This window comes from Streptomyces sp. NPDC040410, assembly GCF_055595715.1.
On sequence record NZ_JBVIVK010000011.1, the window covers coordinates 181,641 to 235,553 of the forward strand.

The window sequence follows — 53,913 nt, forward strand, 5'->3', positions numbered from 1 at the left end:
TGGGAGAAAGTTAACGAGCTATGCACCCGACAGAGGGTTTTTTGGGGTAGGGGCTCCCTGCCAACGAAGATCCCCCCCCCCCCCTTTTTTTTGCGGACGGGGGTGCGCGGTCCTGTCGCTTCGGATCCCGGTGTCGCGGTCGCTTTCGGTTCCGGCCTATGAGGGGCCGGCCCCCCGATGGTGCGCGGTGATCCCGAAGCGCTGCTGTTCGCGGGGAGCGGACGCGATCTCGCGGACGGTGGAGACCGCGCTGATGGCCCGGTCCTCCGCGGGCTTGTGGGGTTCTTCGAGTCGCTCGAGGTCAGCCGCGGAAACGAGGGCGACGAGGGGTTTGCCGTGGCGTGTCACGACGACGCGCTCACCGCCGTACACCACCCGGTTGATCAGGTCGGCGAGCTCAGCCCTGGCTTGCGTCACCGGAATCTCGTAGGCCATGCCCCCATCATAACGTCATGTACATCCTGTACATTTTTTACAGACGCTGAAGGAGGGGTGACCATGACCCGACCGTCCGCCCGCCACGTCCTGCCCGAGTTCACCGAGCGCACGAGCTCCGGACACAGGACGATGGACCCGTACTCGAAGCTGCTGGAGGAGCGGATCGTCTTCCTCGGGACGCCGATCGACGACACCTCGGCCAACGACGTGACGGCGCAGTTCATGCACCTCGAGCACCAGAATCCGGACCGGGACATCTCGCTGTACGTCAACTCTCCGGGCGGCTCGTTCAGCGCGATGTCGGCGATCTACGACACGATGCGGTTCGTCGCCTGCGACGTGGAGACGGTCTGCCTGGGCCAGGCCGGCTCGTCCGCCGCGGTGCTGCTGGCCGCCGGGACTCCGGGCAAGCGGTTCGCGCTCCCGGGTGCGCGGGTGGTGATCCACCAGCCGGCACTGCCCGAGCCCGTGGAGGGACAGGCCATTGATCTCGCCGTCCGGGCCGACGAGTTGGCCCGCGTCCGCGGCCGCCTCGAGGAGATGCTCGTACGGCACACGGGCCGCCACCCGGAGCAAGTGAGCGCGGACATCGAGCGGGACATGATCATGGACGCGCAACAGGCGCTGGAGTACGGCCTGGTGGACCGGATCATCCCCGGCCGCAAGGCCTCCCGCACCGCCCCCGGCGCGAGGTGAGCCGCCCGATGCTGCCGCCGGAGCTGCCGCCCCTGCCCGCCCTGACCCGCGCCGAGGGCGAGTTGATCGACCGCTACCTCGACGTGGTCGACCTGCTGGGCCGCATCAACCCCGCGCATCACGGGGACACGTACCGCGGACTGCGCGCAGCCCAGGCGCTGGTCACCAAGGCGGCCGAACTGCGCGACGCGCTGGACCTGATGCACCGGCGGGGCGAGACCGAACTGCACGCCCCCACGCTGGCGCGCGCGCTGCGCGTGCTGGACGGGGAGCGCCGCACGGCCCGGGTCACCGTGCCCGCGCGCTCCGACAGTTGAGGCATGCGCATCCGATCCCGGGCGATCCGCCACAGCGGCGGAGCGTCCGGAACCGGGTTGAAACGGACCAAATGACGTACCGCTGATTGGAGTAGACGCCCCTCCTTTTTCAGGACCGCCCAAGTTGCACAACGCGCGTAGCCCAGAGGCGGAACGGAACATTCCATTGCTGGTCCGGGGGTGCGCGACCCCCTCAACGCCCCTTCGAACACGGGGGTGTCCACCCGAACGGGTGAGTGGTGAGTAACAACACAAACCCCCGGTTCCGTTGGGCTTTCAGGCCATCTGTGAGTCAAGATCCCTGTCTGACGACAAGCCCCCGCCGCAGCGGCGGGGCGGTCCGGGCGGACGCCGAGTCCTGCCGCCGCCCGGATGACCGGTCGACAGGAGTGGATCGGCAGGAGTGGAGGACCCAATCACGACGGGTCGCCGGGACGGTCGTCTCCGAATGGGAGATGCCGGTCCGAGCAGCCCTTGGGGTGAAGCCGCAGCCGCGGCCGGGCAACTTCGCCAGCCCGAATCCGACAGGTCATCCTTCACAGGCGGCTGACGAAGGGTTGCGCATGACTGCGCTCAATCGTGTCCCGTCGCTCATGGCCCGGGCCTCCACGGCCTCGGCACTGACCATCGCCGCGGTGGGCGGCTCGATCGTGGTCCCCGGTGTCGCCACCGACGCCGCGGCAGCCACGACGGCGACGAAGGCACTTCAGGTGGCGGCCTCCAAGAAGGGCTCCCCCTACAAGTGGGGCGCCACCGGTCCGCGCCGGTTCGACTGCTCCGGGCTCACGCTGTACTCGTTCAAGAAGGCGGGCAAGACACTGCCCCGTACGGCGGCCCAGCAGTACAACAAGACCCGCCACATCTCGGCCAAGAGCCGCAAGGCCGGAGACCTTGTGTTCTTCCACTCGGGCTCCAGCGTCTACCACGTGGGCATCTACGCCGGGAAGGGGAAGATCTGGCACGCCCCGAAGACCGGGGACGTGGTGAAGCTGCAGAAGATCTGGACGAGGAGCGTCTGGTACGGCCGGGTCAGCTGACTCCCCCGGGGAGGCGGCGGTCACCTGACAAGCCGCCGCCTCCCCGGGCCCTCAGGCCCTCAGGCCCTCAGGCGGATCATGCCGGACAGCCCCTACGGCTCCTGCTGCCCGGCTGCTGTCACCGGCTGCTGTCCCGCTGCCGTCACCGGCTCGGCCGGCAGGGACCACGGCAGTTCGATGGAGACCGTCTTGCCGCCCTCACGGGTCGGCCGCACTCTCAGCCTGCCGCCGCACTCCGCGGCCAGCCAGCGAATGATCACCATGCCACGGCCGTTGTCCTGCTGGACGGCGGCCGGCAGGCGTTTGGGGAAGCGCGGATGACTGTCGGTCACGCCGATGCGCAGTTGTTCGTCGCGGTCGAGCGCGATGTCCACCGTGAAGGTGGGTGACTGGCCCAAGGTGTGCTGTACGGCGTTGGTGGCGAGTTCGGAGACGATGAGCCGGATGGTGTCGGCCAGTTCCACGTCCTTCGGCAGTCCCCACTCCGCCAGGGTGCCCACCACGTAGGTACGGGCCGCGGAGACCGAGGCGGGATCGCTCGGCAGAGTGACGGATGATTCCAGATGGTCTGCCATGACGACGTCGTCCCTTTCCCACGGGACCGCAGTCCGACACGGAGCGGATGGTTCGAGTACGGTCCCGGACTGGTGCTTCGTCGCCAGACTGCCATTACCGCGCCGGTCAGGATGGCGATCCACCAAGATCTGCATATATCTGTCGCTCAAAGCGGTGAACTCTCCGACGGAAGAGCGTATTTGGGCGGCCCGGAAGGAGTAAGGAGTTGCGCATGCAGCACGGTCCCGCGGTGCGCCGGCGGAAGCTTGGTGCCGAACTGCGTGCGCTGCGCACCGGCGCGGCACTCACCAGTGGCGAGGCGGCCCGTCTGGTGGGCTGGCACCAGTCGAAGGTGAGCCGGATCGAGACCGGCGCCAGCGGGGTGAAACCGGCCGACGTGCGGTTGCTTCTCGACGCCTACGGCGTGGCGGAACCCCAACTGCGGGAGTTGCTGCTGGCCTTGGCGAGTTCCGACGACGGCGGCGGACGGCACCACTGGTGGCACGCGTACCGCGGAGTGCTGCCGCCGACCTACCGGGACTTCATCAGCCTGGAGTCACAGGCCAGCGCGATGCGCACGCTGGAGACCTCTGTCGTCCCGGGGCTGCTGCAGACACCCGAGTACGCCCGGGCGGTGACCCGGGCCGCGGTGGACGGCCTGGACGACGAGCGGCTGGACGCACTGGTGGAAGTGCGACTGGCCAGGCAGGACGTGCTGCGGGCCGAGCCGCCGCTGCGGCTGAGCGCGGTCCTGGACGAGGCGGTGCTGCGCCGCGAGGTCGGCGGTCCCGGGGTGATGGCGCGGCAGCTGGAGCGGCTGGTGGAGTCGGCACGACTGCCCCAAGTGCGCCTGCAGGTGCTGCCGTTCGCGGCCGGGGCGCATATCGGCGTGACCGGGCCTTTCGTTATCTTCTCATTTTCGCGCACTTCTGATCTAAATGTGGTTGTTCTCGACCACTTGACGAGTAGCCTCTACCTCGAACGGAAAGAAGACCTGGAGGCCTACACCGAGGCCTTCAACTCTCTTCGGATCCACGCCCTTTCGCCCGAGGACTCGTTGGATTACATCGCCGGGATAGGTGCCGGCGCGTAAGGAGGCACCATGTCAGCACTGCCTCGGAACGTACCTTCCAGCACCGCTCTGCACGACGTGCGATGGCTGCGCAGCAGCTACAGCACGGGAGCGAACAACTGCGTCGAGACGGCTCGCCCGCTGACCGGCCCAGGAGCCGGACTGCTCGCCGTACGCGACTCCAAGGACCCGGCCGGGCCCGCACTGCTCTTCTCCCCCGGGAGCTGGGCGGGATTCACGGCCGGGATCGTTTCAGATCACTTCTGATCGTTCCACAGCGCGCACTGCGCGGCCGTGTCACGCCGACTCATGGTCGCGTTTCGCCGATCACATGTACAGCGCGTTCGATCTGCGCCTCGGAGAGGTCCGCGCGGGCGGTCAGCCTCAGCCGTGAGATGCCGTCGGGCACGGAAGGAGGACGGAAGCAACCCACGGCCAGCCCGGCCGCGCGGCAGTCGGCCGCCCACTGCACGGCCCCCTCCGGGGACGGCGCGCGCACGGAGACCACTGCCGCGTCCGGACGTACCGCCTCCAGACCCGCGGCGGTCAGGCGTGCGTGCAGCTCGCCCGCCACCGCGCGCGCCCGCTCCGCCCGCTCCGGCTCGCGGCGCAGCAGCCCCAGGGCCGCCAGGGCCGCGCCCGCCGCCGCGGGGGCGAGGCCCGTGTCGAAGATGAACGTCCGGGCCGCGTTGACCAGGTGGTCGATCACCCGGGCGGGGCCCAGCACGGCTCCGCCCTGGCTGCCGAGCGACTTGGACAGCGTGACCGTCACGACGACGTCGTCGGCGCCCGCGAGCCCCGCCGCGTGCGGGGCGCCGCGGCCGCCGTCGCCGAGCACGCCGAGGCCGTGGGCGTCGTCCACGACCAGCCCCGCTCCGTGCTCCCGGCACGCCTCGGCGAGCGCGGACAGCGGGGCGGCGTCGCCGTCGACGGAGAAGACCGTGTCGGACACCACGACGGCCGGCCCGTCCTGCGTCCGGAGTGCCTTGCGCACGGCGTCGGGTTCGGCGTGCGCGACGACCTGTGTCGTGCCCCGGGCCAGCCGGCAGCCGTCGATCAGCGAGGCGTGGTTTCCCGCGTCGGAGACGATCAGCGAGCCGTGCGGGGCGAGCGCCGTGACCGCTGCGAGGTTGGCCGCGTACCCGGAGGAGAGGACCAGGGCCGCCTCGAAACCGCAGAAGGCGGCCAGCTCGCGTTCCAGCTCGGTGTGAAGATCCGTGGTGCCGGTGACGAGCCGGGAGCCGGTCGCGCCGCCGCCCCAGGTGCGCGCGGCACGCGCCGCGCCCTCGGTGACCTCGGGATGCCGGGCCAGGCCCAGGTAGTCGTTGCTCGCGAGGTCGAGCAGGGGCGAGTCGGCGGGGCGGGGGCGCAGGGTCCGTACGAGTCCGGCGCGGCGGCGCGCTCGCGCCTGCTCGTCGATCCAGCCGAACGCCATGGGTCCTCCGGGGCTTTTGTAGGCAGTGAACAGACCCTAGCGGTACGTTTTGCGACCGACGGTGTGGCAATACCCACACGGCTGACGGGCTCTGTTTGTCCGGTCTCTCCTTGGCCGCGGGCGGTCCTTTAAGACAGGATCGGCTCTCATGGACCTGCTGAACACACTGGTGGACAAGGGGCTTCGGCGCGAGGTGCCGACCCGCGAGGAGGCTCTTGCCGTCCTCGCCACCTCCGACGACGATCTGCTCGACGTGGTGGCCGCGGCCGGAAAGGTACGCCGCCACTGGTTCGGCCGACGCGTGAAACTCAACTACCTCGTCAACCTGAAGTCCGGCCTGTGCCCCGAGGACTGCTCCTACTGCTCCCAGCGGCTCGGCTCCACCGCCGGCATTCTGAAGTACACCTGGCTCAAGCCGGACGAGGCGTCCGAGGCCGCCGCGGCCGGGCTGGCGGGCGGCGCCAAGCGGGTATGTCTGGTGGCCAGCGGCCGCGGGCCGACGGACCGTGACGTGGACCGGGTCTCGGACACCATCAAGGCGATCAAGGACCAGAACGAGGGCGTCGAGGTGTGCGCCTGTCTGGGCCTGCTCACCGACGGCCAGGCCGAGCGGCTGCGTGAGGCGGGCGCCGACGCGTACAACCACAACCTCAACACGTCCGAGGGGACGTACGGGGACATCACGACCACGCACACCTACGCCGACCGCGTCGACACCGTTCGGAAGGCCCACGCGGCCGGCCTGTCCGCCTGCTCCGGCCTGATCGCCGGCATGGGCGAGAGCGACGAGGACCTGGTCGACGTCGTCTTCTCGCTCCGCGAGCTGGACCCGGACTCGGTTCCCGTCAACTTCCTGATCCCCTTCGAGGGCACCCCGCTCGCCAAGGAGTGGAACCTCACCCCGCAGCGGTGCCTCAGGATCCTCGCGATGGTCCGGTTCGTCTGCCCGGACGTCGAGGTGCGGATCGCGGGCGGCCGCGAGGTCCATCTGCGCACCATGCAGCCGCTGGCCCTGAACCTGGCCAACTCGATCTTCCTCGGCGACTACCTCACCAGCGAGGGCCAGGCCGGCAAGGCCGACCTGGAGATGATCGCCGACGCAGGGTTCGAGGTGGAGGGCGCCGACCAGGTGACGCTGCCGGAGCACCGGGCGGCGGCCGCGGGCGGGTGCGGATCGCAGGAGAGTGCCGGGTGCGGGGGCCACTCGGGCGGGGGATGCGGGTCCCACGAGAGTGCCGGGTGCGGGTCCCACGAGGGGGGCGGCGTGTGCGGTACGGCTGCCTCGGCCACTCCGGCCGCGCCGGTCAACGAGGCCCGTACCGATCTCGTCGCGGTACGCCGCCGGGGTGCCGGCACGGATCTCGCGCCCAATGCCTGACCTGAGCGTGCGCCAGCTGCTGGAGCTCGACCGGCGGCACGTGTGGCATCCGTACGGTCCCATGCCCGGCCGCCAGGAACCGCTCGTCGTGGAATCGGCGAGCGGGGTGCGGCTCAGGCCCGCCGACGGCTCGGCCGAACTCGTCGACGGCATGTCGTCCTGGTGGTCGGCGATCCACGGCTACAACCACCCCGTGCTCAACGAGGCGGCACGCGAGCAGCTCGGGCGGATGAGTCACGTGATGTTCGGCGGGCTCACCCACGAGCCCGCCGTACGACTGGCGAAGCTCCTTGTCGACATGTCGCCCGACGGCCTGGAGCACGTCTTCCTCGCCGACTCCGGATCGGTTTCGGTCGAGGTCGCGGTCAAGATGTGCCTGCAGTACTGGCGCTCGCTCGGCCGGCCCGGCAAGCAGCGCCTGCTGACCTGGCGCGGCGGCTACCACGGCGACACCTGGCAGCCGATGTCCGTGTGCGATCCCCAGGGCGGGATGCACGAGCTGTGGAGCGGGGTCCTCCAGCGCCAGGTGTTCGTGGACCCGCCTCCGGCCGAGTACGAGGAGTCGTACGCGGACCAGCTGCGTGCGGCGATCGAGCGGCACGCCGACGAACTCGCCGCGGTGATCGTCGAGCCGGTGGTGCAGGGCGCGGGCGGGATGCGGTTCCACTCCCCCGCCTATCTGCGGGTGCTGCGCGAGGCGTGCGACGCGCAGGGCGTGCTGCTGGTGTTCGACGAGATCGCCACCGGTTTCGGGCGCACGGGCGCCCTGTTCGCCGCGGAGCACGCGGCGGTGACGCCGGACGTGATGTGCGTGGGCAAGGCGCTGACCGGCGGATACATGACCATGGCGGCCACGCTGTGCACCTCGCGCGTCGCCGACGGCATCTCGCGGGGCGACGTGCCGGTGCTGGCCCACGGTCCCACCTTCATGGGCAACCCGCTCGCCGCCGCCGTCGCCTGCGCCTCGATCGGGCTCCTGCTCGGCCAGGACTGGCTGGCGGAGGTCAAGCGGATCGAGGCGGGCCTGCGAGACGGGCTGGCGCCCGCTCTCGGGCTGCCGGGTGTGAAGGACGTACGGGTCCTCGGGGCCATCGGGGTGGTCCAGCTGGACCACGACGTCGACATGACGGCCGCCACCCGGGCGGCCGTGCGGGAGGGTGTGTGGCTGCGGCCCTTCCGCGACCTCGTCTACACCATGCCGCCGTTCGTGACGGGAGACGCGGACGTGGCTCGGATCGCGCGCGCGGTGTGCGCGGCCGCGCGAGAGGGATGAGCGGGAGTGATGACATGCCGGTAGTGGTGATCACGGGCACGGGAACGGAGATCGGCAAGACGGTCACGACCGCCGCCGTCGCCGCCGCGGCCCTCGCGGCCGGCCGTTCGGTGGCGGTGCTGAAGGCCGCTCAGACGGGCGTACGGCCGGACGAGCCCGGGGACGCCGACGAGGTCGTGCGGCTCGCCGGTCCCGTGACGGCGACCGAACTCGCCCGCTATCCCGAGCCGCTGGCGCCCGGGACGGCCGCGCGGCGGGCGGGCCGCGCGCCGGTGCATCCGCACGAGGTCGCCGAGGCCGCCGCCAAGCTGGCCACCGAGCACGATCTGGTGCTCGTGGAGGGCGCGGGCGGGCTGCTCGTACGGTTCGACGCCGCGGGCGGCACGCTGGCGGACGCTGCCCGGCTGCTGGCGGCACCCGTCCTGGTCGTGGCGGCCGCGGGTCTTGGCACGCTGAACACGACGGAGCTCACGGCGCGTGAACTCCGTGCCCGGCGGATCGACTTGCTGGGGATCGTGATCGGCAGCTGGCCGGACGCGCCGGACCTCGCGGCGCGCTGCAACCTCGCGGACCTGCCGGACGTGACCGGGGCACCGCTGCTCGGCGCCCTGCCCTCCGGGGCCGCGAAGCTCCCGCCCGCCGACTTCCGTGAGGCCGCTCCGCACTGGCTGGCGCCACGGCTCGACGGGACATGGGACGCGGAGGCGTTCAGGGTGCGGGAGGCGCCCTAGACGGTGGCCTCACCGGCAGTTCCTTCCTCACCTCGCTCAACTCCGGCGACGAGACGCCGGGCAGCGTCGCCTACGCCAGCTACTGGTCCCACTGCGACGACGCGCTCACCCCGGACACCACCGCGATCCTCAGCGGTGCGGCCGACGTCGAGGTCGGGTGCCTCTCGCACACCGACATGAACAACGACTACGGCTTGTACGAACAGGTGCGCGACTTCGTCGAATGAGCCGACAGCGGGGGGTGCGCGGGGCTCGTACGGGGGACAATCGCGGTAAGGCCCGTCCTGCGAGGAGGTCCCCATGCCGCTACGGTCGCCCGACTCCGGCAAGGTGGCGCGGGATCCCGTGCACCACCCGCTGTTCGCCCGGTACTACGCCCGTGTCAGCGTCACGGCCGAGACGCGGTTGGGCATGGCCACCGTGCGCGAACGGCTGCTCACCGGTCTGTCCGGCCGGGTGATCGAGATCGGCGCGGGCAACGGGCTGAACTTCGCGCACTATCCGAGCACGGTCGCGGAGGTCGTGGCCATCGAACCGGAGCGTGTGCTGCGGAAGTTGGCGGTGGAGGCCGCCCTGCGCTCCGAGGTGCCGGTCGACGTGGCGCCGGGCGCGGCGGAGGCGCTACCGGTCAAGAGCGAGGCCTTCGACGCGGTCGTGATCTCGTTGGTGCTGTGCAGTGTGCGGGACGTGCCGCGGGCACTCGGCGAGGTGCGGCGGGTGCTGCGGCCCGGCGGAGTCGTGCGGTTCTTCGAGCACGGCAAGGGCGGCGGCCGGGTCATGCATGTCACCCAGCGCACGCTGGACCGGACGCTGTGGCCGCGCCTGAACGGCGGCTGCCATCTGGCACGGGACCCGGTCGCCGCGCTGCGCGACGCCGGGTTCGAACTGGGGCCCTACCGACGGGTGCTCATGCCGGAGAAAGGGCCGAAACTGCCCACGTCCTACTGCGTACTGGGCACCGCGTGGCGCCCCGGGACCGCGGAGCGCTGATCACAGGCTCCACTGCCGCAGCTCACGCGCGATGTCCTCGACCGAGGCCTCACCGCTCTTGACCAGGCGGGCGAGCTCCCGGACCTGCTCGGGCGAGGTGACGACCTTCAGGCCGCTGGCCACGAGGTAGGCGTACGCGACGGCGCAGGCGAAGAGGGCGTTGGAGCGCTCCAGCGCGGGGACGTGGATGAGGAGTTGGAGCAGCGCGGCGGCGCGCGCGTGCGGACTGTCGTAGACGGGGACGTCGAATATCTCGGCCTGGTGGCGCGCGACCGCGGCGACGAGGGCGCCCCAGTCGCTGACCTGGGGGTCTCCCGGCGTGTTGTGTTCGGCGAGCATCAGGAGCCAGGCCAGGTCGATTCTGAGGTGGCTCAAGGGCTCAGTGGCGACCTTCGCGTGTGCCTTCCGCCCCGGGAGCCGGGTCCGCGCCGAACTCCTCGGTGAAGACGGCCCTGTACTGCTTCATGAAGTCGGCGGCGGCCTCCACGAACGTGTGGCCCACTTCCCCGGTGTCCTGTCTGACCAGCTCCTCGATGTAGCGGTTGACGCTCATGCCGCGGGCCAGGGCGCGTTCGCGGGCGGCGCGGGCGGTGCCCTCGTCCACCCGTACGTTCAGCTGGGTCTTCGCCATACCTCGAAGCTAGCGCCGGAGTGCTAGCACGGCAAGAAGTCCTCCCACGGATGGATACCGGGTGTGGACCCGATCACACTACCCTCGGCGGGAACGAGGAATTCGGGACATCCAGAGCGAAGCACCACCAAGGAGGCCCTCTTGTCCACACCTGCTGCGGAGCACGCGCCGGGCCTGGCGTCGGCCGACGGCATCGCGGCCCGCGCCCGAGGTCTGACCAAGGCGTACGGCTCGGGCGAGACGACGGTGCTCGCCCTGGACTCGGTGGACGTGGACATCGCGCGCGGCCGCTTCACCGCGGTCATGGGGCCGTCGGGCTCCGGGAAGTCCACGATGATGCACTGTCTGGCCGGGCTGGACACCGTCTCCGCCGGGCAGGTGTGGCTCGGCGACACCGAGATCACGGGGTTGAAGGAGCGCGAGCTGACGCGGCTGCGCCGAGACCGGATCGGGTTCATGTTCCAGTCGTTCAACCTGATTCCCACGCTGAACGCGGCCGAGAACATCACCCTGCCCATGGACATCGCGGGCAAGAAACCCGACGAGAAGTGGCTGGACCAGATCATCGGCACACTGGGGCTGCGCGACCGCCTGGGGCACCGGCCCGCCCAGCTCTCCGGAGGCCAGCAGCAGCGCGTGGCGTGCGCCCGTGCGCTCGCCTCCCGTCCCGAGCTGATCTTCGCGGACGAGCCGACCGGCAACCTCGACTCGCGGGCCGGGCTGGAGGTCCTCGCCTTCCTGCGCGAGGCCGTCGACACCCTCGGGCAGACGGTGGTCATGGTCACCCACGACCCGGGCGCCGCCGCCCACTCCGACCTGGTGCTCTTTCTAGCGGACGGGCGGATCGTCGACGAGATGGAGCATCCGACGGCGGAGGCGGTCCTTGAACGCATGAAGCGGTTCGACGTGATCCGCAGTCAGTTCGACGACGGCGCCGTTGCCGCCAAGGAGGACTGAGCCGGTGCTGAAGGCAACACTGAGGAGCTTCCTCGCCCACAAGGGACGGCTGCTGCTCTCCGCACTGGCCGTGGTCCTGTCCGTGGCGTTCGTCGCGGGCAGCCTGATCTTCTCCGACACGGTCTCCCGCACCTTCGACCGGCTGTTCGCGTCCACGTCGGCCGACGTGACGGTGGAGCCGAAACAGGGCCTCTCGTCGTCCGTGCCGACCGGCGCGACCGAGACCGTTCCCGCCTCGCTCGCGCGCGAGGTGGCGAAGGTCGACGGGGTCGAGTCCACGCACGCGGACGTGTCCGTCGAGAACATCACGGTCGTGGACAGCGACAACAAGTCGGTCGGGCCGACCACGGGCGCCCCCACCATCGCCACCGACTGGTACCTCACCGACCGCAGTCCCGTGAAGCTGACCTCGGGCCACGCCCCGCGCGAGGCCGGCGAGGCGCTGCTCGACGCCGACACCGCCGACAAGAAGCACGTGAAGATCGGCGACACGCTCACGGTCCTGGCCCAGCCCGGCTCCTTCAAGGTCGAGATCGTCGGCATCGCCACCTTCACCACCACCAACCCGGGTGCGGCCTTGGTGTTCCTCGACCCGGAGACCGCCGCCTCGCAGCTGCTGGGCAAGGCGGACCGGGCCACCTCCGTCTCGGTGGACGCGGCGCAGGGCGTGAGCGACGCCGAGCTCAAGCGCCGTATCGCCACCGAGATCGGCACCGGCGCCTACGACATCAGGACGGCCGACGAACAGGCGAAGTCGTCCGCGGCCGACCTCGGCGGATTCCTCGACGTGATCAAGTACGTCATGCTCGGCTTCGCCGGGATCTCCGTCCTGGTCGGCGTGTTCCTGATCGTCAACACCTTCTCGATGCTGATCGCCCAGCGCACCCGCGAACTCGGCCTGCTCAGGGCCCTCGGCGCCGACCGGCGGCAGGTACGGCGGTCGGTGCTCACCGAGGCGGTCCTGCTCGGCGTGGTCGGCTCGACGCTGGGCCTGGCGGCGGGCATCGGGCTTGCCTACGGCCTGATCAAACTCATGGGTGTGTTCGGCATGAACCTGAAGACCACGGAGATGGTCATCGGGTGGGCGACTCCTGTGTCGGCCTACGTCGTCGGCGTCGGCGTCACGTTCGTGGCGGCGTACCTCCCGGCCCGGCGGGCGGCCCGGGTCTCGCCGATGGCCGCCCTCGCGGACGCCGAGGTCGCCGGAGTGGGGCGGCCGTTGACGGTGCGCGCCGTGGTCGGTTCGATCGTCGGGGCGCTCGGTGTCGCCGCCCTCGTCGGCTGTGCCACCTCGGCGAAGACGTCCACCTCGGCCTCCCTGCTGGGACTCGGTGTCGTCCTGACGCTCATCGCGACCGTGATCGCGGGCCCGCTGCTGGTGCGCCCGGTGATCCGGGTCCTCGGCGCCGCCTTCCCCGCCCTGTTCGGCTCCATCGGCCGCATGAGCCAGCGCAACGCCCTGCGCAACCCCCGCCGGACGGGCGCCACCGCGGCCGCCCTGATGGTGGGACTCGCCCTGGTGGGCGGGATGTCGGTGGCGAGCGCCTCCATGTCCAAGTCCTTCGACCAGCAGATCGACAAGACCCTGGGCGCCGACTTCATCGTCCAGAACACCAACTTCGTGCCGTTCTCCCAGGAGGTCACCGACAAGGTGCGCGGCACCGACGGCGTCGGACTCGTCGTACGGCAGCGGTTCGCGCCGGTAGCGGTACGGCTGCCGGACGGCAAGCGGATCGAGACGACCGCGGCGGGCTACGACACCCGGCTCGACGACGTGGCCCGGGTGAAGTACGCCGACGGCGACACGGCCGGCGCGCTGGCGGACGGGAACATCGCGATGGACCTCGACTTCGCGAAGGACCACGACGTACGCGTGGGCAGTGTGATCCCGGTGGAGTTCCCGGCCGGCCGGAAGACCGAACTCGAGGTGGGCGCCCTCACCGACCAGGACGAGGCCAAGGGCTTCGGCATGCAGGGCGGGCTGTTCTTCGGCATCGCCACGGTCGAGAAGTACGTCCCCGGCGGGCAGGACTCCGCGCTGTACGTCAACGCTGCCTCCGGCACGGACCCCGACCAGCTGCGCTCCCGGCTGGAGCGGACGCTCGACCCGTATCCCCAGGTCCAGGTGCGAGACCAGGCCGACTACAAGAAGCTCGTCCACGACCAGATCGCCGTGCTGCTCTATCTCGTCTACGCGCTGCTCGGGCTGGCGATCGTGATCGCGGTCCTCGGTGTGGTCAACACCCTGGCCCTGTCGGTTGTCGAGCGCACCCGTGAGATCGGGCTGCTGCGGGCCATCGGGCTCGGCCGGCGCCAGCTGCGCCGGATGATCCGGCTGGAGTCGGTGGTGATCGCCGTGTTCGGCGCGGTGCTGGGGCTCGCGCTGGGGCTCGTGTGGGGCGTGTGCACCCAGCAGGTGCTGGCGCTGCAGGGCATGAAGGCCCTCGCGATCCCCTGGGGCACGATCGTCGCGGTCGTGATCGGTTCGGCGGTGGTGGGGATCGTGGCGGCGCTGCTGCCCGCGTTGCGCGCATCCCGTATGAACGTGCTGGCGGCCATCGCGCACGAGTGACGGGATCGCGGCTGACACTCAAGTCGGCCGGCCCCGGGGAGAGTTCATGCCGCGACCGTTCCGTCAGCCCCGGCCGGGCACGTTCGTGCTCAACGCGGGCTCCCGGAACCCTGCTTGCCCGCCCGCAAAAGTGGCCACCACGGACGCCCTGACGGGCGGGCGCCCCGAACCGGGCCTCGGCACCGGCTACGTCGCCGAGGGCGCGGGCATCAGCGACGACCGGGGCGGCGTGGAGCGGCTGGTCGACCGCGACCCCGAGGCACTGATCCTGGCCGAGCGCGGCGGTGAGCCGGTCGGCACGGTGATCGCGGGCTTCCACGGCTGGCGCTGCCATCTGTACCGGCTGGCGGTGCACCCGGAGTATCGCCGCCAGGGGATCGGCTCGGCCCTGCTCACCGCCGCCGAGGAGCGGTTCGTACGCCTCGGCGGGCGGCGCGGGGACGAGGTGGTGCCGACGCACAACGCGAGGGCGCACCATACGTGGCGCGCGGCGGGGTACACGCTCGAGGAGAAGTGGGGCGCTGGGTGAAGCCCCTCACCGACTGAGCGGCTTTGCTCACCCTTTACCATTGGAGGACTGTCCGATCCTTCATGAAAGGTGTGAGCGTCCGCCCATGGGCGAGCCTCCCAGTACGCACCATCGCGCGTTCCTTCCCTCCCTGCCCGATCATGGGACGGAGGTGACCCGATGACCGAAGTGCTCCTCCTGCTGGTGGCGATCCTGCTCTCGCTGGCCTGCGGTGCCTTCGTCGCGGCGGAGTTCTCACTCACGACGGTCGAGCGCAGCGAGCTGGAGCGGGCCGTGGAGCGCGGCGAGCGGGGTGCCGCGGGCGCCCTCAAGGCCGCACGGAACCTGACCTTCCAGCTCTCCGGGGCGCAGCTCGGCATCACGGTCACCAACTTGGTCGTCGGCATGCTCGCCGAACCGTCGATCGCCACGCTGATCGAGGGCCCGCTGGAGTCGCTCGGCATCTCGCGCTCCACGGCGAGTTCGCTCGCACTGGTGCTCGGTACGGCCCTGTCGACCGTGTTCCTGATGGTCGTCGGCGAACTGGTGCCCAAGAACTGGGCGATCTCCTCGCCGCTGGCCGTGGCCAAGCGGGTGGGGAACGCGCAGCGCTGGTTCAGCGCCGCGTTCCGCCCCTTCATCACACACCTCAACAACACCGCGAACCGTTCCGTACGCCGGTTCGGCCTGGAGCCCGCCGAAGAGCTGGCCTCCGCGCGCGGACCGCAGGAACTGGCGGCCCTGGCCCGGCACTCCGCCCGGGAAGGCGCCCTGGAGGCGGACACCGCCGAACTGTTCGTCCGGACGCTGAACCTCGCCGACCTGACCGCGGAGAACGTGATGACGCCGCGCGTGCAGGTCATCGCCCTGGACGCACAGGCCACCTGCGAGGACGTGGCGAACGCCACCCGGGCGACTGGGCTGTCCCGTTTCCCCGTCTACCGCGGCAGCCTCGACTCGGTCGTGGGCACCGCGCACATCAAGGACTGCCTGGCCGTGCCCGCCGGGCGGCGGACCCGCGTCCCCGTCTCCGAGGTGATGCGTGAGCCGCTCCTGGTCCCGGAGTCACTGACCGTCGACCGGCTTCTCGACCGGCTCTCCGGCAAACGCACGATGGCGGTCGTGATCGACGAGTACGGCGGCACCGCGGGAGTGGCCACTCTGGAGGACATCGTCGAGGAGGTCGTCGGCGAAGTACGGGACGAGCACGACCCGCACGAGACACCGGACCTGGCGCCGGCCGGGAACGACGAGGAGGGCCACACGCTGTACTCCGCGGACGGGTCCGCCCGCATGGACCAGCTCCTTCGCGTCGGCCTCAGGCCGCCCGAGGGGCCGTACGAGACGCTGGCCGGTCTCGTCGCGACACAGCTCGGCCGCATTCCGGCCGTCGGTGACTCCGTGGACGTGGCCGGCTGGCGGCTGGACGTCGTGGACGCCTCGGGGCGCAGGGCAGCGCGCGTAGTGCTGCACGCACCGCACGGCACGGACGAGCAGGGGGAGCGATGACCGCCGTACAGATACTGATCGGTCTGGCGACCCTCGTCGTCAACGCCTTCTTCGTGGGCGCCGAGTTCGCACTGATCTCCGTGCGCCGCAGCCAGATCGAGCCGTACGCCGACGAGGGCGACCGGCGCGCGAAGAGCGTGCTGTGGGGTCTGCAGCACGTGTCCGCGCTGATGGCGGCCGCGCAGCTCGGCATCACGCTGTGCACGCTGGTCCTGGGTGTGGTCGCGGAACCGGCGATCGCGCATTTGCTGGAGCCGGTGTTCCACGCGGTGGGAGTACCCCCGGGTGCGGGACACGCCGTGTCCTTCGTGATCGCGCTGACCCTGGCGACCTACCTGCACATGCTGCTCGGTGAGATGGTGCCGAAGAACATCGCGCTCGCGGAGCCCGTGCGCAGCGCGCTGCTGCTGGGCCCGCCGCTGGTGACGCTGTCCCGGGCGCTGCGGCCGGTGATCTTCGCGATCAACGCCTTCGCGAACGGCCTGCTGAAACTGTTGCGGGTCGAGGTCAAGAACGAGGTCACGGCCAGCTTCTCGGATGCCGAGCTGGCCCGGATGGTGCGGGACTCGGGCGAGGCGGGCCTCATCGACGACCGCGCGCGGGAGCGCCTGCACGACGCACTCGAGCTGGGCCGCCGGCCCGTGCGGGACGTGGTGCTTCCGCTGGAGGGCGTGGTCTACGCGCGCGTGGGCGTCACTCCGGAGGAGCTGGAGCAGCTGTCCGCCGAGACCGGGTTCTCCCGCTTCCCGGTGGTGGACGACGGGCGCCGCATCGTCGGCTACCTGCATGTGAAGGACGCGCTGGACGCCTCCCCGCGAGATGTGCCGCTCCGCGTGTCGGACATGCGGCCCATCGCCCGGGTCCGGGAGAGCACACCGCTGGACGACGTCCTCACGGCGATGCGGGGCAGCCGGACCCACCTCGCGGCCGTGCTCGGGGGCGACGGTCGGCTGGCGGGGCTGGTGACGATGGAGGACGTGCTGCGGGAGCTGTTCGGTCAGCGGGCATAGGCGATCCGGGGTCCGGGCCGACCGACCGCTGGGTATGGTCCCGGGTTACCATCTCAGTCGCCATGCAGACGCATCCCACTCACACCAGCCTCGTCGCGATCGGCGACTCCTTCACCGAGGGCATGTCGGACCTGCTGCCGGACGGCTCCTACCGCGGCTGGGCCGACCTCCTCGCCGGGCGGATGGCCGCCCGCAACCCCGGGTTCCGGTACGCCAACCTCGCGGTGCGCGGGAAGCTGATCGCGCAGATCGTCGACGAGCAGGTCGACGTGGCGGCCGCGATGGACGCCGACGTGATCACGCTGGTGGGCGGCCTCAACGACACCCTGCGCCCCAAGTGCGACATGGTGCGGGTACGCGACCTGCTGACGCAGGCCGTGGAGCGGCTCGCCCCGTCCTGCAAGCAGCTGGTGCTGATGCGCAGCCCGGGACGCCAGGGTCCGGTCCTGGAACGTTTCCGGCCGCGCATGGAGGAGCTGTTCGCCGTCGTCGACGACCTCGCGGAGCGGCACGGCGCGCTGGTCGTCGACCTGTACGGCGCCCCCTCGCTCGGCGACCCGCGCCTGTGGGACGTGGACCGGCTGCACCTGACGGCCGAGGGCCACCGCCGGGTCGCGGAGGCGGTGTGGCAGACCCTCGGCTACGACCCCGAGGACACCGAGTGGCGCACACCGATGCAGGCCACGCTGCCGCCGGGATGGGCAGCGCGCCGGGTCGCCGACGTCAGGTTCGCCCGGCAGCACCTGCTGCCGTGGATCGGCAGGAGGCTCACCGGCCGGTCGTCGGGCGACGGACTGCCGCCGAAGCGGGGCGAGCTGCTGCCGTACGGGGATCCGACGGGGTAGGCCCCTCATGGCCACGCGGGTGATCAACGTCAGGGGCCGCCTCCACGACTTCGGCCCCCGGCTGGAACACGCCCCCGACGACGTCGTCTACGTCGGCCGCCGCTGGACGATGGGCGGCTGGGACCTGCCCCGCCATCCGCTGTACAACCCCTTCGCCTACGACACCCCGACGAGAAGACGGGACGGGACGCGCGCCGAGGTCATGGCGAAGTACCGGGCGTATCTGCTGGAGCGGCCGGACCTGCTGGCCCTGGTGCCCGCGCTGCGCGGGAAGGTGCTGGCCTGCTGGTGCGCGCCGGAGCCGTGCCACGCCGAGGTGCTGGCAGAACTCGCGGACGGGCCGGTACCACCTTCGCGGCCCTCGTAGGTTCCGCCGAACCACCCGGTGGCGCTGGCCTGCGGGAATCGCCAGTAGAATCCGTACACGTGACTCCTGCGCCCGCCAAGCCCCGCATCCCGAACGTCCTCGCCGGACGCTACGCCTCCGCCGAGCTCGCCACGCTCTGGTCGCCCGAGCAGAAGGTGAAGCTGGAGCGTCAGCTCTGGCTCGCCGTGCTGCGGGCCCAGAAGGACCTCGGGATCGAGGTGCCGGACGCGGCGATCGCCGACTACGACCGCGTCCTCGACCAGGTCGACCTGGCCTCCATCGCCGAGCGCGAGAAGGTCACACGGCACGATGTGAAGGCACGGATCGAGGAGTTCAACGACCTCGCCGGGCACGAGCACGTGCACAAGGGCATGACCTCCCGCGACCTCACCGAGAACGTCGAGCAGCTGCAGATCCGCCTCTCCCTGGAGCTGATGCGCGACCGTACGGTGGCCGTGCTGGCGCGCCTCGGGAAGCTCGCGGGCGAGTACGGCGAGCTGGTCATGGCCGGCCGCTCCCACAACGTGGCCGCGCAGGCCACGACCCTCGGCAAGCGTTTCGCGACGGCGGCCGACGAGCTGCTCGTGGCGTACGGCCGCGTCGAGGAGCTTCTTGCCCGCTACCCGCTGCGCGGCATCAAGGGCCCCGTCGGTACGGCGCAGGACATGCTGGACCTCCTCGGCGGGGACGCGGCGGGGCTCGCGGAGCTGGAGCAGCGCATCGCACGGCACCTGGGCTTCTCGCAGGCGTTCACCTCCGTCGGCCAGGTCTACCCGCGTTCGCTCGACTACGACGTCGTCACCGCGCTGGTGCAGCTGGCGGCCGCGCCGTCGTCGCTGGCGAAGACCATCCGGCTGATGGCCGGGCACGAGCTGGTGACCGAGGGCTTCAAGCCGGGCCAGGTCGGCTCCTCCGCGATGCCGCACAAGATGAACACCCGCTCCTGCGAGCGCGTCAACGGTCTGATGGTGATCCTGCGCGGCTACGCCTCGATGACGGGCGAGCTGGCGGGCGACCAGTGGAACGAGGGCGACGTGTCCTGCTCGGTCGTGCGCCGGGTTGCCCTCCCGGACGCCTTCTTCGCCCTGGACGGCCTGCTGGAGACGTTCCTGACCGTGCTCGACGAGTTCGGCGCCTTCCCGGCCGTCGTCGCCCGTGAGCTGGACCGCTACCTGCCGTTCCTCGCCACCACCAAGGTGCTGATGGGCGCGGTGCGCGCGGGCGTCGGCCGCGAGCTCGCGCACGAGGCGATCAAGGAGAACGCCGTCGCCTCCGCTCTCGCGATGCGCGAGCAGGGCGCCGAACGCAACGAGCTCCTCGGCAAGCTGGCGGCCGACGAGCGCATCCCGCTCGACCGCGCCCAGCTGGACGCGCTGATGGCCGACAAGCTGTCCTTCACGGGGGCCGCGGCCGGCCAGGTGGCCGCCGTCGTCGGCCGCATCGAGGAGATCGTGAAGCAGCACCCGGAGGCAGCGGGGTACACCCCCGGAGCGATCCTCTGACGCGCTTCACCCCGGCGGAACTGGAGGCCGCCCGCGACCGTCTGGTGCCGGACGTGGTCGCGGACGGCCTCCGCGTGCTGTTCTGCGGTATCAACCCCGGTCTGATGACCGCCGCGACGGGCCACCACTTCGCCCGCCCCGGCAACCGATTCTGGCCCGTGCTGCACCTGTCCGGGTTCACGCCCAGACTCATGAAGCCGTCGGAACAGCAGGAGTTGCTGTCGTACGGGCTGGGCATCACGAACGTGGTCGCGCGGGCGTCGGCTCGCGCGGACGAGTTGAGTGCGGACGAGTACCGCGAGGGCGGCCGGCTGCTGGCGTTGAAGGTGGCCCGGCTGCGGCCGCGCTGGCTGGCGGTCGTGGGAGTCACCGCGTACCGGGCCGCGTTCGACGACCGCAAGGCGCGGGTGGGCCCGCAGGAGAGGACGCTCGGGGACACCCGCGTGTGGGTTCTGCCCAACCCGAGCGGACTCAACGCGCACTGGACGGCGCAGACGATGTCGGACGAGTTCGGACGGTTGCGGGAGGCGTCGGAGGCCTAGTGTCCTGCGCCGGAGATCCGTCGGCAGAAGCGAGCGAGGTCAGGGCGGGTCCACATCGGTGACGACGGCGAGGAGTTGGAACGGGAGTTCCTTGTCCCATTGGGAGACGCCGAGGGCCACCCACCGGTCCGTCCGCGGCGGCAGCCACAGATGCAGGTCCGGGACGTGCGCGCCGAGTGAGGCCCAGGGCTCGGGTATGTCCTCGCCGCCCGTCGACCGCACGAGGACGCTCGCCAGGCTGAAGACGTCGGGTGGCCCCCAATGCTGCGTCAGCCGCTCGCTCAGGCCGTCCCTGTCGAACTCGTACTGGGTCCCCGTCTCCTCCCACTCCGTCCCGTCGTCGTCCCAGAAGTCGCCGCTCGTCTCTAATTCGGCTATGTGATAGCCGGGTCCACCCGTGCCGACTTCGGTCCTGCCGTGCTCCGCGGGGAAGTCCCGGGTGCACAGCAGGTCGATCGTGGCGAGCCAGTGCGCGAGGTCCATGTGAGCCAGTAAACCCGCCGCCACTGACAATTGGCGGGGCGTCAGTGGCGTCGTGGTGCTTCGTGGTGCCTCGTGGCACTTCGTGGTGCCTCGTGGGGTCAGGCATCCCGGCGCCGTACGTCCCGTCTTGCATGTATGTGGGCGCCGTACCGGCGAAGTCGGGCGCACGGGACCGCACCGAGGCGGTGATCGCGGCGTACGAGCCGGGGTTCGTCGCGCCAGGGTGATCTCCCCCGGCGCGAGCCGGTCCTCGGCAGGACGGGCCCGGCACTCGCCGGGGTCCGCCGCGCCGAGTAGCATCCGGCCAACACGCGCACGAGCTGGGAGGACGGTACGTTGGGGCGGCTGACCGGCGGGGATCCCTCGCTGCTGCGCAGGATCAATTCCGCGGTGGTGCTGCACGCGCTGCGCGCCACGGACTGCGCAACGCTCACGGAGATCACCCGGGTGACCGGATTGTCCCGGCCGACCGTCGAGGGCGTCGTCGAGGGGCTCATCGAGGCCGGACTCGTGGTGGAGAAGGCGGCCGAGGAGGGCGCGACCCGGCGTCAGGGGCGGCCGGCACGGCGGTTCCGGTTCCGGGCCGAGGCCGGCCATCTGCTGGGCCTGGAGATCGGGGCGCACCGCATCGCCGCCCTCCTGTCCGACCTGGACGGCCAGCTGACCGGCGCCGAGACGATGGACGTCGAGGAGACGGCTTCGGCGGACGAGCGCCTGGAGCTGTTGCGCACCGCGGTGGCCGAGCTGCTGCGCCGCGCCGGTGTCGCACGCGGCTCGCTACGGGCCGTGGGTGTCGGCACGCCCGGGATCGTCGAGGCCGACGGTACGGTACGGCTGGGTACCGCGTTGCCGGAGTGGACGGGGCTGCGGCTGGGTGAGCGGCTGAGCCGTTCCTTCGAGTGCCCGGTCCTGGTGGAGAACGACGCCAACGCCGCCGCGGTCGCCGAGCACTGGAAAGGCGCCGCCACAGAGTCGGACGACGTCGTGTTCGTGCTGGCCGGGCTGAGTCCGGGCGCCGGTGCGCTGATCGGCGGCCGGCTGCACCGCGGGTTCGGCGGGGCGGCCGGCGAGATCGGGGCCCTGCACCTGCTGGGCCGGGAGGCGACTCCCGAGACCCTGCTGTCCACCACCGACGAGCCGCTGCACCCGCTCGACGAACAGGCGGTCGCCGAGGTCTTCGCGCGGGCGCGCGAGGGCGACCAGCGGGCCCGCGCGGCCGTCGAGCGCTTCATCCAGCGGCTCGTCCACGACGTCGCGGCACTTGTCCTGGCCCTCGACCCCGAAGTGGTCGTCATCGGCGGCTGGGCGGCCGGACTGGACGGTGTGCTGGAGCCGCTGCGCCGGGAGCTGGCGCGCTACTGTCTGCGGCCGCCGAAGGTGACCCTGTCGCTGCTCGGTGAGGCGGCCGTGGCGACGGGGGCGTTGCGACTCGCGCTCGACCACGTGGAGGAGCAGCTGTTCGCGGTGGAGGGCACGGTGACCGGCCGCTGATCCGCTCGCGCCCCGGAGGCGTTCCGGGGCGCGAAACGTGGGGGGTGCGACGGTCAGGAGGCCCGGCGCTGCGGCCCCTCATGGATCTCCACACCGCCGGTGTCCCCGAAGGTCAGCCGGCAGGTGTCGGCCCGGTAGGTGGCGACGGAGACCGCCGCGACGCGGCCGCCGACGAAGAATCGGGTCGTCACGACGAGCACGGGCGCCCCCGGCAGCCGGTCCAGCTCCTTGGCATCGTCCGCGCGGGCAGAGCCGAGTTCGACGGCACGTTCCTGGCCCTCCAGCTCCAGGCGCTGCAGCTCCCGCAGCACCGCACGCGCGCGTGCCACGCCGGACGCGTCGATGCCGGAGAGGTCGGGCAGCGACTGCGCGGGAATGTAGAGCAGCTCGGCGGCGACCGGCTGGCCGTGGGTCGTGCGGGAGCGGCGTACGGTGTGCACCGGCGTGTTGCGGCCGGTCTCCAGGGCGTCGGCGACGACCGCGGGCGGGACTTCCAGCGTGCCGTCGACGGGCTGCCAGACGTCGTCGGCCGCTCCCGGCCAGGCGTGCTGCTCCGTGCCCACGGCGACGCCCACGCGCGGCGGGGCGACGGTCGTGCCGACTCCGCGGCGGCGCTGCAGCCTGCCTTCGAGTTCGAGCTGTTCCAGTGCCTGGCGTAGCGTGGCGCGGGCGACGCCGAAGCGGGCGGCCAGGTCGCGTTCGTTGGGCAGGATCTCGCCCACGGTGAACTCGGAGTCCAGTGCCTCACTGAGCACGGTCTTGAGGTGCCAGTACTTCGGTTCCGGCACCGTTTCCAGTTGCGTGGTCCCCACCCTGTCCTCCGCAATCACCGTGGTCCGGCGGCGTTTTAGCGCCCTTGTTTATTAAAGGTTGTTGCACTTCTCTGCGACCATAGGGCGGCCCCCACCCTTGGTCAAGACCAATCGTCGCCCCCTTGGGCGACGCCCGGCCCGTTGCCGCGGCGTGTTCACGGGGCGTTCGTACGGCCGCGTCCGTGACACGACGGCAAGGCCCCGTCGTGAAACGGGGACCCGGTCGGACGGCGCCGTGCCTCAGGCGGCGGCCAGCGACCGCAGCTTGTCGGGGTTGCGGATGATGTAGACGGACTGGATGCGCCCGTCCAGGACGTCCAGCTGGAAGACGGAGTCGGGCTTGTCCCCGGACAGGGCCAGCACAGCGGGTCCCGCGTTGATTTCCAGGAAGCGGAAGGACGGGTCCGGAATGCCCTTCTGCGCGGCGCCGAGGAGGAAGCGGCCCACCTTGTCGGCCGTCTCCAGGACCCGCAGGGGTGCCCTGGCCTTTCCGCCGCTGTCGCCGACCAGGCGCGCGTCCGGGGCCAGCAGGGACATGAGGCCCTCGATGTCCCCCTCCGCGGCCGCGGCGAGGAACCGCTCCGTGACAGCGCGGCGCTGGACGGGGTTCACGTCGTAGCGCGGCCGCCGCTCGCCGATGTGCTTGCGGGCCCGTCCGGCCATCTGCCGTACGGCCGCCTCGCCGCGTTCCAGCATCGCGGCGATCTCCGCGTACGGGTAGCCGAAGGCCTCCCTGAGCACGAACACCGCCCGCTCCAGCGGCGACAGCGACTCCAGCACCACGAGCACGGCGAGGGAGACGGAGTCGGCGAGCACCGCCCGCTCCGCGGTGTCGGGCACGGTGTCCCCGAAGTCGGTCAGGTACGGCTCGGGCAGCCACGGGCCGACGTACGTCTCGCCCCGCGCCTTGACCTGGCGCAGCCGGTCGATGGCGAGACGGGTGGTGATGCGCACCAGATAGCCGCGCGGTTCGCGCACCTCGGTCCGGTCGGCGCCGGACCAGCGCAGCCAGGCCTCCTGCACCACGTCCTCCGCGTCGGCGACACGCCCGAGCATGCGGTAGGCGACGCCCAGGAGGACGGGACGGTGCTCTTCGAAGACGTCGGTGTCGGTGGTCACTGCTCCATCCCAGCCGACGCACCCTGTCGTGTCCAGGCGAAATCGGTACCTACGGAGCAGAATGGCCCCGCGGACCGCCGGTGGTCGGCGGCCCGGGTTCCGGAGGTGGCCATGCGGTACGCGGTACTGGGCACGGGCGATGTGGGCCGCACGCTCGGCGGCAAGCTGGTGGAGCTGGGGCACGAGGTGACGCTGGGCTCACGCACCCAGGACAACCCGACCGCACTGGAGTGGGCGGAGGGCGCCGGCGCCCGGGCGAGCGCCGGTACGTTCGCGGCGGCGGCCGCGTCCGCCGAGGTGGTCGTCAACGCGGTCGGCGGACGGGTGGCGCTCCCCGCGCTGGAGGCGGCCGGGGCGGAGAACCTCGACGGGAAGGTCCTCGTCGACCTCTCCAATCCCTTGGCGTTCGAGGACGGGGAGCTGCGCCTGTCCCCCGTCGAGTCGGACAGCGTGGGTGAGCAGATCCAGCGCGCGTTCCCGCACGCGCGCGTGGTGAAGACCCTCAACACCGTCAACTGCCGGGTGATGGTGGAGCCCGCGCTGGTGCCGGGCGAGCACAACGTCTTCGTGTGCGGGGAGGACTCCGCCGCAAAGGAGCAGGTGACGGATCTGCTCGGCGAGTTCGGCTGGCCGTCGCACCGAGTGCTCGACCTGGGCGGCATCCGGGCGGCACGCGGCGTGGAGATGTGGCTGCCCCTGTGGCTGAACCTGTTGCAGTACGTCGGTCACCCGGAATTCAACCTGGAGGTGCGCAGGGCGCGTTGAGGGCGCTACGGCCGCAGGGCGAATGCGACCTGAGGGCTACCCACCGGTAGCAATTGCTGACAAGCTGTCTACACGGCGTCCGTCAGTGAGCCCCAGACGAGGAGCACCCCCATGTCCGCCACCGTCTCCTTCAAGGTCCCCACGCCTCGGGGTCCGCAGCCCGTGTCCGTTTCCTACGCGCGCGTGGGCACCGGTGAGCCGCTGCTGCTGCTCCACGGGATCGGTCACCACCGCCAGGCCTGGGACCCGGTGCTGGACATCCTCGCCGGCGAACGCGACGTGATCGCCGTGGATCTACCCGGATTCGGCGCCTCCCCGGCCCTGCCGGACGGCCTCGCCTACGACCTCCCCACGACGGCCGCCGTGTTCGCCGCCTTCTGCGAGGCGCTGGAGCTGAAACAGCCCCATGTGGCGGGCAACTCGCTCGGCGGCCTGCTGGCGCTGGAGCTGGGCCGCGAGAAGCTCGCACGGTCCGTCACCGCCCTCTCCCCCGCCGGATTCTGGTCGGAGGCCGAGCGGCGCTACGCCTTCGGCATCCTGCTCACCATGCGCCACATCTCCAGGCGGCTGCCCCTGCCGCTCGTCGAACAGCTGTCCCGTTCGGCGGCCGGCCGCACGGCCTTGACGAGCACGATCTACGCACGTCCCGGCCGCCGTTCACCCGAGGCCGTGGTCGCCGAGACGCTCGCGCTGGCGCAGGCCACCGGGTTCGACCAGACCCTCCGGGCAGGCGGGAGCGTCCAGTTCACGGACGACATCCCCACGGTCCCGGTCACCGTCGGCTGGGGCACGCGGGACTGGCTGCTCGTACGCCGGCAGGGAATCCGCGCCAAGCAGATCATCCCCCGGGCGCGCCTGGTGCGGCTGCCCGGCTGCGGGCACTGCCCGATGAACGACGACCCCGCGCTCGTCGCGCGCGTGATCCTCGACGGGAGCCGCTGAGCGGCGCCGGACCGGGTTCAACGCGCCTGATCCCAGGGCGACTCCGGCGCCCACCAGTGCGCTGCCCACGGCCTGGGCGGTCCCGTAGGACCCCGTTCCGACGAGGGGTGCGGTGCAGGCGGCCGCGACCGGAATGAGGCCGGAGAAGAGCGTGGCGCGCTCCGCGCCGAGCCGCTGCATACCCATGTACCAGCACACGAAGCCGACGACGGTGACGACCGCCGCCTGCCACAGCAGGGCGGCGGTCTCGGTGGTGTCGGGCCGCCGCAGCCAGGCGGTGCCGTCCAGCAGCATTCCGGCCACCGCGGACTCCACCGCGGCGACGCCGCACACCGCGGCGGACAGCAGCCGTGGGCCGAGGGGGCGCAGCACGGGCACGGCGAGGACGGCGAAACCCACCTCACCTGCCAGCGCGCACCCGGAGAAGACCATGCCCGCGGCGTCCGTGCGTCCCCAGCCCTGAACGGTGAAGGCGCCGACGGCGACGAGTAGCGCCCCGTACAGCACCATGCGCTCGGCCCGGCGCCCGTCCAGCAGCGGGACGACGACGGCCACGACCACGGGAGCGCAGCCCACGAAGACGCCCGGGACGGCCGGTTCAGCCGTGCGTTCCGCGGCGATGACGGCCAGGTTGAAGCCGACCATGCCGACGGCCGCGAGCAGCGCCAGGCGGGCCCAGTGGCGGGGCGGGAGCTTCCTCAGACGCGCCCCGGCTCCCGTGCCGGCCAGTGGGAGGAGCAGGACGAAGGCCAGGCTGTAGCGCAGGAACTGGCCTCCGGCGTACGGGTACTCGCCGAGGACGCTGTTGGCGGTGAAGGAACCTCCGACGAGGACGCAGGCGAGCGCGGCGAGCAGCGCTCCGCGCGTGGTGGTGGCGTTCATGGCAGTGACGCTAGGCAGACCGGCGGTCCGGTTTAAGGTCCATTCCCATGAGCTCATCGGAGACCAATTCTGAACCGCTCCCTGGTCCGGGCGGTGCTGCCGCGTCCGTGGCCTGGGAGCTCCTCCTGCCGGCGGCCTCGGCGCCGCCACGCGCGCGCGGGCGCTCGCTGCAGTCGGCACTGCGGGACGCCGTCCGCTCCGGACGGCTCGCGCCGGGCACCCGGCTGCCGTCGAGCCGGGACCTCGCGGCCGACCTCGGCGTGTCGCGCGGGCTGATCACGGAGGCGTACGAGCAGCTGACGGCCGAGGGGTATCTGCGCAGTGGCCGGGGTTCCGGCACATGGGTGGGCGGCGCCGTGCGGGCCGCCCACCCGCGCGCGCGTGACCTCGCCCCGCGCTCCCCGGGCACCCGGGCCGACTTCGTGCCCGGTACGCCGGACCTTTCGCTGTTCCCCCGGAGCGCCTGGGCCACGGCCCAGCGCGGCGTGCTGACGGAACTCCCGCACCACGACCTCGGCTACCCCGATCCGCGCGGACTGCCCCGGCTGCGCACCGCCCTGGCCGAACTGCTCGCCCGCCGCCGGGGCGTGGTCGCGGACCCCGAACGGATCGTGGTCGTCTCCGGGGTGGCGCAGGCGACGACGCTGCTCGGATTCGTGCTCCACGCGCGCGGGCTGCGTACCGTCGGCGCCGAGGATCCGGGCAGCCCCCAGCACGACGCCCTGTACGCCTCGGCAGGCGTCACCACCGTGCCCCTCCCGCTGGACGGCGAGGGGCTGGCCCTCGGCCCGCTGCGGACGTCCGGCGTGCGGGCCGTCGTGACGACGCCCGCCCACCAGTTCCCCACCGGCATCGCGTACTCCGCCCGACGCCGCACCGAACTGCTCGACTGGGCCCGGGCCGTGGACGGTCTAGTCCTCGAGGACGACTACGACGGCGACTTCCGCTACGACCGCGCGCCCGTGGGCGCACTCCAGGGACTCGACCCGGAGCACGTGGCCTACGCGGGATCGGTCAGCAAGTCCCTCGCCCCGGGACTCAGGCTCGGCTGGCTGCTCGTGCCCGAAGCGCTGGCCGACGAGGTCGTCGAGCGCAAGCGGACCATGGACCTCGGCCATCCCACGATCGACCAGGCGCTGTTCGCCCGCTTCGTCGAACGCGGCGACTACGACCGCCAGCTGCGCCGCTGCCAGCGCGCGTACCGCGAGCGGCGCGACACCCTCGTCACCGCTCTGGACGAGCACTTTCCCGGCTCGGAGGTGTCCGGGATCGCCGCGGGTCTGCACGTCATCGCCGCGCTGCCGCAGCGGTACGGCCCCCAGCAGCGGTTCCTCGCACGCGTGGCCGCGGCCGGTGTGGCCGTACGCCCCGTGACCGACTACACGCACGCGCGAGCCGGGGACGACGGCACTCAGGGTGTGCGGCTGGTCCTGGGATACGCGCACCTGGCGCCGGCGCGGATCCGTGCGGGCGTACGGCTGATGGCCGAGGCCGCCGCCGGGTGACCGGCACCACACGCCTCGGCGACTTCCGGCTCGCCCACCGGTTCCCTTGCCCAGCGGCTCGTTTCGCAGGTCAGAGTCGGTTGTCAGTTGCGCGCCTGGACGTGCTGGAGGCGGGCCTCGCCGGCGGCGAGGTGGGGCACGGGACGAAGAGAGCGGGCCCGCACCGCCGACTGGCTGGCCCTGGCGTCGGACGCCGTCCCCGTGGTGGCCTCGCACGCCCAGTCCGTGCTGGGCGCGCCGGCCCTGGACGGCGAGCTGCCCCCGCGTCAACTGGCCGAGATGTCCGGCTCGGTTGTGTTCCGCACCGAGAAGAAACTGGTACGGGCGCAACTCGTGCTGCTGGGCACGCTGCTCTCGAAGAACGCTTCCGCGGTCGAGGCACTGCTGCCCGCCGCCGCGCAGGCCTTCGGGCACGACGACTCGGACGTGCAGGAGCGGGCGCTCAAGCTCGTGGAACGCCACGTCGGGAAGGTCGGCACCGCGGATGGTGGCTGGCCGTCGGCGCCCCGGCCCTGCCGACGTACCGGCGGCGGACCTCCGGACCGCGCATCCTGATCGAGGCCGGTGAACTCCTGGAAATACAGGACGACTTCCCCATGGGATTCCGCCCCGTGGGTCAGCCGATGAGTGCCGTCGGGATCGCTGGGCACTGCTACCACTGGAGCGACGACATACGCCGGCACTGGCCGGCCGTGCTCCCCGAGCGACGCGAACTGGTCGCCGTCCGGGTGCTGCACGACCTGCGGTGGCCGCGTGACATGTCTGAGCAGGCGTGATCTCCCGGCTGCCCGGTCCCGGCAGTACAACCGTCAAAAGTTGAATAAATGGTGCAGAACCACTCTTTACCGGTCGGTCACAAAGCGTTCGTGATCACGCAACACCGTTCCTTCACAGTGGCTGCATGACTCGAGACATATCTGATGTGACGCGTGCGAAACACGGGCGTCCCGTGCACCACTGGCGGCGGGACGTGATCGAACTCGCCGCGCTGTTCACGGCGGTCGCGGTGGCCGACGCCGTGGCGAACCTCATCGGGCACGGCCCGGACGGACCGGCACTCCTGGTGATCTCGGCGGTGCTCCTCGCGGCCACGGCGGGGTTCCACACGTGGTGGGCACGGCGCCACGGACACGCGCCGCCGGTAAGCGATACCGGTGCCCGGCCGCTGTCCGCAGGGCAGCAGGCCGGGCCGTCCGACGGGTCGCCCGCGGCTCCGGACACCGTGGCCGGGGAGAGTGCGCTGTGGCGGATGCGGACGACGGTGCAGGACGAACCGGGGTCGCTGGCCGCGCTGTGCACGGCCCTCGCCGGGCGGCGGGTCGACATCCTGAGCCTGCAGACCCATCCGCTGGCCGACGGCACAGTGGACGAGTTCCTGCTGCGCGCTCCGGCCGAGCTCGCCGCCGCCGAGCTCACCCGGACGGTGTCGCTGGCCGGCGGTGCCGACACCTGGATAGAGCGGGCCGACGCCCACGACCTGGTGGACGCGCCGACGCGGGTCCTCGGCCTCGCCGCACGCACCGCCCTGGACGCGGCGGAACTGCCACTCGCACTGCGGCAGTTGCTCGGCCGGTGCACCATCCGCTCGCTGCCCGGCGCGCCGGCCGGCGGCGGCCGGGGGCCGGACGCCGTGCCGGTGGAAGGAGCGCTGGAGGACACCGTGATGCGGCTGCGGGCGCCGGAAGGCGGAGTGATCACCGTGGAGCGGCCGTATCTCCCGTTCACGCCCACGGAGTTCGCCCGTGCGCGTGCGCTGGTGGAACTGGACGCCAGGCTGGGTCCGCGTGTTCCGCGCAGCCAGGACGTGCTGACGCTGCCCGAGGGCAACGCGATCACCGTACGCCGGGCGGACCCGGGCGACCTCGAGGCCGCGAAGGCGATGCACGAGCGGTGCTCGTCACGGACGCTGTCCATGCGGTACCACGGACCGGTCGGCGACGCCGGCCGCTATCTGAACCACCTGCTCAGCCCGCGCTTCGGCCGGACGCTCGCCGTGCACACGGTCTCGGGCCGCATCGTCGGGCTCGGTCATCTGCTGTGGGACGGGGACGAGACGGAGATCGCGCTCCTCGTCGAGGACGACTGGCAGCGGCGAGGTGTCGGCACCGAACTCCTCGGCCGCCTGGTGGCGATGGCGGTGGAGGCCGGCTGCGAGAGCGTCTACGCCGTGACCCAGGCGTCCAACACCGGCATGGTCGCCGCGATGCGCGGCCTCGGCCTCGCCCTCGACTACCAGATCGAGGAAGGCACCCTGGTCATCACCGCCCGTCTGGACACGGTCCCGGCCGGGTCGGAACTCTCGCACGAGGGGCCTCAGGAGCGGATCGGCGAGCGGATCGGCGAGCGGATCGCGCGGGACTAGGACCTCGCCCCGGACAACGGCCGGCTCCGGCACGGCACAGGCGAACGGCCCGGCGGCACACGCCGCCGGGCCGTTCGCCGTCCGGTCCGGACCGCGGGTCAGAAGCTGCGCGCCGATTCCCCCGCCCCGCTCGGCACCGGCAGTCCAGCCCGCTCCCCCAGCGCGCGGTCCAGGTCGGCCCACAGGTCCTCGACGTCCTCCAGCCCCACGGAGAGCCGCAGCAGCCGGTCGCTCACGCCCGCGCCCCGGCGGTCGTCGGCGTCCACGATCCGGTGGCTGATGGACGCGGGGTGCTGGATGAGGGTGTCGACGCTGCCGAGGCTGACGGCCGGGGTGACGAGACGGACGCCGCCGATGACCTCGTGCGGGTCGCCCGCGACCTCGAAGGCCACCATCGCGCCGCCGATGCGCGGGTAGTGGACGCGGGTCACGCGCGGATCGGCGGCGAGGCGGCGGGCGAGTTCGGCGGCGTTCGCGGAGGCGGCCCGCACGCGCACCGGCAGGGTCGCGAGGCCCCGCAGCAGCAGGTATCCGGCGAGCGGATGCAGAACGCCGCCGGTGGCGAACCGGACCTGTCGCAGCCGCCCGGCGAACTCCTCGTCGCAGGCCACGACCCCCGCCATCACGTCCCCGTGGCCGCCGAGGTACTTGGTGGCGCTGTGCAGCACCAGTCGCGCCCCCTGTTCGGCGGGCCGCTGCAAAACGGGTGTGGCGAAGGTGTTGTCCGCGAGCAGCGGCACGGAGCCGCAGGCGTGGGCCACGGCTCGCAGGTCGAGTTCGGCGAGGGTCGGGTTCGCCGGGGACTCCACCATCACCAGGCCGGTGTCCGGGCGCAGCGCGTCCGCGATGCCGGCCGGGTCCACCCACGTCACCTCGGAGCCCAGCAGCCCGGCGGTCAACAGGTGGTCGCTGCAGCCGTACAGGGGACGGACGGCCACGACGTGGCGCAGGCCCATCGAGGCCCGTACCAGCAGTACGGCGCTGAGCGCGGCCATGCCGCTGGCGAAGGCGACCGCGGACTCGGTGCCCTCGATGCGGGCAAGGGCGGTCTCGAAGCGCGCGACGGTCGGGTTGCCGAGCCGCCCGTAGACGGGCGGGCCCTGCGGTTCGGCCCCGGTGGCGGCGAAGTCGTCGATGCGGGCGGCCTCGCCCCGGCTGTCGTACGAGGGGTAGGTGGTGGACAGGTCGATCGGCGGGGCGTGCAGTCCCTGACGGGCGAGGTCGTCCCGGCCGGCGTGCACGGCCTCGGTGGCCAGTGCTCTCGGTGCGGTGCGTGCGTCGTGGTACGACGCGGATGCCGTGCGTGCGCCGTGGTACGGCGCCGATGCGGTGCGTGCGCCGTGGTACGGCGCCGATGCCGTGCGTGCGCCGTCGTACGACGCCGATGCGGTGCGTGCGTCGTCGTACGACGCGGATGCCGTGTGCGCGTCGTGGTACGACGCCGATGCCGTGTGCGCGTCGTGGTACGACGCCGATGCCGTGTGCGCGTCGTGGTGCGACGCGTCCCTGCGCGCTGAGTCCATGGCGGAAGAGTGAACACCGACCGGGGCACAGGGGTCGAACACCGTGCTACGTTCGGCACATGGCCGAATCTGTCGTACTGGATCCGGTGGATCTTCATCTGCTGCGGCTGCTGCAGAACGACGCCCGGACCACCTACCGTGACCTCGCCGCCCAGGTCGGCGTCGCACCGTCCACCTGCCTGGACCGCGTCACCAGGCTGCGCCGTGCGGGCGTGATCCTGGGCCATCAGCTGCGGCTGGATCCCGCCAAACTGGGGCGGGGCCTGGAGGCGCTGCTGTCCGTGCAGGTCAGGCCGCACCGCAGGGAGCTGGTTGGGCCCTTCGTGGAACGGATCCGGGCCCTGCCTGAGTCGCGGACGGTCTTCCATCTCACCGGGCCGGACGACTACCTCGTCCATGTCGCTGTCGCGGACATGACGGATCTGCAGCGGCTGGTTCTCGACGAGTTCACGGCACGGCGTGAAGTGGCCTGCGTGGAGACCCGGTTGATCTTCCAGCAGTGGGATTGCGGCCCCTTGCTGCCGCCTTCGCCCTCGGCTGATTCCGGGTGATGTGCGGCGGCCCTGGTACGAGGATGGTCCGCATGTCAGAGACCAACAGCCCGCTGCCCCGCGAGGTCGCCGACGCCTACGTCGACGACCTCATCGCCCTCGACCCGGTCACCGGTACGTACCTCGGAGTGAAGGAGAGTTCGAGCAAGCTCCCCGACACCTCGCCCGCCGGTCAGGAGGCGCTCGCGGAACTGGCGCGGACCACGCTCGCGCGGCTCGACGAGGCCGAACGCCGCCCCGGCGCGGACAGCGACATCGAGCGCCGGTGCGCCCGTCTGCTGCGCGAGCGGCTCAGCGCGGAACTCGCCGTGCACGAAGCCGAGGAGGGCCTGCGCGCGGTCGGCAACATGTCCACGCCCGCGCACTCGGTGCGGGAGGTCTTCACCGTCACGCCGGCCCAGACGGACGAGGACTGGGCGGCGATCGCCGAGCGGCTGCGCGCGGTGCCGGCCGCGCTGGCGGGCTACCGCGAGTCCCTCGCCCTCGGTCTGGAACGCAAGCTGTACGCGGGCCCGCGCCCGACCGCCACGTTCGTCGAACAGCTCACGGAGTGGTCGGACACGGACCGCAACGGCCGTGGCTGGTTCGAGGACTTCGCGTCGGCGGGCCCCGAGGCGCTGCGCGCGGAGCTGGACGAGGCGGCCCGCGGGGCGACCGCGGCCGTCATGGAGCTGCGGGACTGGATGCGCGACGTGTACGCGCCGACGATCGAGGGCGCACCGAACACGGTGGGGCGTGAGCGCTACGCCCGCTGGTCGCGCTACTTCAACGGTACGGACCTGGACCTGGACGAGGCGTACGCGTACGGCTGGGCCGAGTACCACCGGCTGCTCGCGGAGATGCGGAAGGAGGCGGAGAAGATCCTGCCGGGCGCCGAGACGCCGTGGGCGGCTCTCGCGCACCTCGACGAGCACGGCCGGCACATCGAGGGGGTCGACGAGGTCCGCGCATGGCTGCAGGGCCTGATGGACCAGGCGATCGAGAAACTCGACGGCACGCACTTCGACCTCGCCGAGCGGGTGCGGAGGGTGGAGTCGTGCATCGCCCCGCCCGGCGGCGCTGCGGCCCCGTACTACACGCCCCCGTCGGAGGACTTCTCCCGACCGGGCCGTACCTGGCTGCCGACGATGGGACTGACCCGCTTCCCCGTCTACGACCTCGTCTCGACCTGGTACCACGAGGGCGTCCCGGGCCATCACCTCCAGCTCGCACAGTGGACGCACGTCGCCGGGAACCTCTCCCGCTACCAGGCCACGGTGGGCGGGGTCAGCGCCAACGCCGAGGGCTGGGCGCTGTACGCGGAGCGGCTCATGGACGAGCTGGGCTTCCTCACGGACGCGGAACAGCGGCTCGGCTACCTCGACGCGCAGATGATGCGGGCCGCCCGTGTCATCGTCGACATCGGCATGCACCTGGAGCTGGAGATCCCGGCGGACTCCCCGTTCCACCCGGGTGAGCGCTGGACCCCCGAGCTGGCCCAGGAGTTCTTCGGCGCGCACAGCAGCCGTCCCGCGGACTTCGTGGAGAGCGAGCTGACGCGTTACCTGACGATCCCGGGTCAGGCGATCGGCTACAAGCTCGGGGAACGCGCCTGGCTGCTGGGCCGCGAGAACGCCCGCAAGCGGCACGGCGACGCGTTCGACCTCAAGGCCTGGCACATGGCGGCCCTCTCCCAGGGCTCCCTGGGCCTGGACGACCTCGTGGACGAGCTGTCCCGGCTCTGACACATACCGCCCGCGGAGGGCGGCTTCCGGCACTCAGCGCCGGAAGCCGCCCTCCGAGTCGATGACCTGCCCGGTGCCCCGTGGCACCTCGTCGGTGGCGGGGCAGGCGATGGGGGCCGGGTCGTCGGGCACGCCCCACCGTCCGCCCGGGAACACGGCGGCGACGCTCGCCTGGTCCTCGCCGGTCGCGTAACCCGTGTCCACGGGGCCGGGGTCGACGGTCTCCACGGTGATCGCGTGCTCCGCCGGCGTGGTGGACAGGGAGCGGGTGATGGGGGCGAGGCCCCTTCCGCGTTCCCGGACCCTCCCCTCAGCACCCGCAGTTCTCCGCGTCGACCGGCGCCGTGAGCGGGTCGGCGTCGCGGCGCTCGCGGCCCTCCCAGGTCTGGTACTCGAAGCCCTCCCGCGCCCAGTACTCGAAGCCGCCGAGCATCTCCTTGACCTGGTAGCCGAGTTCGGCGAGGGCGAGGGCGGCTCGGGTGGCGCCGTTGCAGCCCGGTCCCCAGCAGTACGTCACGACCGGCACGGACTTGTCGAGGAGTCGCTCCGCCTGCTCCGGGATCAGCGCGGTCGGCAGGTGGACCGCTTCCGGGATGTGGCCCTGGTCCCAGGACTCGGTGGAGCGGGAGTCGAGGACGACGAAACCGGGGTCGCCGCCGGCCGCCAGCGCGGCGGCGACGTCGGACACGTCGGCGTGGAAGACGAGGCTGGCGCGGAAGTAGGCGGCCGCCTCGGCCGGTGCCGCGGGGGCGACACGCAGGACGGGGTTGACGGCGGTCGTGGTGCTGCTCATGGTCTGGCCCTCTCGCCTACGGTTTCGATCGGTTCGCGCTGACCAGAAATCTACGGTCGTCGGTCACCTTTCAGAAGGCGTGATCCCCGGCACTCCCCTTGCCTTGCCGGGGAATCCCCTGCTATCCCTCGGGGATGACCGCGTTTTCCCCGGACGCCACCGACTGGCGCATCCTCGACGTCCTCCAGCGCGAGGGCCGGGCCAGCTTCGCCGAGCTGGCCCGTGCCGTCTCGATGTCCGCGAGCGCGGTGACCGAACGGGTGCGCCGGCTGGAGGAAGCGGGCGTCATCCAGGGGTACGCGGCCGTCGTGGACCCGGACCGGCTGGGCCTGCCGATCCTGGCGTTCGTGCGTCTTCGGTATCCCAACGGCAACTACAAACCGTTCCACGACCTGGTCGCCGCCACCCCCGAGATCCTGGAGGCACACCACGTCACGGGCGACGACTGCTTCGTCATCAAGGTGGCGGCCCGCTCGATGCGACACCTGGAGGAGGTGTCGGGCAAGATCGGCGCGCTGGGCTCGGTGACCACGAGCGTCGTCTACTCGTCGCCGCTGCCCCGGCGCCCCCTGGGCCGGTGAACTCAGCAGGCGCCCCGCTGCCGCAGCACCGACCCCGACCTGCCCTTGACGACCTCCAGCTGCGCGTGGATGCGCCGCCGCAGATCGGCGACGTGGCTGACGATGCCGACGCTGCGGTCGCGTTCACGCAGTGAGTCGAGCACGTCGAGGACCTCGTCCAGCGTCTGGTCGTCGAGGCTGCCGAAGCCCTCGTCGATGAAGAGGGTGTCCAGCCGGACCCCGCCCGCCTCGTCCGTGACGACGTCCGCGAGGCCGAGGGCGAGCGCCAGGGAGGCGAAGAAGGTCTCGCCGCCGGACAGCGTCGCCGTGTCGCGCTCGCGGCCGGTCCAGGCGTCGACGACGTGCAGCCCGAGACCGCTGCGGCCGCGGCCGGTCCGGTCGTCCGAGTGGACGAGGGTGTAGCGGCCGGACGACATGCGCTGCAGCCGTGCGGTCGCCGCGGCGGCCACCTGCTCCAGGCGGGCCGCCAGCACATACGACTCCAGGCGCATCCTGCGTTCGTTGTCCGCCGAGGTGCCGGCGGCGAGGGCGGCCAGGCGGGCCACCCGGTCGTACTCCACCCGCAGCGGTGCCAGCCGCCGTACGCCGGCGGTGGAACGGGCGGAGAGCCGGTCGAGTTCGGTGCAGCGGCGGGCGGCCGCGTCGCGGGCGGAGGCGGCTTCGCGCAGCCGCTGGGCCGCGGCGGCCGCGGACCGCTCCGCCGAGTCGAGGTCGGCGGGCGGCTGCCGGGCGGCGGCTGCGGTGTCGGCCTCGGCGAGGACCGTGCGTACGGCGGCCTCCTCCGACTGCCAGGCGTCGAGGCGCCGTTGGAGCTCGCGGTGGGCAGCGTCGTCCAGGAGGGCCTCGGCGGCTGCCTGCGGTGTGTCGAAGCCGGCACGGAAGGCGGCGTCGGCGAGGCGGGCGTCGGCGTCCTTGAGGCGCTGGGCGGTGTCCTCGGCCACGCGCGCGGTGTCGGCGGCGTCGGTGAGCAGGGCGACCTGCCGCTCCAGCTGGGTTGCCCGCGCTGCCACGCTGTCCAGCGCGCCCCGGGCCTGGGTCAACTCCGCTTCCAGGGAGGCCCTTTCATGGTCGAGCCGGTCACGGTGCCCCACCCGTGAGGCGGCTCTGACCGCCGCCTCCTGACGTACGGCCGTGCGCCGCTCGTGCTCCTGCTCGGCCCGGCGCAGTTCCTCGTTCGCGGCGTGCAGCCCGGAGGCGTCGCCGCGCGCTCGCGCGACCAGCCGCTCCACATCCTGGACTTCTTGAGCCAGTTGGGCGGTAGGCGTGTCGCCGGCCTCGGCGGTGGCGGCGGCCAGCCCCTCCCGTACGACGCCGAGGCGCCGTTCGTCTTCGGCGCGCCGCTCCTCGGCACGCTGGTAGGCGGCGAGCGCGCGCTCCTCCGCCTCGCGGTCGACGTGCCCGGCGACCTTCCGGGCGGGAGCGGGGTGCTCGGTGGCCCCGCAGACGGCGCACGGCTCGCCGTCGGCGAGGTTCGCGGCGAGCTCGGCGGCGATGCCGTTCAGACGCTGTTCCTTCAGGTCGAGCCAGCGCGCGCGGGCCTCCACCGCTCGCTCCGCCGAGGCAAGGACCTGCTGCTGAGCGTCGTCCGTGTCGACGGCGAACTGGTCCCGCTGCCGGGCCGCGCTGAGCCTGCGCCGGGCGGGCTCGCGCTGCGCGGCGAGCTGTTCCGCCCGGGTGGCGGCTTCCCGGGCCGACTCGATCCGGGCCTGGAGGCCGGCTCGGGTGGCCTCCCACCCGGCGAGCCAGCTCTCGGCCTCCTGGAGCACCTCCTCGTCGGCACGCTCCTGCCGGTCCAGACCGGCGCGCTCCGCGACGAGTCCGGCGAGCCGCTGCTCGGCGCGGCGGGCGGACTCCAGGCCGCCCAGTTCCTCGGCGGCCCGGCGGGCGGCGGCGGCGAGCCCGCCCGCTCCGGCTTCCGCGAGGGCCTGAGGCAGCAGGTCACGCGCCCGTGCCTCGGCCGAGGCCGCCCGCCGGTGTTCGGCGTCGGCGGCCTCCCGAAGCTCCAGGGCGGGGGCGACGGCCTCGGCCTTGCGGGCCCGCTCCATGCGCGCCTGCGCCTGACGGTGGGCGACGGCGCCCTCCTCGAGCCGCAAGGCACGCTCCCACGCCTCGGCGAACCGCCGCTGCAGCCGGGCCACTTCGCGTACGCCGGCCAGCGCGCGCTCGGCGGCGGCCTGGGCGGACTCGGCGGCCGTGAGGCGGCAGTGGGCGACGGTCAGCTGTTCTCGGGCTGTGCTGCGGGCGACGGCGGCGGCGCCCAGAACGGCCTCGGCCAGTCCCGGTTCGCCGGGTGCCAGCTGCGGCAGCTCCATGGCGTCGCCCGCGGCCTGCTGCATCCGGTGCGCGTCGGCCAGCAGCGCGGCGTCACGGTCGCGCACCTGGGCCTCGGTCGCGCGCCGCCGGTCGGCGAGACGCTTCTCGGCCTCGGCGAAGCGGCGGGTGTCGAAGAGGCGGCCCAGCAGCTTGCCGCGCGCCTCGGCGTCGGCGCGCAGGAAGCGTGCGAAGTCGCCCTGGGGCAGCAGCACGACCTGGCAGAACTGTTCGCGGCTCATGCCGAGGAGCTGGGTGATCTCCTCACCGATCTCCTGATGGGAGCGGCTGAGGTCCTTCCAGGCGGCGGCCGTGGCGTCGTACTCGCGCAGTCCTGTCTGCGCCTTGTCGAGGGTGGTGCCGGCACCCCGCTTCTTCTGGCGCTCCCAGGGCGGTTGCCGGGTGACCTCCAACCGGCGCCCTGCGACGGTGAGTTCGAGGCGGACTTCGGTGCGGACGCCGGCCGCGGCGTGGTCGCTGCGCAGGGAGAGTCCCTGGCCGCTCTGCCGGGCGCCCGGCACGGAGCCGTAGAGCGCGTAGCAGACGGCGTCCAGGACGGAGGTCTTGCCGGCGCCTGTCTGCCCGTGCAGCAGGAAGAGCCCGGCGGCCGACAGTTCGTCGAAGTCGACCGTCTGGGATCCGCCGAAGGGTCCGAACGCGGTGACGTCGAGCCGGTGCAGCCTCATCGCACCACCTCGCGCAGGGTCTCGTCCGCGCGCACCGCGTCGAACGCGTCCCGCAGCACGGCCTGTTCGTGCTCGTCGGGTCCGGCGCCGCGCACATGGGTCACGAAGTCGTCCGCGATCTGCTGGTCGCTGCGGCCGGCGAGCCGTCTGGCGTAGGACACGTCCGGGTCGTCCGGGACACGCTCGGGGTCGAAGACGATGCTGAGGGTGTGCGGGAAGCGTTCGGTGAGGCGGGCCATGGGGTCGGCCGGGCGGACCGGGTCGGTGAGCGTGGCCTCGACCCACGCCTGCGTGTGGCGCTCGAGCTCCGTTTTCGCCAGCAGCTCGTCCAGCGTCCCCCGGATCCGGGCCAGCGCGCGCGGCACCGGGCATTCGACGCGTTCGGCGGTGAGCGAGCCGTCGGCGCCCAGGTCGACGAGCCACATGCTCTTGCGGTGGCCGGCCTCCGAGAAGGAGTACGGCAACGGGGAGCCGGAGTAGCGCACGCGCTCGGTGATGGTCTGGCAGCCGTGCAAGTGCCCGAGTGCCGTGTAGTCCACGCCGTCGAAGACCCCCGCGGGCACGGCGGCGACCCCGCCGACGGTGATGTCCCGCTCGCTGTCGCTGGTCTGGCCGCCGGTGACGAAGGCATGTGCGAGGACGACGGAGCGGGTACCGCGGGCACGTGTCGCGAGGTCGGCCCGGACCCGGTCCATGGCGGCGGCGAGAACGGCTTCGTGTCCCGGCTTCGCCACGCCGAACTCGTCCTGCACCACGGCCGGTTCGAGATACGGCAGTCCGTAGAAGGCGACGTCGCCGTGGGCGTCGGCGAGTACGACCGGTGTGCCGCACGCCGACGGCTCGGTCCGCAGATGGATGCCGGCGCGGTCGATGAGCCCGGAGCCGACTCCGAGGCGACGCGCCGAGTCGTGATTGCCGGAGATCATCACCGTCGGCACACCGAGGCCGGCGAGGCGGTTCAGGGCGTCGTCGAACAGCTCGACCGCGGCGAGCGGCGGGACCGCCCGGTCGTACACGTCCCCCGACACGACCACCGCGTCCACTGCGTGCTCGCGCACGGTCGTGACGAGGTGACCGATGAACTCGGCTTGGGCCCCGAGCATGTTGACCCGGTGGAACGGCCGGCCGAGGTGCCAGTCGGAGGTGTGCAGCAGTCTCATGATCCCCGAGACTAACGGCCGGGTCTGACACCACGGGCGGTTACTCCCGTATCGACCCGTCATGAGCGCGCCATTGAAGGGGCGTTATGCACCACTTGCCCGAAGTGTTATGCGTCTCCGTACGCTTCCCCGCCCAGTTCGAACCCGGCCGTCCCGGCGGTCGCGTCGGCGAGCCACGCGCGGAAGGCGTCCACGTCGGCGTCCGGCAGCCCGATCTCGATGGTGACCGCCTCGGTGTAGTGCACGTCCCGCACCTCGCGCCCGGTGGCCCGCAGGTCGTTCTGGACCTTGCCGGCCCGTTGATGGTCGACCGTCACCGTGGCCAGGCGGAAGCGGCGGCGGGTGATCGTTCCGAGGGTGTCCAGTGCCTCGCCGACCGCGCCGCCGTACGCCCGGATGAGTCCGCCCGCGCCGAGCTTGACCCCGCCGTAGTAGCGGGTGACGACGGCGACGACGTACCGCATCTCGCGGCGCAGCAGCATCTGGAGCATCGGGACGCCCGCGGTACCGCCGGGTTCGCCGTCGTCGCTCGCCTTCTGGATCGCGGCGTCGGCGCCGACGACGTAGGCGAAGCAGTTGTGGGTGGCGTCCGCATGCTCCTTGCGGACCGCGGCGACGAACTCCTGGGCCTCCTGCTCGGTGGCCGCCGGGGCGATCGCGCACAGGAAGCGGGAGCGGTTGACCTCGGTCTCGTGCACACCCGCGCGGGCGACTGTGCGGTACTCGTCCTGCATCCGGCCAGCCTATGCGGAGTGTCAGCGGCCGCCGCCGCGGGAGGTGGGGGCGACGATGTTCGGACACCCGCTCGTCGTCCGCAGGTCCGACCACCCCCAGGGAGAGCACCGCATGACCGGCACCGGGGCGCAGCGCACGGACACCGCCGAGCCCGGCGGTCCCACGCCCTCCACCGCCGCCTCCCGCTTGCGGGCCTGGCTGCTGGAGGGCCTGAGCGAGCGGACTGCCCGCCATCCAGGACCGCACGCCACCCCGGACGAGGGACACGAGGGCCACAAGTGGTGGCGGGTCATGTGCCTCACCGGCGTGGACTACTTCTCGACCCTCGGCTACCAGCCGGGCATCGCCGCCCTCGCGGCCGGTCTTCTGTCACCGCTCGCGACCCTGGTGCTGATCGCGCTGACCCTGCTCGGCGCGCTGCCGGTCTACCGCCGGGTGGCGCACGAGAGTCCGCGCGGCGAGGGCTCCATCGCCATGCTGGAGCGGCTGCTCCCGTGGTGGTCCGGGAAGATCTTCGTGCTCGTGCTGCTGGGCTTCGCGGCCACCGACTTCATGATCACGATCACCCTGTCGTCCGCTGACGCCGCCGCGCACGTCGTCGAGAACCCGTTCGCCCCGCACTGGACGGACGGCGGGAACGAATGGATCACCCTGCTCCTGATCGGGGCACTCGGCGCGGTGTTCCTCAAGGGCTTCGGGGAGGCCATCGGCATCGCGGTCGCACTGGTCGCGTCGTACCTCACCCTCAACGTCGTCGTGCTCGCCGTCTCCGCCTGGGAGGTGCTGAGTCACCCCGTGCGGATCGAGGACTGGACCGACGCGCTGACGGCCGAGCACTCCTCACCGCTGGCGATGATCGGGGTGGCGCTGATCGTCTTCCCGAAGCTCGCGCTCGGCATGTCCGGCTTCGAGACGGGTGTGGCGGTGATGCCGCAGGTCAAGGGTGGTCCGACCGACACGTACGAGAACCCGCGGGGCCGGATCCGCGACACCCGCAGGCTGCTCACCACGGCCGCCGTGATCATGAGCTGCTTCCTGCTGCTGTCCAGCCTGGCGACGACGATCCTGATCCCCCAGGACGACTTCAAGAGCGGCGGCCCCGCCAACGGCCGCGCACTCGCGTATCTGGCGCACGCCCATCTGGGTGAGGCCTTCGGCACGGTCTACGACGTCTCGACGATCGCTATCCTGTGGTTCGCGGGCGCCTCCGCGCTCGCCGGCCTGCTCAACCTCGTGCCGCGCTACCTGCCGCGCTACGGCATGGCCCCCGAGTGGACCCGGGCGGTGCGGCCCCTGGTCCTCGTCTTCATGGCGGCCGCCGTCTTCATCACACTCTGGTTCAACGCGAACGTCGACGCGCAGAGCGGCGCCTACGCGACCGGTGTGCTGGTACTCATGCTCTCCGCGTCCTTCGCCTCCACGGTCGCCGTGCACCGGCACGGCCACCGGAGCGCCACGCTCGGCTTCGGGGCGATCACCGCCGTCTTCGCGTACACCCTGGTCGCGAACGTCATCGAGCGGCCGGAGGGCATCAAGATCGCGACGATCTTCATCGTGGCGATCCTGGTCACGTCGTTCGGTTCGCGGGCGCACCGTGCCTTCGAACTGCGCGCCACGGAGGTCGCGTTCGACGAGACGGCGGCCCCGCTCGTCGACAAGGCCGCGCGCAGCGGCCCGCTGCGGCTGATCGCGAACGAACCCCGGGAGCACACCAGGCGGGAGTACCGCGCCAAGGAGTACAGCCAGCGCGGGCGCACCCACATCCCGGAAGGCGGTCCCGTGCTGTTCCTGGAGGTCTTCGTGCAGGACTCCTCGGACTTCACGACGGACCTCGTGGTGTACGGCGACGCGAAGCACGGGGTGCGCCGGCTGCGGGTGGCGGGCCCGACGGTCCCCAACACGATCGCCGCGGTCCTGCTGGCCCTGCGCGATCGCACGGGCCGGGTCCCGCACGCCTACTTCGACTGGACGGAGGGCAACCCCGTCAGCCACCTCATCCGCTTCCTGGTCTTCGGCGAGGGCGAGACCGCGCCCGTGACCCGCGAGGTAGTGCGTCGCGCGGAGCCCGATCCGGAGCGACGGCCGCGAATCCACGTCGGTTAGATCATTTCTTGCCCCGCGGCACGGTCATGCTCGTCAGCAGTGCCGTTCCGGGGGCGAGGGCGTGCCAGGACGGGCCGCGCCAGGCCAGGACGGCGATGGCCGCGGTCGGGAACTTCACGCGGACCTCGTCCAGCGCGTCGTCGAGGCTGTCCCCGGCCAGTTCCAGGACGAGTTCCTCGAGGCCCGGGTTGTGCCCGACCAGCAGCAGCGTCTCGACGTCGGCGGACACGTCGTGCACGACGTCCATCAGGTCGGACACGTCGGCGGCGTACAGGCGCGGGTCGAGCCGCACGGGCGGCGGGGTGCCCCACTGGGCGGAGGCCAGGTCCCAGGTCTCACGGGCGCGTACGGCGGTGGAGCACAGCGCGAGGTCCGGCAGGCAGTCGGCCTCGGCGAGCGCACGGCCCGCGGCCGGGGCGTCCCGGCGCCCGCGCGGGGCGAGCGGGCGCTCGTGGTCGGCGACGCCCTCGGGCCAGGCCGACTTGGCGTGCCGCAGCACGACCAGGCGGCGCAGCGGGCCCGCTCCGGAGCGCGCGATCATGCCGGCGCTCCCAGGTCGCGGGTGAGGTCGAGGCCGAGGAGCCGGTCCGCGTACGCGTAGGTCTCGAAGCGGGCGCCCTCCGGCAGGTCCGACGTCTCCACCCGTCTCAGCACGCCCAGTACCTCGGACACGTTCAGATCGTCCTCCCAGGCCGAACGGAGCTGCCCGCGCACCTCGTCGGGGACGGGCCGCGACGGCCGGCGCGCCCAGGCGGCGACCGCGTGACGCCAGCGTACGAGGGTTTCGCGGGCCTCGCCCAGGGCTGCCGCGTCGAGCCGCAGGGGCGCGCCGCGGTGCCGGGAGAGCATGGCCAGACGCAGCACGGCGGGGTCGGTGCCCGCGGACATGCCGGGCGCCGCTGAGGCGTCGGACGTCTCCGTGCGGACGGGCGCCACGGCCACCCGCACGCCCTCGGGTGCCGCCGTACCCTCCCCCACCACGTGGATGACCTGGGCCTCGCCCAGACCGGCGCCGGTCTCCCGGCTGTCCTCGAAGGGCCGGATGCCGAGGGCCGCGGCCCCCGCCCGCAGTTCCGCCTGGTCCCGCTCGCCGGTCAGCAGCGCCCGGACCGGTGTGCCGCCGAGTTCCAGGGCGCGGACGAGGAGGTCGGCGACCAGCAGCACGCGCAGCGCGCTGGTGTCGAAGCCCGGTGCGTGGACCTCGACACGGGTCAGGCCCCGGCGGGCGGGGGCGGCTTCGACGGGCTCGCCGGTTCGGGCGTCGATGATACGCAGCACGGGGTGAGCGTAGGCGGGCGGAGGCCCCGGTGCGGGCAGGTCCGGCGAATTCCGGACGTGGTGGCGGGATGGAGCGGTGGGCTCGGACGGGATCGGCCCAGGGGAATCTCCGCCCGCCGTCCGCCGTTGTCCCCCACGACAACTTCCCCGAGGCCCGAGGAGACCCACGGTGTACGGCGACGAGGCAACGATCCGCAAGATCCTCACCGGACTCGGCGACACCTGGGCCGTGGTGGGCCTGTCGTCGAACGAGCGGCGCGCCGCGTACGGCGTCGCCGGGGTGCTGCAGCGCTTCGGCAAGCGCGTCGTCCCCGTCCATCCCAAGGCCGAGACGGTGCACGGCGAGCAGGGCTACGCCTCCCTCGCCGACATCCCCTTCGACGTGGACGTCGTCGACGTCTTCGTCAACAGCCGCCTCGCCGGGCCGGTCGCCGACGAGGCCGTCGCGAAGGGCGCCAAGGCAGTCTGGTTCCAGTTGGGGGTCATCGACGAGGAGGCGTACGACCGCACCCGGGCGGCGGGTGTGGAGATGGTGATGGACTTCTGCCCCGCCATCGAAATCCCCCGGCTCCGCTAGGCCCTGTCGTCAGTGAACCTGCCCAGCACTCCTGCGCCCGCTCCTCGTTCACGGTGCGCATCGACATACTGACCGGGTGACTCTCACAGTCCCCCACGCCAACTCCCCTTCTCCACAACGCTTTCCGGTGGTCATCGTCGGCGCCTGACCCGCCCGCTGCGGCCGCGTTCGCGGAGCGGTACCCGGGCAAGGACTCCGGCCCCTGACCACCGGTCCGTCGCGTCAGTCGTGCACAGGACGGTCGCTGAGCCGGTGGTCGGCCACGTTCAGCACCTCGTCGACCAGGCGGCGCAGATGGCCGTCGCGGACTGAATAGATCACCCGGCGTCCCTCCTTGCGCGTGGTGACCAGCCCCGCGAGTCGCAGACGTGCCAGGTGCTGGCTGACGGCGGGCCGCGCCGCCCCGCACGCCTTTGTGAGCGTCGTGACGTCGGCCTCGCCGGCGGTCAGGGCGTACAGCAGGGCAAGGCGGGTGCGGTCGCCGAGCAGGGCGAGCAGTTCCGCTGCGAGCGCGAACCGCTCATCGCCCGGGGTGCGTGGGTGCGCATCATGTGCAGGTGACAGGTGCATGCGTGCGCTCATACGCACATAATGGCGTCATGGACGCCGGCCGTCCACCCGCCCACCCGAAGGGGATCGACGTGAGCGACCAGCACCACGAGCACCCGCCCGACCGTGGCCACGCACACGACCATGACGACGGCCATGCCCACACTCACCCGCACGCGCCGGCTCCCCTCCGCCACCGCCTCGCCCACCTCCTCACCCCCCATTCCCACGAGTGCGCCGACAAGCTCGACCCGGCCCTGGAGACCTCGGCCCGCGGCATGCGCGCCGTGTGGGTGTCGCTGGCGGTGCTCGGAGCGACGGCTCTTGCGCAGGCCGTCGTGGTCGTCCTGTCCGGTTCGGTGGCGCTGCTCGGCGACACGGTGCACAACGCCGCGGACGCGCTGACCGCGCTGCCCCTCGCAATCGCCTTCGTGCTGGGCCGGCGGGCGGCGACGCGCCGCTTCACCTACGGCTACGGGCGGGCCGAGGACCTGGCGGGCATCGCGATCGTGCTGACCATCGCCGCGTCCGCGGCCTTCGCGGCATGGACGGCGGTCGACCGGCTCCTCGACCCCCGCCCGCTCGCCCACCTTCCGGCGGTCGCGGTGGCCGCCCTGGTCGGTTTCGCCGGCAACGAGTGGGTGGCGCGCTACCGGATCCGGGTCGGCCGCGCCATCGGCTCGGCCGCGCTGGTGGCGGACGGCCTGCACGCCCGTACGGACGGATTCACGTCACTGGCTGTGCTGTTGGGAGCGGGCGGAGCGGCATTGGGGTGGCAACTGGCTGACCCGGTAGTGGGGTTGGCGATCACCGCCGCGATCGTGCTGGTACTGCGGGACGCGGCGCGCGAGGTGTTCCGGCGGGTGATGGACGCCGTCGACCCGGCCCTGGTGGACGCCGCCGAGCACGCCCTGCGGGAGGTGGCGGGCGTACTCGAGGTGGGTGAGCTCCGGCTCCGCTGGATCGGGCACCGGCTGCGGGCCGAGGTCGCCGTCGTGGTCGACGGCGAGGTGACGATACGTCAGGCGCATGACATCGCCGTCGAGGCCGAGCACGCCCTGCTGCACGCCGTTCCGCGGCTCACCGCGGCCCTGGTGCACGCCGATCCGGCACCGACGCCCGGTGAGAGCGACCCGCATCTGGCGCTGGCGCACCATGTGACGCCCTGACCTCGGGCCGCCGCATGACGGCCGGCCTCCGGCACCTCGGCGGGCCGGCCTCAGGCCACTCCCAGCCCCTCCAACACCACCGCACCCGGCAGCTCCGCGAACGCCTTCCCGGGCACCAGCAGCTTGCCGCGCCGGCGTCCGCTGCCCACCAGTACGTACGGGAGGTCGACCACGGCCGAGTCCACCAACACCGGCCAGCCGCCGGGCAGTCCGATCGGGGTGATGCCGCCGTATTCCATACCGGTCTCGCCCGTCGCCGTGTCCATCGAGGCGAACGAGGCCTTGCGAGCGCCCAGTTGACGTCGGACGACACCATTGACGTCGACCCGGGTGGTGGACGGCACGACGCACGCCGCGAGCGTGGACTCGCCGCCCCGCTTGCCCGCCACGACCACACAGTTCGCCGACTGCTCGAGCAGCTCACGGCCGTAGTGCTCGACGAAGACGGCGGTGTCGGCCCACCGCGGGTCGGTGTCGACGTGGAGGATCTGGTCGGCGGGAACGCTGCCGCGCCAGTGGCGCACGGCGTCGGCGACCGGGCCGATCAGCTCGTCGAGGCAGTCGGGGGCGGGTGTGGCGTGGTCGAAGTGTCCGATGGGTGCGTGCATGACCGCACGCTAACAGCCGGCCGGTGACGGCTCACGAGGCGTCTCACTGCACGGGCGGGACCGAGACGGCCATCACCATGTCCACGGGTACGTCGCCCTCGTTGCCGTACGTGTGCGGGGTGTTCGCTTCGAAGGTGGCGCTCGCACCGGCCGGGACGCGGTGCTCCACCCCGTCGACGGTGAGCGTCAGCTCCCCCGCCATGACGTGGACGAGTTCGACCGTGCCGGTGGGGTGCGGGTCCGAGGGGCTGCTGTCGCCCGGCATCAGGTGCCAGTCCCACATCTCCAGCGGGCCGGGCGCCTCGGCGCCCGCGAGGAGCCGGTTGTAGCTGCCGGCGTCGGTGTGCCACAGCCGGACGGCCTGCTCGGCGGGGACGACGCGGACCTTCGGGCCCTGCTCGTAGTCCAGCAGGGTGGTGATGCTGATCCCGAGCGCGTCGCCGATCTTCACGACCGTGCCGATGCTCGGGTTGGTCCGGGCCTGCTCGATCTGGATGAGCATGCCGCGGCTGACCCCGGCGCGGGCGGCGAGCGCGTCCAGAGTGAAGCCGCGCTCGGTGCGCCAGCGCTTGACATTGCGCGCGAGGGACTGGGTCAGCAGGTCGAGGTCCGACACATTCCGTCCATTCCGTCCGAAATCCCCAAGGATTCATCCCGGATACCCGCGTTCAGTATTCTGGATGACAGAGTTCATTTCACTGCACTACGGTGTGGTGCACCCGGTCGTTCACCGAACTGTACTGCGAGGCACCCCGTGACAGCATTCTTCGCCCTGGCCACCAGCCTGTTGTGGGGCCTGGCCGACTTCGGCGGCGGACTGCTGACCCGGCGCACGCCGGCCCTCACCGTGGTCGTCGTCTCCCAGGGGATCGCGGCGGCTGTGCTGGGCGCGGTCGTGGCGGCCACCGGCGGCTGGAGCGAGGCCGGACCGCGCCTGTGGTTCGCGTTCGCCGCCGGGCTGGTCGGCCCGATCGCCCTGTTCGCCTTCTACAAGGCACTCGCGCTCGGCCCGATGGGCGTCGTCTCCCCCCTCGCCACCCTGAGCGTGGCCGTCCCCATAGGCGTGGGGCTCTTCCTGGGCGAGCGCCCGGGTCTCACGCAGGCCGCGGGGATCGCGGTCGCCGTGGCCGGCGTCGTCCTCGCGGGCGGGCCGCAGCTGAAGGGTGCCCCCGTGCAGCGCCAGGCCATACTCCTCACCCTGGTCGCGGCGCTCGGCTTCGGCACGGTGTTCGCCCTCATCGCGGAGGCGTCGACGACGGTCACCGGTCTGTTCCTCGCGCTCTTCGTGCAGCGCGTGACCAATGTGGCCGCGGGCGGCGCCGCCCTGTACGTCTCCGTGAAGCGGGGCACGGCGGGCCTCCCGGAGGGCGGCTTCCCGTGGGGCTCGCTGCCGGCGCTGGCCTTCGTCGGGCTCGCCGACGTCGCTGCGAACGGCACCTACTCGGTCGCCGCCCAGCACGGCCCGGTCACGGTGGCCGCGGTGCTCGCCTCGCTCTACCCGGTGGTGACCGCCCTGGCCGCGCGCGGCTTCCTCCGCGAACGGCTGCGCTCGGTCCAGGCCGCGGGCGCGGGCCTCGCCCTGGTGGGCACGCTGCTCCTGGCGACGGGCTGAGTCAGTCCAGTTCGGCGAGTCTCGCCGCGGCCTCCTCGTCCGGCTCGGCGAGCCTGGCCACCGTCTCGTCGTCCGGCTCGGCGAGCCTGGCCACCGTCTCGTCGTCCAGCTCCGCCAGCGCCAGCAGCTGGTCCGGCGTCACGCCCTCCGGGATCGGCACCGGAGCCGGGGTCCTGAGCGGCGGCTGCCAGCCGTCGGCGGACGTCCAGCGCCGTACGACCCGGGCGGGGGCACCGGCGACCACGGCATGGTCGGGCACCAGCCCGCGTACGACGGCGCCGGCCGCCACGACCACGTTCCGCCCGATCCGCGACCCCGGCAGGATCACCGCGCCGGTCCCGATCCAGCACCCCGGCCCGATCTCCACCGGCTCCATCCGCGGCCACTGCTTGCCGATGGGCTCGTGCGGGTCGTCGTACGAGTGGTTGGTGGACGTGACGTAGACGTACGGCCCGAAGTAGCAGTCGCTGCCGATCGTGACCGTCGTGTCGGCGATGACGTGGCTGCCGCGTCCCAGGACGACTCCGTCGCCGATCCGCAGGATGGGATCCGGGCCCAGGTCCAGGTCGGGCATCAGTCCGGCCGTCAGGGTGACCTGTTCGCCGACGATGCAGTGGGCTCCCAGGTGGATCCACGGTTCACCGAAGACGGTGCCGAGCGGGAACGCGAGCCGGGTGCCCGCGCCCAGTGCGCCGAAGCGGAAGCTTCCGGGGTGTTCGGCGGTGACGGAGCCGGTGCGCTGCATCCAGGCCCAGCCCGCGTGGACGGCGCGTTGCGCGAGGCCGCGCCGCCATGATGAGAACGTGTTCTTGCGCTTCGGCACCCGCTCACCGTACTCAGCACGCTGTGGGCCCATGCGACGGGAGCCCTGTGATCTTCGCCCCACCGGGTGGCGTACGGTGCGGTGTATCGAGGACCAGGAGGCGAGATGACGCAGCAGGCGCTGATCACGGGCATCGGCGGCAAGGACCCGAAGGTGGATCCGGACGCGTTCGTGGCACCCACGTCCGCGCTGATCGGCGATGTGACGCTGCATGCCGGTGCGAGTGTCTGGTACGGGGCGGTGCTGCGCGGCGACGTCGAGCGGATCTCCGTCGGCGCGAGCAGCAACGTCCAGGACAACTGCACGCTCCACGCCGACCCTGGCTTCCCGGTCACCGTCGGCGAGCGCGTCTCCATCGGCCACAACGCCGTCGTGCACGGGGCGACCGTCGAGGACGACTGTCTGATCGGCATGGGAGCGACCATCCTGAACGGTGCGGTGATCGGCGCGGGGTCTCTTGTCGCCGCGCAGGCCCTCGTACCGCAGGGGATGCGGGTGCCGCCGGGGTCCCTGGTCGCGGGGGTGCCTGCGAAGGTGAGGCGGCAGCTCACGGAGGAGGAGCGGCAGGGCGTGACGCTCAACGGGACGATGTATGCGGAGCTGGCGACGGCGCACCGGGAAGTGCACGGGGCGTAGAAGTGCACGGGCGGTGAGCGTCGTCGGCCGTCCGCGGGTCCGTCGCGGCCGGTCGCGCCCACGCGGCGGAGCCGCACGATGTCTCAGCCCCGCGCCCCGCGCAGGTGGGTCTAGTCGCCGGCAGGAACCGGTTCTGCTTCCTGCTGAGCCGCCTGCGCCTGCTTGGCCTTGCGCTTGAGGACCAGCATCGACGTCAGGCCGATGAGTACGGCCGCCACGAGGCCCAGCCACGAGAACCGCTTCAGCCAGGATTCGGCGACGACGCCGACGTAGTAGATGACGGCCGTCGTGCCGCCCGCCCAGAGGATGCCGCCGAGGACGTTGGCGATCAGGAACTTCCAGTACGGCATCCGCAGCACGCCCGCGAGCGGCCCGGCGAAGATGCGCAGCAGGGCGACGAAGCGGCCGAAGAAGACGGCCCACATGCCCCACTTCTCGAAGGACCGCTCGGCGGTGGCGATGTGCCCCTCGCTGAAGTGCTTGGGGAACTTCTTGCCGAGCCAGGCCAGCAGCGGCCGCCCGCCCTTACGGCCGATGGCGTAACCGATGGAGTCGCCGACGATCGCTCCGAAGCTGGCGCACGCACCGAGGATCACGGGGTCGATGCCCCCGTGCTGGGAGGACAGCAGCGCCGCCGAGACCAGGATGATCTCGCCCGGCAGCGGGATGCCCAGACTCTCCAGTCCGATGACCAGCCCCACCACGGCGTAGACGGCGGCCGCGGGCACCGTGTCGAGCCACTCCTGGACGTGCAACGCCGGTTCCTCCCGATTCGCGTGCCTGTACTACGGGCGTGCGCCGCTGCGAGGGCGCACCCCGGGAAGCCTACCGGGTCACCGGCGGGGCGGCCGATGGCAGGACAAGTGCGCCCCGGACGGTGAGGTCGTCGCGCGGGTCGTCCTGGACGGCCTGCGCTGTGGCACCGGCGACAAGGCGGAGTACCTGCGGACTGGTGCGACTGGCCTGCGAACTACCGGACCTGGGACCCGAGTTCGCGGCCCGGCTCAAGGAGTTCGGCGCGGGCCCGGCAGGCGACGCGACCGAGCACCGCCGGCTCGCGGTCTGGCGGGACGACGCGGGTACCGGCCCGCGCGCACCGCTCAGCCGTTGGGCCGCAGCGTCCAGACGACCGTCATCTCGCCGGTAACGGCGCCGTCCTCCCGCTGGATCGCGACGGTCACCGGGAACTCCGGGCGCTTGCCCGCGTCGAGCTCGGCGACGACCTCGGCGGCCGGGCGGCCGAGGGTCGCGGTGGCCTTCACGGGCCCGAGGGCGATCTTCTTGAACGCGATCTCGGCCGTGACCGGCAGCGGCACGGCACGCGAGAGCTGGTCACCGAAGGCGGCCAGCACGATCGCCCCGCTCGCCGACTCGCCGAGCGTGAACATCGCCCCGGCGTGCGGCCCGCCCACGTGATTGCGGTACTCGCTCTGGTCCGGAAGCGCCAGCACGGCCTTGTCCGGGGTGGTCTCCAGGTACTCCAGGTTCAGCGTCCGAACCATCGGCACCGTGGCGGCGAGCAACTCGCCGATCGACATCTGATCTGCGCTCATGGCGATATGTTACCTACGAGTAGACATCGCTGACCAGGGTCACCCGGTGATCGCCGTATCCTTGCGGCCCATGTGGCCAGGAGAGCAGCCGCCGGGAGGCGGGCAGAATCCGCAGCAGCGTCCAACGGACGGAAACCCGTACCAGCAGCCCGGATACCAGCAGCCCAACCCGTACGCCCGGCAACAGCCTCCCCCGTGGAACGCCCCCACAGTCCCGGCCGGCGCCACGCTCACCCAGCCACCCGACGGCACACGCCGCACGAAGGTCATGGCCCTCTCGGCGGCAGCGGCCGTCGTGGTGGCCACAGCGGTGACCGGAGCCGTGCTGCTGGGTGGCGGCACGGATGACGGGGCCGCTCCCGGTCCGACCCGTTCCTCGGCGTCGCCGACCTCGTCGGACGATCCGCGGGCGGCCGACGACCGGAAGCCGACCGTGGCGGGCTGGAAGACCGTGGTGAACCCCGAGCTGGGTGTCGCCTTCGACGTGCCGGCGGACTGGGCGCCGCAGTCGACGAGCTGGGTCACGTACGTCTCGGAGAACGACGACCCCGAGGACAAGCCGCTGGTCGGCATGAAGGCACCCGCCGTCCTCAAGGAGGAGTGGTGCGGGGCCGACGACGACAAGGACGGCCGACTCGACCACGTGCCGCTGGCGACCGCCGGCAGCCGAGGCAACAACGGGGCCAAGAACACCGACGAGATAGCGCGTTCGGACTCGGCGACGTGGGTCTACGGCATGTACACCCAGCCGGACCACAAGAAGGTGACGACCGGTCCTGTCACCTCCTTCACCACCGGCTCCGGCCTCACCGGCAGCGTCGCCACCTCCTCGTCGTCGGGTGTCGTCAAGCACGGCAAGTGCGACACGGACGGCAAGGCGACGACCTTCGCCTTCAGAAACGCGGAGGGCGACTTCGCGTCATGGTCGTTCGTCGGCGCCAAGGGGATCGGCGAGGAAGTCCCTGACGCCACGGTCAGAAGGGTCTTGAAGACCGTGCGGCTCTACACGCCCCCGGACGCCCCCTGATTTGCTACGCACCTGACAAACCCCGGTGACCGAATCGTGTCCCCGGCGGCACTAGGGTTGCTGCCCATGTGGCCAGGACAGCAGCCGCCCGGGGGCGAGCAGAACCCGCAGCAGAACAACCCGTACCAGCAGCCGGGGTACCAGCAGCCGAATCCGTACCAGCAGCCGGGCTACCAGCAGGCCAACCCCTATGGGCAGCAGCCGCAGTGGGGCGCCGCGGGGCCGGCCGGCGCGCCGGAGCCGCCGCGGGGTGGGGGCGGGAACAGCACGAGGACGGTCGCGATCGTGGCGGCGGCGGCCGTGGTCGTGGCAGCCGGTGTGACGGGATTCCTGGTCCTCGGCGGTGACAAGGAGAAGGAGGCGGACGGCGGCAAGGACGGGAAGCCGTCCGCGAGCGCGTCGTCCGTCGAACCGAGCAAGTCCGCCGCCGAGGACAACCCGCGCGGCGGAGAGGCCGAACAGGCGACGATCAAGGGCTGGAAGGTCGTCATCAACCCCAAGTGGGGCACGGCCTTCGACGTCCCGGCGGACTGGGAGGTCCAGGACCCGGGTCTCTCGATCGGCTTCGAGGACCGCAAGGCGGACGACGCCAAGCCGATCATCACCATGACCGCGCCCGCGTACAACAGGTCCAAGTGGTGCACGACCGACGAGAACAAGGACGGCAAGACCGAGGACACGGCGCTGGCGGCGGCCGGCACGAAGGGTGCCAACGGCGCCAAGAGCACCGACGAGATCGCCATCAACACCCCTGCCTGGTGGGTGTACGGCGGTTACACCCAGCCGGACAAGAAGACCGTCACGTTCGACAAGAAGGCCACTCCCTACAAGACCACGTCGGGTGTCGAGGGCAGCGTCGGCTGGGCGGAGTCGACCGACACGCCTCAGAAGGGCAAGTGCGCGAGCGACGGCAAGGCGGTCACGTTCGGCTTCAAGAACTCGGCCGGCGACTTCGTGTCGTGGAACTTCTACGGGGCCAAGGGCGTGAAGGACGAGGTCCCCAAGGAAACCATCATGAAGATCCTCAGCACGGTCCGGCTGCACGGGGATCCGACCGAGGGCTGAGCAGACGGCGAAGCGTTGGCAGGAGCGGCCCCGCCAGCGACTGTCGGGCGGTGACTTCCGCCGCCGGCTCCCCCGCCGCTCCCGCAGACCCGCCTGGGCGGGCCGCGACTCCACGCTGCTGACG

General features: G+C 72.0%; 54 protein-coding genes, 7 pseudogenes and 1 riboswitch (1 of these 62 cut by a window edge). Of the genes and pseudogenes, 38 read left to right on the forward strand and 23 right to left on the reverse strand.

Translation table 11 applies throughout. From position 1 onward, the window contains the following. Window positions 1-156: 156 nt before the first annotated feature. Window positions 157-435: a type II toxin-antitoxin system Phd/YefM family antitoxin gene (locus ACZ562_RS22630; RefSeq protein WP_471181970.1), complete on the reverse strand. Its 279-nt coding sequence runs from the start codon at window positions 433-435 to the stop codon at window positions 157-159. A gap of 63 nt (window positions 436-498) precedes the next feature. Between ACZ562_RS22630 and ACZ562_RS22635 the strand changes: the two genes are divergently transcribed. From ACZ562_RS22635 to ACZ562_RS22645, 3 genes are all read left to right on the forward strand, one after another. Beyond that, window positions 499-1,134 (forward strand): ATP-dependent Clp protease proteolytic subunit, encoded by a 636-nt coding sequence (locus ACZ562_RS22635; RefSeq protein WP_471181973.1) that lies wholly within the window; start codon window positions 499-501, stop codon window positions 1,132-1,134. 8 nt (window positions 1,135-1,142) lie between these two features. After that, entirely contained in the window at window positions 1,143-1,451 is a 309-nt protein-coding gene (locus tag ACZ562_RS22640) for a hypothetical protein (RefSeq protein WP_471181975.1), read from the forward strand. A gap of 417 nt (window positions 1,452-1,868) precedes the next feature. Continuing rightward, a riboswitch (cyclic di-AMP (ydaO/yuaA leader) is annotated at window positions 1,869-2,011 on the forward strand. A 3-nt stretch (window positions 2,012-2,014) separates the two neighbouring features. Beyond that, entirely contained in the window at window positions 2,015-2,488 is a 474-nt protein-coding gene (locus tag ACZ562_RS22645) for a C40 family peptidase (RefSeq protein ID WP_471181978.1), read from the forward strand. A 92-nt stretch (window positions 2,489-2,580) separates the two neighbouring features. Here ACZ562_RS22645 and ACZ562_RS22650 read toward each other — a convergent pair whose 3' ends face one another. Then, complete coding sequence (locus tag ACZ562_RS22650) at window positions 2,581-3,063, reverse strand: ATP-binding protein (protein WP_471181980.1); 483 nt, start codon at window positions 3,061-3,063, stop codon at window positions 2,581-2,583. 212 nt (window positions 3,064-3,275) lie between these two features. Between ACZ562_RS22650 and ACZ562_RS22655 the strand changes: the two genes are divergently transcribed. After that, a complete protein-coding gene (locus ACZ562_RS22655; RefSeq protein ID WP_471181982.1) occupies window positions 3,276-4,136 on the forward strand; it encodes a helix-turn-helix domain-containing protein in 861 nt (286 codons plus the stop codon). Window positions 4,137-4,145: 9 nt separating this feature from the next. Then, the gene (locus ACZ562_RS22660; RefSeq protein ID WP_471181985.1) at window positions 4,146-4,382 is read left to right on the forward strand and encodes a DUF397 domain-containing protein; all 237 of its coding nucleotides are present in this window, start codon (window positions 4,146-4,148) and stop codon (window positions 4,380-4,382) included. 40 nt (window positions 4,383-4,422) lie between these two features. Here the strand turns inward: ACZ562_RS22660 and ACZ562_RS22665 are convergent, their stop codons facing one another. Next, entirely contained in the window at window positions 4,423-5,550 is a 1,128-nt protein-coding gene (locus tag ACZ562_RS22665) for an 8-amino-7-oxononanoate synthase (protein ID WP_471181988.1), read from the reverse strand. A gap of 148 nt (window positions 5,551-5,698) precedes the next feature. On the opposite strand from ACZ562_RS22665, the gene bioB reads away from it, so the two are divergent. From bioB to ACZ562_RS22690, 5 genes and pseudogenes are all read left to right on the forward strand, one after another. Beyond that, complete coding sequence (gene bioB / locus ACZ562_RS22670) at window positions 5,699-6,928, forward strand: biotin synthase BioB (RefSeq protein WP_471181990.1); 1,230 nt, start codon at window positions 5,699-5,701, stop codon at window positions 6,926-6,928. Continuing rightward, entirely contained in the window at window positions 6,921-8,201 is a 1,281-nt protein-coding gene (locus tag ACZ562_RS22675) for an adenosylmethionine--8-amino-7-oxononanoate transaminase (protein WP_471181992.1), read from the forward strand. The genes bioB and ACZ562_RS22675 overlap by 8 nt, the downstream gene beginning before the upstream one ends. Before the next feature lie 14 nt (window positions 8,202-8,215). Further along, on the forward strand, window positions 8,216-8,932 hold the full coding sequence (gene bioD / locus ACZ562_RS22680; protein ID WP_471181994.1) for a dethiobiotin synthase: 717 nt from the start codon (window positions 8,216-8,218) through the stop codon (window positions 8,930-8,932). Window positions 8,933-8,943: 11 nt separating this feature from the next. Beyond that, window positions 8,944-9,159, forward strand: a pseudogene (locus ACZ562_RS22685) (lipase); the annotation flags it as partial. 73 nt (window positions 9,160-9,232) lie between these two features. Next, a complete protein-coding gene (locus ACZ562_RS22690; protein WP_471181997.1) occupies window positions 9,233-9,922 on the forward strand; it encodes a class I SAM-dependent methyltransferase in 690 nt (229 codons plus the stop codon). Here the strand turns inward: ACZ562_RS22690 and ACZ562_RS22695 are convergent, their stop codons facing one another. Further along, window positions 9,923-10,297 carry a fic family toxin-antitoxin system, toxin component gene (locus ACZ562_RS22695; RefSeq protein ID WP_471181999.1) on the reverse strand — a complete coding sequence of 125 codons (375 nt, stop codon included), beginning with the start codon at window positions 10,295-10,297 and terminating at the stop codon, window positions 9,923-9,925. 4 nt (window positions 10,298-10,301) lie between these two features. Next, on the reverse strand, window positions 10,302-10,553 hold the full coding sequence (locus ACZ562_RS22700; protein WP_471182002.1) for a toxin-antitoxin system HicB family antitoxin: 252 nt from the start codon (window positions 10,551-10,553) through the stop codon (window positions 10,302-10,304). Window positions 10,554-10,694: 141 nt separating this feature from the next. Here ACZ562_RS22700 and ACZ562_RS22705 point away from each other — a divergent pair, with 141 nt between their 5' ends. From ACZ562_RS22705 to mug, 9 genes and pseudogenes are all read left to right on the forward strand, one after another. Continuing rightward, window positions 10,695-11,510, forward strand: coding sequence for an ABC transporter ATP-binding protein (locus tag ACZ562_RS22705; RefSeq protein ID WP_471182003.1), 816 nt, complete (start codon window positions 10,695-10,697; stop codon window positions 11,508-11,510). Between the two features lie 4 nt (window positions 11,511-11,514). After that, on the forward strand, window positions 11,515-14,082 hold the full coding sequence (locus ACZ562_RS22710; protein WP_471182005.1) for an ABC transporter permease: 2,568 nt from the start codon (window positions 11,515-11,517) through the stop codon (window positions 14,080-14,082). Between the two features lie 193 nt (window positions 14,083-14,275). Further along, window positions 14,276-14,628 (forward strand): annotated as a pseudogene (locus ACZ562_RS22715) (GNAT family N-acetyltransferase); the annotation flags it as partial. A gap of 142 nt (window positions 14,629-14,770) precedes the next feature. Then, on the forward strand, window positions 14,771-16,099 hold the full coding sequence (locus tag ACZ562_RS22720; RefSeq protein ID WP_471182008.1) for a hemolysin family protein: 1,329 nt from the start codon (window positions 14,771-14,773) through the stop codon (window positions 16,097-16,099). Then, window positions 16,096-17,109 (forward strand): hemolysin family protein, encoded by a 1,014-nt coding sequence (locus tag ACZ562_RS22725; protein ID WP_471182010.1) that lies wholly within the window; start codon window positions 16,096-16,098, stop codon window positions 17,107-17,109. Before ACZ562_RS22720 ends, ACZ562_RS22725 begins: the two co-directional genes overlap by 4 nt. Window positions 17,110-17,171: 62 nt before the next feature. After that, entirely contained in the window at window positions 17,172-17,954 is a 783-nt protein-coding gene (locus ACZ562_RS22730) for an SGNH/GDSL hydrolase family protein (protein WP_471182012.1), read from the forward strand. A 7-nt stretch (window positions 17,955-17,961) separates the two neighbouring features. Further along, window positions 17,962-18,321, forward strand: a complete 360-nt coding sequence (locus ACZ562_RS22735; RefSeq protein WP_471182015.1) for a DUF4326 domain-containing protein — start codon at window positions 17,962-17,964, stop codon at window positions 18,319-18,321. A gap of 59 nt (window positions 18,322-18,380) precedes the next feature. Continuing rightward, a complete protein-coding gene (purB, locus tag ACZ562_RS22740) occupies window positions 18,381-19,823 on the forward strand; it encodes an adenylosuccinate lyase (RefSeq protein WP_471182018.1) in 1,443 nt (480 codons plus the stop codon). Continuing rightward, a complete protein-coding gene (gene mug, locus ACZ562_RS22745; RefSeq protein WP_471182247.1) occupies window positions 19,820-20,365 on the forward strand; it encodes a G/U mismatch-specific DNA glycosylase in 546 nt (181 codons plus the stop codon). The genes purB and mug overlap by 4 nt, the downstream gene beginning before the upstream one ends. Before the next feature lie 39 nt (window positions 20,366-20,404). Here the strand turns inward: mug and ACZ562_RS22750 are convergent, their stop codons facing one another. Further along, the gene (locus ACZ562_RS22750) at window positions 20,405-20,848 is read right to left on the reverse strand and encodes a hypothetical protein (protein ID WP_471182020.1); all 444 of its coding nucleotides are present in this window, start codon (window positions 20,846-20,848) and stop codon (window positions 20,405-20,407) included. A gap of 134 nt (window positions 20,849-20,982) precedes the next feature. On the opposite strand from ACZ562_RS22750, the pseudogene ACZ562_RS22755 reads away from it, so the two are divergent. Together ACZ562_RS22755 and ACZ562_RS22760 are read left to right on the forward strand one after the other, a co-directional pair. Next, window positions 20,983-21,075, forward strand: a pseudogene (locus tag ACZ562_RS22755) (DNA-binding response regulator); the annotation flags it as partial. Window positions 21,076-21,184: 109 nt separating this feature from the next. Beyond that, window positions 21,185-22,339 carry an ROK family transcriptional regulator gene (locus ACZ562_RS22760; protein ID WP_471182023.1) on the forward strand — a complete coding sequence of 385 codons (1,155 nt, stop codon included), beginning with the start codon at window positions 21,185-21,187 and terminating at the stop codon, window positions 22,337-22,339. Between the two features lie 53 nt (window positions 22,340-22,392). Here ACZ562_RS22760 and ACZ562_RS22765 read toward each other — a convergent pair whose 3' ends face one another. Beyond that, window positions 22,393-23,151: a GntR family transcriptional regulator gene (locus tag ACZ562_RS22765; RefSeq protein WP_471182026.1), complete on the reverse strand. Its 759-nt coding sequence runs from the start codon at window positions 23,149-23,151 to the stop codon at window positions 22,393-22,395. Between the two features lie 240 nt (window positions 23,152-23,391). Next, the gene (locus ACZ562_RS22770; RefSeq protein WP_471182029.1) at window positions 23,392-24,270 is read right to left on the reverse strand and encodes an RNA polymerase sigma-70 factor; all 879 of its coding nucleotides are present in this window, start codon (window positions 24,268-24,270) and stop codon (window positions 23,392-23,394) included. 111 nt (window positions 24,271-24,381) lie between these two features. On the opposite strand from ACZ562_RS22770, the gene ACZ562_RS22775 reads away from it, so the two are divergent. Beyond that, a complete protein-coding gene (locus tag ACZ562_RS22775) occupies window positions 24,382-25,035 on the forward strand; it encodes an NADPH-dependent F420 reductase (protein WP_471182031.1) in 654 nt (217 codons plus the stop codon). 111 nt (window positions 25,036-25,146) lie between these two features. Next, entirely contained in the window at window positions 25,147-25,977 is an 831-nt protein-coding gene (locus ACZ562_RS22780; protein ID WP_471182034.1) for an alpha/beta fold hydrolase, read from the forward strand. Between the two features lie 93 nt (window positions 25,978-26,070). On the opposite strand, the pseudogene ACZ562_RS22785 reads toward ACZ562_RS22780, so the two are convergent. Beyond that, window positions 26,071-26,916 (reverse strand): annotated as a pseudogene (locus ACZ562_RS22785) (DMT family transporter); the annotation flags it as partial. Here ACZ562_RS22785 and pdxR point away from each other — a divergent pair. The 4 genes and pseudogenes from pdxR to ACZ562_RS22805 all read left to right on the forward strand — a co-directional run bounded on the left by pdxR (window position 26,907) and on the right by ACZ562_RS22805 (window position 30,726). Further along, complete coding sequence (gene pdxR, locus ACZ562_RS22790; protein ID WP_471182037.1) at window positions 26,907-28,364, forward strand: MocR-like pyridoxine biosynthesis transcription factor PdxR; 1,458 nt, start codon at window positions 26,907-26,909, stop codon at window positions 28,362-28,364. The pseudogene ACZ562_RS22785 and the gene pdxR overlap by 10 nt on opposite strands. Before the next feature lie 138 nt (window positions 28,365-28,502). Continuing rightward, window positions 28,503-28,850: pseudogene (locus tag ACZ562_RS22795) on the forward strand (DUF6493 family protein); the annotation flags it as partial. A 110-nt stretch (window positions 28,851-28,960) separates the two neighbouring features. After that, complete coding sequence (locus ACZ562_RS22800; protein WP_471182039.1) at window positions 28,961-29,140, forward strand: hypothetical protein; 180 nt, start codon at window positions 28,961-28,963, stop codon at window positions 29,138-29,140. 125 nt (window positions 29,141-29,265) lie between these two features. Continuing rightward, a complete protein-coding gene (locus tag ACZ562_RS22805) occupies window positions 29,266-30,726 on the forward strand; it encodes a GNAT family N-acetyltransferase (protein WP_471182042.1) in 1,461 nt (486 codons plus the stop codon). A gap of 98 nt (window positions 30,727-30,824) precedes the next feature. Here ACZ562_RS22805 and ACZ562_RS22810 read toward each other — a convergent pair whose 3' ends face one another. Then, entirely contained in the window at window positions 30,825-32,249 is a 1,425-nt protein-coding gene (locus tag ACZ562_RS22810) for a trans-sulfuration enzyme family protein (protein ID WP_471182045.1), read from the reverse strand. 59 nt (window positions 32,250-32,308) lie between these two features. Between ACZ562_RS22810 and ACZ562_RS22815 the strand changes: the two genes are divergently transcribed. Together ACZ562_RS22815 and ACZ562_RS22820 are read left to right on the forward strand one after the other, a co-directional pair. Beyond that, on the forward strand, window positions 32,309-32,800 hold the full coding sequence (locus ACZ562_RS22815; RefSeq protein ID WP_471182048.1) for an Lrp/AsnC family transcriptional regulator: 492 nt from the start codon (window positions 32,309-32,311) through the stop codon (window positions 32,798-32,800). A 32-nt stretch (window positions 32,801-32,832) separates the two neighbouring features. After that, window positions 32,833-34,524, forward strand: coding sequence for a DUF885 domain-containing protein (locus ACZ562_RS22820; protein ID WP_471182051.1), 1,692 nt, complete (start codon window positions 32,833-32,835; stop codon window positions 34,522-34,524). A gap of 33 nt (window positions 34,525-34,557) precedes the next feature. Here the strand turns inward: ACZ562_RS22820 and ACZ562_RS22825 are convergent. Together ACZ562_RS22825 and ACZ562_RS22830 are read right to left on the reverse strand one after the other, a co-directional pair. Then, window positions 34,558-34,806, reverse strand: a pseudogene (locus ACZ562_RS22825) (SDR family oxidoreductase); the annotation flags it as partial. A 28-nt stretch (window positions 34,807-34,834) separates the two neighbouring features. Continuing rightward, window positions 34,835-35,317: a rhodanese-like domain-containing protein gene (locus ACZ562_RS22830; protein ID WP_471182053.1), complete on the reverse strand. Its 483-nt coding sequence runs from the start codon at window positions 35,315-35,317 to the stop codon at window positions 34,835-34,837. A 134-nt stretch (window positions 35,318-35,451) separates the two neighbouring features. On the opposite strand from ACZ562_RS22830, the gene ACZ562_RS22835 reads away from it, so the two are divergent. Continuing rightward, window positions 35,452-35,898 (forward strand): Lrp/AsnC family transcriptional regulator, encoded by a 447-nt coding sequence (locus ACZ562_RS22835; protein ID WP_471182055.1) that lies wholly within the window; start codon window positions 35,452-35,454, stop codon window positions 35,896-35,898. A 2-nt stretch (window positions 35,899-35,900) separates the two neighbouring features. On the opposite strand, the gene ACZ562_RS22840 is transcribed toward ACZ562_RS22835, so the two are convergent. The 3 genes from ACZ562_RS22840 to ACZ562_RS22850 form a co-directional block, all read right to left on the reverse strand. After that, a complete protein-coding gene (locus tag ACZ562_RS22840) occupies window positions 35,901-38,894 on the reverse strand; it encodes an AAA family ATPase (protein WP_471182058.1) in 2,994 nt (997 codons plus the stop codon). Then, window positions 38,891-40,054: an exonuclease SbcCD subunit D gene (locus tag ACZ562_RS22845; RefSeq protein ID WP_471182061.1), complete on the reverse strand. Its 1,164-nt coding sequence runs from the start codon at window positions 40,052-40,054 to the stop codon at window positions 38,891-38,893. Before ACZ562_RS22845 ends, ACZ562_RS22840 begins: the two co-directional genes overlap by 4 nt. Before the next feature lie 107 nt (window positions 40,055-40,161). Beyond that, window positions 40,162-40,788: a YigZ family protein gene (locus ACZ562_RS22850; RefSeq protein ID WP_471182064.1), complete on the reverse strand. Its 627-nt coding sequence runs from the start codon at window positions 40,786-40,788 to the stop codon at window positions 40,162-40,164. 112 nt (window positions 40,789-40,900) lie between these two features. Between ACZ562_RS22850 and ACZ562_RS22855 the strand changes: the two genes are divergently transcribed. Continuing rightward, window positions 40,901-42,892: an APC family permease gene (locus tag ACZ562_RS22855; RefSeq protein ID WP_471182249.1), complete on the forward strand. Its 1,992-nt coding sequence runs from the start codon at window positions 40,901-40,903 to the stop codon at window positions 42,890-42,892. A 1-nt stretch (window position 42,893) separates the two neighbouring features. Here ACZ562_RS22855 and ACZ562_RS22860 read toward each other — a convergent pair whose 3' ends face one another. After that, the gene (locus ACZ562_RS22860) at window positions 42,894-43,433 is read right to left on the reverse strand and encodes a SixA phosphatase family protein (RefSeq protein WP_471182066.1); all 540 of its coding nucleotides are present in this window, start codon (window positions 43,431-43,433) and stop codon (window positions 42,894-42,896) included. Continuing rightward, entirely contained in the window at window positions 43,430-44,170 is a 741-nt protein-coding gene (locus tag ACZ562_RS22865) for a hypothetical protein (protein ID WP_471182069.1), read from the reverse strand. The genes ACZ562_RS22860 and ACZ562_RS22865 overlap by 4 nt, the downstream gene beginning before the upstream one ends. Before the next feature lie 169 nt (window positions 44,171-44,339). On the opposite strand from ACZ562_RS22865, the gene ACZ562_RS22870 reads away from it, so the two are divergent. After that, on the forward strand, window positions 44,340-44,747 hold the full coding sequence (locus ACZ562_RS22870; RefSeq protein WP_471182072.1) for a CoA-binding protein: 408 nt from the start codon (window positions 44,340-44,342) through the stop codon (window positions 44,745-44,747). A 222-nt stretch (window positions 44,748-44,969) separates the two neighbouring features. On the opposite strand, the gene ACZ562_RS22875 is transcribed toward ACZ562_RS22870, so the two are convergent. Beyond that, on the reverse strand, window positions 44,970-45,329 hold the full coding sequence (locus tag ACZ562_RS22875) for an ArsR/SmtB family transcription factor (RefSeq protein ID WP_471182074.1): 360 nt from the start codon (window positions 45,327-45,329) through the stop codon (window positions 44,970-44,972). Window positions 45,330-45,346: 17 nt separating this feature from the next. On the opposite strand from ACZ562_RS22875, the gene ACZ562_RS22880 reads away from it, so the two are divergent. Beyond that, on the forward strand, window positions 45,347-46,465 hold the full coding sequence (locus ACZ562_RS22880; protein WP_471182077.1) for a cation diffusion facilitator family transporter: 1,119 nt from the start codon (window positions 45,347-45,349) through the stop codon (window positions 46,463-46,465). A gap of 50 nt (window positions 46,466-46,515) precedes the next feature. Here the strand turns inward: ACZ562_RS22880 and ACZ562_RS22885 are convergent, their stop codons facing one another. After that, window positions 46,516-47,073 (reverse strand): YbaK/EbsC family protein, encoded by a 558-nt coding sequence (locus tag ACZ562_RS22885; protein ID WP_471182080.1) that lies wholly within the window; start codon window positions 47,071-47,073, stop codon window positions 46,516-46,518. Between the two features lie 43 nt (window positions 47,074-47,116). Further along, complete coding sequence (locus ACZ562_RS22890; RefSeq protein ID WP_471182083.1) at window positions 47,117-47,689, reverse strand: helix-turn-helix domain-containing protein; 573 nt, start codon at window positions 47,687-47,689, stop codon at window positions 47,117-47,119. 138 nt (window positions 47,690-47,827) lie between these two features. Between ACZ562_RS22890 and ACZ562_RS22895 the strand changes: the two genes are divergently transcribed. After that, window positions 47,828-48,685 (forward strand): EamA family transporter, encoded by an 858-nt coding sequence (locus ACZ562_RS22895; protein WP_471182086.1) that lies wholly within the window; start codon window positions 47,828-47,830, stop codon window positions 48,683-48,685. A 1-nt stretch (window position 48,686) separates the two neighbouring features. Here the strand turns inward: ACZ562_RS22895 and ACZ562_RS22900 are convergent, their stop codons facing one another. Then, window positions 48,687-49,508 carry an acyltransferase gene (locus ACZ562_RS22900; protein ID WP_471182089.1) on the reverse strand — a complete coding sequence of 274 codons (822 nt, stop codon included), beginning with the start codon at window positions 49,506-49,508 and terminating at the stop codon, window positions 48,687-48,689. A gap of 105 nt (window positions 49,509-49,613) precedes the next feature. Here ACZ562_RS22900 and ACZ562_RS22905 point away from each other — a divergent pair, with 105 nt between their 5' ends. Next, a complete protein-coding gene (locus tag ACZ562_RS22905) occupies window positions 49,614-50,144 on the forward strand; it encodes a gamma carbonic anhydrase family protein (RefSeq protein WP_471182091.1) in 531 nt (176 codons plus the stop codon). Window positions 50,145-50,254: 110 nt separating this feature from the next. Here ACZ562_RS22905 and ACZ562_RS22910 read toward each other — a convergent pair whose 3' ends face one another. Together ACZ562_RS22910 and ACZ562_RS22915 are read right to left on the reverse strand one after the other, a co-directional pair. Beyond that, complete coding sequence (locus tag ACZ562_RS22910; protein WP_471182094.1) at window positions 50,255-50,899, reverse strand: DedA family protein; 645 nt, start codon at window positions 50,897-50,899, stop codon at window positions 50,255-50,257. A 345-nt stretch (window positions 50,900-51,244) separates the two neighbouring features. After that, window positions 51,245-51,682 carry a DUF4442 domain-containing protein gene (locus ACZ562_RS22915; protein ID WP_471182251.1) on the reverse strand — a complete coding sequence of 146 codons (438 nt, stop codon included), beginning with the start codon at window positions 51,680-51,682 and terminating at the stop codon, window positions 51,245-51,247. Window positions 51,683-51,767: 85 nt separating this feature from the next. Here ACZ562_RS22915 and ACZ562_RS22920 point away from each other — a divergent pair, with 85 nt between their 5' ends. The 3 genes and pseudogenes from ACZ562_RS22920 to ACZ562_RS22930 form a co-directional block, all read left to right on the forward strand. Then, window positions 51,768-52,724 (forward strand): DUF8017 domain-containing protein, encoded by a 957-nt coding sequence (locus tag ACZ562_RS22920; protein ID WP_471182097.1) that lies wholly within the window; start codon window positions 51,768-51,770, stop codon window positions 52,722-52,724. Between the two features lie 66 nt (window positions 52,725-52,790). Beyond that, window positions 52,791-53,789, forward strand: a complete 999-nt coding sequence (locus tag ACZ562_RS22925; RefSeq protein ID WP_471182099.1) for a DUF8017 domain-containing protein — start codon at window positions 52,791-52,793, stop codon at window positions 53,787-53,789. A 40-nt stretch (window positions 53,790-53,829) separates the two neighbouring features. After that, window positions 53,830-53,913: pseudogene (locus ACZ562_RS22930) on the forward strand (hypothetical protein); its annotated part runs 153 nt beyond the window's last position; the annotation flags it as partial.

What these genes read in the sequence shown, in the direction of transcription:
- ACZ562_RS22630 (WP_471181970.1), bottom strand. Translation starts at nt 435, where the DNA reads ATGGCCTACGAGATTCCGGTGACGCAAGCCAGGGCTGAGCTCGCCGAC.
- ACZ562_RS22635 (WP_471181973.1), top strand. Translation starts at nt 499, where the DNA reads ATGACCCGACCGTCCGCCCGCCACGTCCTGCCCGAGTTCACCGAGCGC.
- ACZ562_RS22640 (WP_471181975.1), top strand. Translation starts at nt 1,143, where the DNA reads ATGCTGCCGCCGGAGCTGCCGCCCCTGCCCGCCCTGACCCGCGCCGAG.
- ACZ562_RS22645 (WP_471181978.1), top strand. Translation starts at nt 2,015, where the DNA reads ATGACTGCGCTCAATCGTGTCCCGTCGCTCATGGCCCGGGCCTCCACG.
- ACZ562_RS22650 (WP_471181980.1), bottom strand. Translation starts at nt 3,063, where the DNA reads ATGGCAGACCATCTGGAATCATCCGTCACTCTGCCGAGCGATCCCGCC.
- ACZ562_RS22655 (WP_471181982.1), top strand. Translation starts at nt 3,276, where the DNA reads ATGCAGCACGGTCCCGCGGTGCGCCGGCGGAAGCTTGGTGCCGAACTG.
- ACZ562_RS22660 (WP_471181985.1), top strand. Translation starts at nt 4,146, where the DNA reads ATGTCAGCACTGCCTCGGAACGTACCTTCCAGCACCGCTCTGCACGAC.
- ACZ562_RS22665 (WP_471181988.1), bottom strand. Translation starts at nt 5,550, where the DNA reads ATGGCGTTCGGCTGGATCGACGAGCAGGCGCGAGCGCGCCGCCGCGCC.
- bioB (WP_471181990.1), top strand. Translation starts at nt 5,699, where the DNA reads ATGGACCTGCTGAACACACTGGTGGACAAGGGGCTTCGGCGCGAGGTG.
- ACZ562_RS22675 (WP_471181992.1), top strand. Translation starts at nt 6,921, where the DNA reads ATGCCTGACCTGAGCGTGCGCCAGCTGCTGGAGCTCGACCGGCGGCAC.
- bioD (WP_471181994.1), top strand. Translation starts at nt 8,216, where the DNA reads ATGCCGGTAGTGGTGATCACGGGCACGGGAACGGAGATCGGCAAGACG.
- ACZ562_RS22690 (WP_471181997.1), top strand. Translation starts at nt 9,233, where the DNA reads ATGCCGCTACGGTCGCCCGACTCCGGCAAGGTGGCGCGGGATCCCGTG.
- ACZ562_RS22700 (WP_471182002.1), bottom strand. Translation starts at nt 10,553, where the DNA reads ATGGCGAAGACCCAGCTGAACGTACGGGTGGACGAGGGCACCGCCCGC.
- ACZ562_RS22720 (WP_471182008.1), top strand. Translation starts at nt 14,771, where the DNA reads ATGACCGAAGTGCTCCTCCTGCTGGTGGCGATCCTGCTCTCGCTGGCC.
- ACZ562_RS22725 (WP_471182010.1), top strand. Translation starts at nt 16,096, where the DNA reads ATGACCGCCGTACAGATACTGATCGGTCTGGCGACCCTCGTCGTCAAC.
- ACZ562_RS22730 (WP_471182012.1), top strand. Translation starts at nt 17,172, where the DNA reads ATGCAGACGCATCCCACTCACACCAGCCTCGTCGCGATCGGCGACTCC.
- ACZ562_RS22735 (WP_471182015.1), top strand. Translation starts at nt 17,962, where the DNA reads ATGGCCACGCGGGTGATCAACGTCAGGGGCCGCCTCCACGACTTCGGC.
- ACZ562_RS22750 (WP_471182020.1), bottom strand. Translation starts at nt 20,848, where the DNA reads ATGGACCTCGCGCACTGGCTCGCCACGATCGACCTGCTGTGCACCCGG.
- ACZ562_RS22775 (WP_471182031.1), top strand. Translation starts at nt 24,382, where the DNA reads ATGCGGTACGCGGTACTGGGCACGGGCGATGTGGGCCGCACGCTCGGC.
- ACZ562_RS22780 (WP_471182034.1), top strand. Translation starts at nt 25,147, where the DNA reads ATGTCCGCCACCGTCTCCTTCAAGGTCCCCACGCCTCGGGGTCCGCAG.
- pdxR (WP_471182037.1), top strand. Translation starts at nt 26,907, where the DNA reads ATGAGCTCATCGGAGACCAATTCTGAACCGCTCCCTGGTCCGGGCGGT.
- ACZ562_RS22800 (WP_471182039.1), top strand. Translation starts at nt 28,961, where the DNA reads ATGGGATTCCGCCCCGTGGGTCAGCCGATGAGTGCCGTCGGGATCGCT.
- ACZ562_RS22805 (WP_471182042.1), top strand. Translation starts at nt 29,266, where the DNA reads ATGACTCGAGACATATCTGATGTGACGCGTGCGAAACACGGGCGTCCC.
- ACZ562_RS22810 (WP_471182045.1), bottom strand. Translation starts at nt 32,249, where the DNA reads ATGGACTCAGCGCGCAGGGACGCGTCGCACCACGACGCGCACACGGCA.
- ACZ562_RS22815 (WP_471182048.1), top strand. Translation starts at nt 32,309, where the DNA reads ATGGCCGAATCTGTCGTACTGGATCCGGTGGATCTTCATCTGCTGCGG.
- ACZ562_RS22820 (WP_471182051.1), top strand. Translation starts at nt 32,833, where the DNA reads ATGTCAGAGACCAACAGCCCGCTGCCCCGCGAGGTCGCCGACGCCTAC.
- ACZ562_RS22830 (WP_471182053.1), bottom strand. Translation starts at nt 35,317, where the DNA reads ATGAGCAGCACCACGACCGCCGTCAACCCCGTCCTGCGTGTCGCCCCC.
- ACZ562_RS22835 (WP_471182055.1), top strand. Translation starts at nt 35,452, where the DNA reads ATGACCGCGTTTTCCCCGGACGCCACCGACTGGCGCATCCTCGACGTC.
- ACZ562_RS22840 (WP_471182058.1), bottom strand. Translation starts at nt 38,894, where the DNA reads ATGAGGCTGCACCGGCTCGACGTCACCGCGTTCGGACCCTTCGGCGGA.
- ACZ562_RS22845 (WP_471182061.1), bottom strand. Translation starts at nt 40,054, where the DNA reads ATGAGACTGCTGCACACCTCCGACTGGCACCTCGGCCGGCCGTTCCAC.
- ACZ562_RS22850 (WP_471182064.1), bottom strand. Translation starts at nt 40,788, where the DNA reads ATGCAGGACGAGTACCGCACAGTCGCCCGCGCGGGTGTGCACGAGACC.
- ACZ562_RS22855 (WP_471182249.1), top strand. Translation starts at nt 40,901, where the DNA reads ATGACCGGCACCGGGGCGCAGCGCACGGACACCGCCGAGCCCGGCGGT.
- ACZ562_RS22860 (WP_471182066.1), bottom strand. Translation starts at nt 43,433, where the DNA reads ATGATCGCGCGCTCCGGAGCGGGCCCGCTGCGCCGCCTGGTCGTGCTG.
- ACZ562_RS22875 (WP_471182074.1), bottom strand. Translation starts at nt 45,329, where the DNA reads ATGAGCGCACGCATGCACCTGTCACCTGCACATGATGCGCACCCACGC.
- ACZ562_RS22880 (WP_471182077.1), top strand. Translation starts at nt 45,347, where the DNA reads ATGGACGCCGGCCGTCCACCCGCCCACCCGAAGGGGATCGACGTGAGC.
- ACZ562_RS22885 (WP_471182080.1), bottom strand. Translation starts at nt 47,073, where the DNA reads ATGCACGCACCCATCGGACACTTCGACCACGCCACACCCGCCCCCGAC.
- ACZ562_RS22905 (WP_471182091.1), top strand. Translation starts at nt 49,614, where the DNA reads ATGACGCAGCAGGCGCTGATCACGGGCATCGGCGGCAAGGACCCGAAG.
- ACZ562_RS22915 (WP_471182251.1), bottom strand. Translation starts at nt 51,682, where the DNA reads ATGTCGATCGGCGAGTTGCTCGCCGCCACGGTGCCGATGGTTCGGACG.
- ACZ562_RS22920 (WP_471182097.1), top strand. Translation starts at nt 51,768, where the DNA reads ATGTGGCCAGGAGAGCAGCCGCCGGGAGGCGGGCAGAATCCGCAGCAG.
- ACZ562_RS22925 (WP_471182099.1), top strand. Translation starts at nt 52,791, where the DNA reads ATGTGGCCAGGACAGCAGCCGCCCGGGGGCGAGCAGAACCCGCAGCAG.